Source organism: Mesorhizobium sp. B2-4-15 (assembly GCF_006658505.1).
In the GTDB taxonomy this organism is placed as follows: Bacteria; Pseudomonadota; Alphaproteobacteria; order Rhizobiales; family Rhizobiaceae; genus Mesorhizobium.
Genome location: NZ_VFUZ01000019.1, coordinates 55,158 through 112,828 on the forward strand (window position 1 = coordinate 55,158; position 57,671 = coordinate 112,828).

Below are 57,671 nucleotides of genomic sequence, written 5' to 3' on the forward strand. Positions count from 1 at the left end.
CAGGTCGGCATGGAGCGGGCGCTGGTCAATGCGCGCATGATCTACGAGCTGCTCGATCTCGAGCCGCAGCAGGGCGACGCGCCCGATGCCACCGAGGCGCATTTCACCACGGGCGAAGTGCGGTTCAACAACGTGTCCTTCCGCTATGTCGAGGACATGCCGGTCCTGCAGGCCCTGAGCTTCGTCGCCGCCGCCGGCAAGATGACCGCCATCGTCGGCGCCTCCGGGGCCGGCAAGACGACACTGGTGGCGCTGCTGCAGCGCTTCTACGATATCGAGTCCGGCACGATCGAGATCGACGGCCAGGACATTTCCAAGGTCACCAAACAGTCGCTGCGCGGTTCCATCGCTTATGTTTCGCAGGCGCCCTATCTGTTCGAAGGCACCATCCGCGACAACATCCGCTACGGCCGCCCCTCCGCGACCGATGCCGAGATCGAGGAGGCGGCGAAGCAGGCGGCGGCCGACGGGTTCATCCGCCAGCAGCCGCAAGGCTATGACACGCCGGTCGGCGAGAACGGCGCGACGCTCTCGGGCGGCCAGCGCCAGCGCGTGTCGATCGCCCGCGCCATCGTGCGGCAGGCGCCGATCCTGTTGCTCGACGAGGCGACCTCGGCGCTCGACAACGAGGCCGAAGCCCGTGTCCAGCAGGCGCTGACCAAGGTCATGGAAGGGCGCACCACCATCGTCATCGCGCACCGCCTGTCGACGGTGGTCAATGCCGACCACATCATCGTGCTCGAACAGGGCCATTTGGTCGAAGAGGGCACGCACGCCTCGCTGATGGCCGATCCGCACAGCGTCTATGCCCGTTTCCACCGGATACAGGGCGTCAAGGGCCTAGGGCTTGTCGACGACAGCGCGCCGATCCAGACTTCGGTTCACGACATCGAAACCCAAAGCATCGCCGGGAGCACGGCATGAGCGAGACGTCAGCAAACGACAAGCCGGCAACCGATATGGGCCTTGTGGTGGTGGGTGCTGCCGGCCGCATGGGCCAGACGCTGATCCGCGCCATCCACACCATTCCGGGCGCCCGGGTCATCGGCGCGGTCGAGCGCGCGGATTCGCCTCATCTGGGCAAGGATGCCGGCGAACTCGCGGGCATCGGCCGCATCGACGTGGCGATCGGCAATGATCCGCTGCCGGTCTTCGCCAAGGCCGATGGCGTGCTCGATTTCACCACGCCGGCCTCGAGCGTCGAATTCGCCGGCTACGCGGCGCAGGCGCGCATCGTCCATGTCATCGGCACAACGGGATGTTCGGCCGACGACGACGCGAAAATCGCCGCGGCGGCGCGCCACGCGACGATCGTCAAGTCGGGCAATATGAGCCTCGGCGTCAATCTCCTGGCGGTGCTGGTCGAACAGGCGGCACGTGCACTCGACGCCGACGATTTCGACATCGAGATCCTCGAAATGCACCACAGGCACAAGGTCGACGCGCCCTCGGGCACCGCGCTGCTGCTGGGTGAGGCCGCCGCCGCCGGGCGCGGCGTGGCGCTGGCCGGCAATGATGTGCGTTCACGCGACGGCCACACAGGCGTGCGCAAGACCGGCACGATCGGCTTCGCCACGCTGCGCGGCGGCTCGGTGGTTGGCGACCACAGCGTGATCCTGGCCGGCACCGGCGAGCGCATCACGCTCGCCCACCATGCCGAGGACCGCGCCATCTTCGCCCGCGGCGCCGTCAAGGCGGCGTTGTGGGCGCGTGGCAAGAAGCCGGGATTGTATTCGATGCGGGACGTGCTTGGGCTCGCCTGAGACCGTCTAACCCCAAAACCAAAGGGAGCAAACATGTCGCGAACTCTCGTGCTCGTCCGCCACGGCCAGAGCGAATGGAACCTGAAGAACCTGTTCACCGGCTGGCGCGACGTCGATCTGACCGAGCAGGGCCACGCCGAAGCCAAGGCCGCCGGTGAGAAGCTCAAGGCGCGCGGCCTGAAGTTCGACATCGCCTTCACCTCGGCGCTGACCCGGGCACAGAAGACCTGCCAGCACATTCTCGACGCCGTTGGTCAGAGCGACTTGAAGACCATCCGCGACCAGGCGCTGAACGAGCGCGACTATGGCGACCTCTCCGGCCTCAACAAGGACGATGCCCGCAAGAAATGGGGCGAGGAGCAGGTGCATGTCTGGCGGCGCTCCTACGACGTGCCGCCGCCCGGCGGCGAGAGCCTGAAGGATACCGGCGCCCGCGTCTGGCCCTACTACCTGCACGATCTGCAGCCGCATGTGCTGCGCGGCGGCACCGTGCTGGTGGCGGCGCACGGCAATTCGCTGCGCGCGCTGATCATGGCGCTGGACGGCAAGTCCGGCGAGGAGATCGTCAAGCTGGAGCTCGGCACCGGCGTGCCGGTCATCTACACGCTCAACGCCGATTCGACCGTGGCTTCGAAGGAAGTGCTGGAGGGCTGAACCGGCAAGCCGCTGGCGGGTTTGAAAAAAGCGCGTTGACAGCAATCGCTTGCCCGCTTATTGAGCCCGCACCAGCCCAGATGGCGGAATTGGTAGACGCGCACGGTTCAGGTCCGTGTTCCGCAAGGAGTGGAGGTTCGAGTCCTCTTCTGGGCACCAAATTCCCGTTTCGAATCGTTCGACGGTTCAGAAACCCTAAGAGAAAACGCCCGGTTCGCCGGGCTTTTCTTTGTCTGAAGCGTCGTTGCCGGACCGCCACCGACTGTCAGCGAACTGACAGGTCCCTGTTCCAATGTTCGTCCGACCGCGATCACGTCCGATCCTGCAATGCTCGCCGGCAATACTCGCCGCTGGTCGTTCAAGTACGGCCAAAGGGGCTCGGCACGACAAAGCTTTGACATGATCGCGGCTAGTTTGGAAACGCTGCAAAAATCGGAAGGCTCGGATGAACCCCACCTACACAAATGCGCAGAAGGCCATGCATTGGGCGGTGTTTCTGCTGGTCATCGGCCTTTATGGCCTGACTTATGTGACGGACCTCTTTCCACGCGGCGATCCCGGCCGTGCGCTCGTCTGGTGGCTCCATATCTCGTTCGGAATGTTGCTGTTCGCGCTGGTGGTGATCCGCCTCGGCCTGCGCCTGGCACTGGGAACGCCCGGGTTGCCGGGGGAAATGTCAGAGCTGGAACGATGGGCGGCCAAGGTCGCGCACCTGCTGCTTTACGCGCTGCTGATGGCCATTCCGGCCCTCGGCATCCTGCTCACCTGGTACAGGGGTGACGCGCTGAGTTTCTTCGGCCTCTTCACCGTTCCGGCTCCGGTTGCGCCCGACCGCGACACGGCCCGGTTCATAAGGGAGATGCACAGCCTGTGCGCTAACCTGATCCTCATCCTTGCCGGACTGCATGCGGCGGCGGCGCTGTGGCATCATTTCATCCGCAGGGACGATGTGCTCAAGCGCATGCTGCCGGAGACGGCGGGCTCCTGAGATGCGGCGTCAATCCGGGGCGATTGTTCTTCGGCTGCGAATCGCGACGTTGGTTTCAAGTCTCCCCGATCTCGTCATCGCGGCGCGACGGCTTGGCGGCCAGCAACCAACCTCCCCTCCCGGCTAGGCGCTGAACAAACCGCTTCAAACCGTCCGGGCGAGGCGCTACGCTCGCAGCCATGTCGCAAGCCACCAACCCGATCTTCTCGACCCGTCGCGATCAGGCGTTCCCGACGCTGGCCGAGGCCGACATCGATCGCATGCGCCGGTTCGGCGAGGCCAGCGCCTATGCCGCCGGCGAGCACATCGTCAAGGCAGGCGACGTGGCGCCCGGCCTGATCGTCGTCCTGTCGGGCAGCGTTGACATCACCCAGGATGGCGGGCTCGGCCGGCGCGAAACGCTCATCACCCACGGTCCAGGCAGCTTCGTCGGCGAGTTGGCGCAGCTTTCGGCCCGCCCCTCGCTTGTCAATGCCGAGGCCGCCGAGCCGGTCGAGGCGTTCGTCATCCCCTCGCGGAGGCTGCGCGATCTGATAGTACAGGAGGCCAGTCTCGGCGAGCGCATCATGCGGGCGCTGATCCTGCGCCGTGTCGGACTGCTCGAAAGCGCCACCAGCGGGCCCATCATCATCGGACCGCTCGACAATGCCGACGTGTTGCGGCTGCAAGGCTTCCTGGCCCGCAGCGGCCAGCCGCACCGGGTGCTGGATTCCGGCAGCGACCCCTGCGCGAAAACCCTGGTCGAGCGCTTCAACGTCGATCCGCATCATCTGCCGGTGGTGCTGTGTCCGAACGGCAGGCTGCTGCTCAACCCCGGCGAGAAGGACCTCGCCCGCTGCATCGGCCTGGTCAGGCCGATCGATGCCGATACAGTGTATGACGTGGCCATTGTCGGCGCCGGGCCGGCCGGGCTGGCCGCGGCGGTCTACGCGGCGTCCGAAGGGCTGTCGACAATCGTGCTCGATTGCCGTGCCTTCGGCGGCCAGGCCGGCGCCTCCTCGCGCATCGAGAACTATCTCGGCTTCCCGACCGGCATTACGGGCATGGCGCTGATGGCGCGCGCCTACAATCAGGCGCAGAAGTTCGGCGTCGAAATGGTGATCCCCGACGAGGCCAAGCTGTTGAGCGCCGCGCCCGACATGTCGGGTGCCCGTTACCTGCTCGACGTCGGCGATGGCGAGACCGTGCGGACGCGCAGCGTGGTGATCGCCAGCGGCGCGCGCTACCGCCGCCTCGATGTCGCCAACCTGTCGCGGTTCGAGGGAACGTCCGTGCACTATTGGGCCTCGCCCATCGAAGCACGGCTTTGCGCCGGCCAGGAGGTGGCGCTGGTCGGCGCCGGCAATTCGGCTGGGCAGGCGGCCGTCTACCTAGCCAGCCATGCGCGCAAAGTGGTGCTGCTGGCGCGGGGCGGCAGCCTCGATGCCAGCATGTCGCGCTACCTGATCGAGCGCATCAAGGCGCAGCCGAACATCGAGGTGCTGACCGAGACCGAAATCGAGGCGCTGGAGGGCGAGGAGGGCAATCTTGCCACCGTGCGTTGGCGCAACCGCGTCAGCGGCGAGGGAACGACGCGCCCGATCCGCCATCTCTTCCTGTTCATCGGCGCCGACCCGAACACCGACTGGCTCGCGCAATGCAATGTGGCGCTGGACGCCAAGGGGTTCATTCGCACCGGGTCGGAGCTTGGAACGGCGCACGGCCTGATGGAGACCAGCCGCGGCGGGGTGTTCGCCATCGGTGACGTGCGCTGCGGCTCGGTCAAGCGCGTCGCGGCGGCTGTCGGCGAGGGTGCCCAGGTGGTCGCGGCCTTGCATGCTTATCTGGCGCGGGACGGTAGCCTCGCCACGGAGAGCAATTTCAGGGAAAGTGTGTAACGGTTTCCCGGGAAAATCGCGCAGCGCTTTCCCTGGGGGAATTGCGCAGAGATACAGTTGAGCCCAACTGGCCAGGAGAATGTGATGGCGGATGAATGCAGACATGCGGCTGGGATCAAGGACGTGACGCCGAGCGCACTCGGTTGCGAGGAGTGCCTGAAGAGCGGATCGTGGTGGGTGCATCTGCGGCTCTGCCGAACCTGCGGCCATGTCGGCTGCTGCGACGACTCGCCCAACCGCCACGCCACCAAGCATTTTCACGCCACCAGTCACCCCGTCATCGAGGGCTATGATCCGCCCGAGGGCTGGGGATGGTGCTTTGTCGACGAGATCTTTCTCGACCTCGGCGACCGCACCACGCCGCAGAACGGACCGATCCCGCGGTTTTACTGAAGTTTCGAAGAGCCAGGAGAAAAGCGGTTCGGCTGATTTATCGCACCGAGCTGGTGACGGTGCGGTCGACGTCGGGAACGGATTTGCGGTCGTTGCCGGCAAGGGCCGCGATGAGGAGCAGGCTGGCCACGACGGGGACGAACAGGACGGCGATTCGGGCCTGGACATGAAGAATGGCGCGCCATTCGTTGCGCTTTTCGGGGCTGTTGCTCATCATACTCACTTTGTCATGCCCCCCAAGGCGTCACATAACCGTGAACGGTTAAGTAACTCCTTCCGGCTTTGTTAACCGGCTGGAGTTCGGCCCGGTCTCAGCCCAGCCCGATCCGCCTCGCGCCTTGTCGGAACAGCGCTTCCGCGTTGGGCTCGAAACGGAACGTCCCGATAAAATCCTCGCTCGAATAGTGCGGCAATGCCTTGCGGATTGCGGCGGCGAAGCCGCGCGCCTCGTCGAGCCGGCCGGCCAGCGCCAGGCAGTGCGCGGCGATCGCCAGGATGATGGCGTGCGCATTGGGCCGCGCCGCCGCCTTCAGCGCCCATTCGGCCGCTTCCTCGAACTGGCCGAGCCGGACGTGCGCCATGGCTCTTGCGCCCAGCATGCCGAACAGAAGCGGGTCGAAGGGGCTCAGATGGCGCGAATGGTCGGAGGAGCCGATCGCCGCCCGCGGATCGCCCGACTGCGAGTGGACGAAGGACAGCGCATAATGGCCAAGCGCGAAATTGGGGCTGAGATCCACCGCCCGTTGCAGTTCGACGAGCGAGCCGTCCTGCGCGCCGCGCAGCCATAGCGCCCGCCCCATGGCCCAGTGCGCGGCCGGATTGTGGTCGTCCACCAGCAGGCTGTGGCCGGCGCTCTCGAAGGCCAGCGCGCTCTCCCGGTCGCGGTCGCCCCAGCGCTGGAAGGCGTTCTGCCAGTGGGTGAAGGACAGGCCGGCATAGGCGCGGGCAAAGGTCGGGTCCAGTTGCAGCGCCCGGGCGAAGAAATGCCGCGCCTGCTCGTTTTCCGCCTGGGTGAAGCGGTACATGTGCCAGAGGCCGCGATGATAGGCTTCCCACGCGTTGAGCGAATTGGGCGCCTTCAGCATGGCGCGGTTGCGCTCGACCGTTTCGATCTCGGCCGATATCGACGAGACGATGCTGTCGCCGATGTCGTCCAGCACCGCGAAGATGTCGTCGGGCCGGCGCTCGAATGTCTCGGCCCAGACGATCCTGGCCGTGCGCACCTCGACGAGCTCGACGCCGACGATCACCCGGCCGGCCAGATCGCGCACCGTGCCGGTGGCGACATAGTCGACGTTCAGTTTTCTGCCGGCCTCCTCGGGAGCAATGGCCTTCTCGGCCAGCGCGAACACCGATCCGCGCGCGATGACGAAGAAATCCCTGAGCTTGGCGAGGCGGGTGATGATGTCGTGTGTCAAACCATCGGCCAGTCCGCCGCGCGCGCCGCTTTCCTCGGTAAACGGCATGACCGCCAACGACGCATGACTTGGTTCGACAGGGCCGGCTTCATTCGCCGTGGCGACCAGCTGCGACAGCGCGGGCAGCAAGGCCGGCTGCCGTTGCTCCGAAGCACTTGCCCCTTCATCGCGGATCGCCCGCCACGCCGCGCGAAGCGGTGCGAAATCCAATTGCTCCGACCGGAACAGCAGTTCGGTTGCCGCCAGGTGCTGCTCGGCCGCGCCGATCTCGCCGCGCCGGACCATGCTGGCCAGCAAAGTCACATGGGCGCGCCCGTCGAACGGCGCCAGTTCCACCCACCGGTCGAGATGGCCGATCGTCTCGTCGCAATCCGGCGGCAGGTTTTCGACGAGCTGTTCCAGCACCGCCGCGTGGCAGGAGTTGAAGCGGCGGCGCTGGGCGATCAGCCAGCTGTTGAAAAGCGGGCTGCGCTCGAGCTCCAGGCCGTCGAGCAAATCGCCGGCGAAGAGCCCGGCCAGCGCTCGCAGCCGCTCCACATCAAGCGTGCCGATTCCTTGCGCCGTGGCGCGGCTGATCTCCAGCGCGTCGACCAGGCAACCGTTAAGATCGAGCGCGACCATATCGCCCTGCGTAGAGACCCGGCGCCGCTCCGGCGCGTCGAGCACACCGCGCAGCTTGCTCAGGCACCAGCGCAGCTCGCCGCGCGGATCGTTGGGCACATCCCAGAACAGCTCGCACAGGCGGCTGCGCCCGACCGGATGCGGCGCCAGCGCCAGATAGACCAGCAGCGCCCGCAGTTTGCGCGATGCCGGCAGTGCCACCGGCACGCCGTTGCGGGAGATCGTCAGCGATCCGAGCAGGCGCACGGACAGGCCCGGCATGTCGCTGTCCTGCCTCGACGGGGCGGATTCCACGTGCGTTTCCACGCCTGCTCCCACGCTGGCCTATCGGCTTCTTGTGTATCACCGAAACCGACAAGGCGCATCCGAAGGCGGGTTTCTCCGCTGCTGCCCCATTGCCGTATCGCTGGCACGTCAGTCCTAGCGTGGCAAGGTCTCGAAACCTCGCCGCCCAAACCGCCGGTCTGTAACCGGCCCGTGAAATTGAAGACGATCACGATCGAGGAGATCAAAGATGTTGAATAGGCAAAAGATCAGGACCACCGCCGGACGCGGCAGGCTGTTCGACAGCATCCTGGATACGGTCGGCGACACGCCGGTGGTGCGCATCAACAACCTCGCACCGGCGCACGCGACGATCTACGTGAAGGCCGAGTTCTTCAACCCGGGCGCCTCGGTGAAGGACCGGCTGGCGCTCAACATCATCGAGGAGGGCGAACGCAGCGGCGCGCTCAAGCCGGGCCAGACGGTCGTCGAGGCGACCAGCGGCAACACCGGCATCGGGCTTGCCATGGTGTGTGCACAGAAGGGTTATCCGTTGGTCGTCACCATGGCCGACAGTTTCTCGGTCGAACGCCGCAAGCTGATGCGCATACTGGGCGCCAAGGTGGTGCTGACGCCGCGCGCCGAAAAGGGTTTCGGCATGTACAAGAAGGCGGTCGAACTGGCCGAGGCCAATGGCTGGTTCCTCGCCCGCCAGTTTGAAACCGCCGCCAATGCAGCCATCCACGAGGCGACGACGGCGCGCGAGATCGTTAATGATTTCGCCGGCTCGCGGCTCGACTGCTTCGTCACCGGCTATGGCACCGGCGGCACCGTCGTCGGTGTGGCGCGCGTGCTGCGCCGCGAGCGGCCCGACATTCGCATCGTGCTCGCCGAACCGGCCAATGCGCAGCTGATCGGCAGCGGCAAGACGCAGCAGCGCGGCACCGATGGCGCCCCCGCCGCCAGTCATCCGGCTTTCGAGCCACATCCGATCCAGGGCTGGACGCCGGATTTCATCCCCAACGTGCTGCAGGAAGCGATCGACGCCAGCCTCTATGACGAGGTGATCCCGATCGCCGGCCCCGAAGGCATCAAATGGGCCAAGGCATTGGCGCGGAAGGAAGGCATCTTCACCGGCATTTCCGGCGGCGCCACTTTCGCCGTGGCGCGGCAAGTCGCGGAGAAGGCGCCGGCCGGGTCGGTGATCCTGTGCATGTTGCCCGATACCGGCGAACGCTACATGTCGACGCCGCTCTTCGACGGCATCGAGGCGGACATGGACGCCGAGGAGATGGCGCTGTCGCGCTCGACGCCCGGCTGCCAGTTCCCGGCCGCTTGACAGGAGGACCGGTCATGGATGCCGCGCGAGAATCGCTCGAAATGCTGGACGAGGAGACGCTCGATCCTTCCGACTGGGCCGATGCGCACGCCCTGTCGCACCGGATCGTTGACGACGCCGTCGATTATCTGCGCGACGTGCGCCATCGCCCGGTCTGGCGGGAGATGCCGGCGGATGTGCGAGAGGTCTTCGCGGCAAGCCTGCCGCGATCGCCGGCGCCGCTGGCCGCTGTCTATGACGAGGTCTCCCGCACCGTGATGTCCTACCCGATGGGCAACATCCACCCGCGCTTCTGGTCCTGGTACATGGGCTCGTGCAATCTCGCCGGCGCGCTTGGCGACTTCCTGGCGGCGGTTCAGGGCTCCAACCTTGGCGGTGGCAACCATGCCGCCGCGCTGATGGACAGCCAGGTGGTCAACTGGTGCAAGCAGATGCTGGGCTTTCCCGCATCCGCCTCCGGCACGCTGGTCAGCGGCGGCTCGATGGCCAACATCATCGGGCTGACCGTGGCGCGCAACACCAAGGCCGGGATCGATGTGCGCGAGCACGGCGTCGCGGCAATCGAGAAGCCCCTGCGCTTCTACGGCTCGGACCAGATCCATTCCTGCCACCGCAAGGCGATGGAAGCGCTCGGCCTCGGCAATCGGGCATTGCGCCGAATTCCGACTGACTCGAGCTTGCGCATCGACGTAGATGCCTTGCGGGTTGCGATCGCGGAGGACCGCGGGGCAGGGTTCATGCCGGCCTGCGTCATCGGCAATGCCGGCACGGTGAACACAGGCGCGATCGACGACCTGCGCACGCTTGCCAAGCTGGCGCATGAGGAAGGCCTCTGGTTCCATGTCGACGGCTGTATCGGCGCGCTGATTGCCATTGCGCCGCAAAGCGCGCATCTGGTCGCGGGCATCGAATGGGCGGATTCTGTCGCGCTCGATCCGCACAAATGGCTGCATGCGCCGTTCGAGGTCGGCTGCGCGCTGGTCAGGGATGCCGCCGCGCATCGCAAGACATTCGCGGTGACGCCCGAATATCTTGAATCGACGCCGCGGGGCCTAGCCTCCGGCGAATGGCTGCACGACTATGGCCTGCAGACGACGCGCGGCTTCCGTGCGCTGAAAGTGTGGATGGCGCTGAAGGAGCATGGCGTCGACAAGTTCGGCCGCCTGATCGACCAGAACATCGCGCAGGCCTTCCATCTCGCCGGGCGGATCGAGGCCGAGCCGCTGCTGGAGCTGGCCATGCCGCCGACCATCAATATCGTCTGCTTCCGCTATCAGCCAGGGATCGCCGGCGAGCCGCTGAAAGCGCTCAATACCGAGATCATGCTGCGGCTGCAGGAACAGGGCATTGCGGCACTCTCCGACACCACAGTGCATGGCGAGCACTGGCTGCGCGTCGCGATCGCCAACCACCGCACCCGGCGTGACGATCTCGATCTTCTGGTCAGGGAAACGGTGAGGCTGGGGCGGGGGATCGCGGCGGAAGGGTCATCCGGGGATTAGCTCCAAAACGAGAGCGACAGGCATGGGCGGCTATGCGATTCTGCGGCGGTGATTCGGGAGATCCGACCGTGACGCTCTTTCGTATGGCCGTGCTCGCGGCATTGGTCTTGGCCACCCCGGCCGAAGCCGCCGACATGGCCTTCTTCGTCAAGAATCTGCGCGAGCAAGCGGTTGCCGTCGAATTGTTCAGCCGGGACCGCGAGACGGTCTGGCCGGGTAACGACAAGGTGTTCCTGATCGATCCGGGCTCTCGGAAATCGGTGCCGATCTCGTGCAATCAGGGCGAGCGCATCTGCTATGGCGCATGGGTCGACGGCAACGACCGGATCTCTGCCGGCGTCGGGCCGGATAACGACCAGCCTTGCGACAATTGCTGCTTCATTTGCGTCGAACATTCGACCGAAACCATCGACCTGGTGCCATAGGGAGCAGGCAAGGACCTGTCGGACCCAAATTAAGTCGGGGGTCGAAACACCAGCCCCACTTTCGCGACTCAACACAGCGTGCCATGGTCGCGTCGCGGCCGGGTGGGCCGCTTATCCAGGGGGTTACCATGTTCTACGCCTACGCGCGCCGCACCTTGGCCGCGCTTTCACTTGCCATGCTGATCGCGCCGTCGGCCCATGCCGGCGATGTCACCTTCGCCATCAAGAACAGCCATCCCAACGCCATGCGCGTCGAGCTCTACAGCCAGGACCGCGACTATGTCTGGCCGGGCAACGGCAAGGATTTCTATCTTGACGACGGCGAGACCAAGTCGCTGCCGATATCCTGCAACGAGGGTGAATCGATCTGTTACGGCGCCTGGGTCGATGGCGACGAGGGCACCTATTGGGGCGTCGGTCCCGGCAACAAGGAAAAATGCGAGGATTGCTGCTACACCTGCAGCGGCGGCGAAACCGAGGAGATCAACCTGGTCCCCTGACCGGTTTGCCAGCTTGACGGTTTTCCCGTTCGAGCCATAGCTTGCCCAAACACCCAATGCGCGCCGCGTCTGTCGTTCGGACGCGACGTGCTCCAGGCAAGGGAGCCCAGCGATGGCCGGCATGGTCGAAAGCGACAAGATCGATGTCGGGTTTTCCGGCAAGCGCTGCATCCATTCGCGCAACTGCGTGCTCGGCGATCCGCATGTCTTCGTGCCCAATGCGCCGGGCCAATGGATCCATCCCGAGGCCGCCAGCGTCGAGAAGATCGTCGCCATCGCCGAAAACTGTCCCTCCGGCGCCATCACATACAGCAGGAAGGACGGCGGGCCGCAGGAACAGCCGCCCGTGGTCAACACGGCGCGCATCCGTGAAAACGGCCCGCTTGCTGTTCACGCCGAAATCGTGCTCGACGGCGAGACGTTCCATCGCGCCACGCTCTGCCGCTGCGGCGCGTCGGAAAACAAGCCATTCTGCGACGGCAGTCACACCAACGCAGGTTTCACGGCCACCGGCGAGCCGGCGCTGAAGGACACGCCGGCCCTCGAGGCGCGGAATGGGCCACTCAATGTGACGCCGACGAAGAACGGCCCGCTCAAGCTAGAGGGCAATCTCGAAATCGTCACCGGCACCGGCCACACAATCGACCGCACGAGGGTTGCCTTCCTCTGCCGCTGCGGCCATTCGGCCAACAAGCCGTTTTGCGATGGCAGCCACAAGAAGGTGGGGTTTATCGGCTGAAGCCGGCGCTCTCCCCCCTTGAGGGGGAGATGTCGCCGAAGGCGACAGAGGGGGTCGGTGCGCGTGAAGCGCTAACCTGTTGTTTCGCCGCGAAGAGGGCGCCGCGTCAGGTCGGACCGACCCCCTCTGGCCTGCCGGCCATCTCCCCCTCGAGAGGGGAGAATACGCTCTCCACCGACTGGCCCATCGCTCCCGCCTTTATCCTCCGGGCCGTATCGGCTAAGGGCTTCGCAGCAGAATTCCTCGTGTCCGGACCGCCACAAGAAATGACCGCCAAACCCAAACCCAAACCTCTCTTCCTCGGGATCGACACCGGCGGCACCTATACCGATGCCGTGCTGTGGTCTGAAACCGAAGGTCCGCAAGCGGGGCCTAACAAGGGGAAGGTGCTGGCCAAGGCCAAGGCGCTGACTACGCGGCATGATCTGGCCGTCGGCATTTCCGGCGCCGTCGACGCGGTGCTGCAGAAGGCCGGCACCGATCCGACCGCCATCAAGCTGGTCTCGATGTCGACGACGCTCGCCACCAATGCGCTGGTCGAGGGCCAGGGCGGCCGCGTCGCGCTGGTCATGATCGGCTTTTCCGAAGCCGACCTTGCCCGCGATGGGCTTAAGACGGCGCTTGGCACTGATCCGGTGGTGTTTTGTCCAGGCGGCCATGACGTCCACGGCAATGCCGCCAAGCTCGATCTGTCCGGGCTGGAGGCCGCCTTGCCGGAACTCGGCGCTTCAGTGTCCGGCTTTGCCGTCTGCGCCTATTTCGCCACCCGCAATCCAGCGCACGAGGTCGCCGCCCGCGACCTGATCCGCGAGAAGACCGGCCTGCCGGTTACCGCCAGCCATGAACTGTCGGCCAAGCTTGGCGGCCCGCGCCGGGCGCTGACGACGCTGCTCAACGCCAGGCTGATCTCGATGATCGACCGGTTGGTGGCGGCAACCGAGGGCTTTCTCGATCAACGCGGTATCGCCGCCCCTCTGATGGTGGTGCGCGGCGATGGCGCGCTGGTCTCGGCGGCATTCGCCCGCCAGCGGCCGATCGAGACCATACTCTCCGGCCCCGCGGCCAGCCTGGTCGGCGCCCGCCACATGACCGGGCTCGACAATGCCATGGTGTCCGACATTGGCGGCACCACCACCGACGTGGCCGTCCTCGACAAAGGCCGGCCCAGGCTCGATCCGGAAGGCGCCACCGTTGGCGGCTTCCGCACCATGGTCGAGGCCGTCGCCATGCGCACCTTCGGCCTTGGCGGCGATTCCGAAGTGACGCTGGAGGACGGCGCGCTCAACCCGAAGGTCCTGCTCGGGCCGCGCCGCCTGGTGCCGCTGGCGCTTGCCGGCATGGCGCATGGCGAGGCGGTCAAATCGGAGCTCGAACGCCAGCTGCGCGCGCCCAACACCGGCCGCATGGATGGCCGCTTCGCGGTCCGCACCGGCGTGCCGGACAGGCTTGCCGCGGGTCTGACCGCCCCGGAAGCACGGCTGTACGAGGCGATCGGCGCGACGCCGCTTGCCCTCGACCGGCTGCTGACGTCGAATGCCCAGAACGCCACCTTGAACCGGCTGGTGTCGCGCGGGTTGGTGCACATTTGCGGCTTCACCCCGTCGGACGCGGCACATGTGCTCGGCAAGCAGGCAAACTGGGATGCCGCCACCGCCCGCCTCGGCGCCGAACTGTTCGCCCGCAGGCGCGACGGCCGTGGCCAGCCTATCGCAGCCTCGCCGGAAGCGATCTCGGAGCGGGTGCTGGTGACGCTAACGCGCTGGTCGGCCGAATACATCCTCGAAACCGCCTTTGCCGAGGACGGGCTCGACGGCGCCGCGACCGTGGCGCATGCGCTGGTCCAGCGCGCGGTCGACGCGCACCCCGGCATCGCTCGCCTCACCGTCGCGCTCGACCGCCCGGTGATCGGGCTGGGCGCCTCCGCGCCGCTGCACTACGCCGGCCTTGCGCCCTTGGTCGGCAATGATTGCGTGGTGCCTGAGGACACCGATGTCGCCAACGCGCTCGGCGCCGTGGTCGGCCAGGTCAGGGTTTCGGCCGAGGCGCGGGTCAGCCAGCCCAAGGAAGGGCTGTTCCGTCTTGCCTCCGGGGAAACCGTGCGCGACTTCCTCGACGAGGCGGCGGCGATCGCGGCGGCCGAGGCCGATGTGCGGGCGATAGTCGCCCAGCGGGCCCGGGATGCAGGCACCGACAGCGCCGAGATCGATGTCGCGACCGAGTTCCGCGTGTCGACCGTCGAAGCCCAGCGCATGTTCATCGAGGCGCATGTGGTGGCGGTGGCCTCGGGCAGGCCAAGGATCGCGGTGTGAGCGCCAAATCTCCCCCCTCGAGGGGGAGATGTCGCCAAAGGCGACAGAGGGGGTCGCCGCGCGTGGAGTGCTGACCTAGATGAGCCGCAGGACGTCGGCGTCCAATCGATCCGACCCCCTCTGGCCTGCCGGCCATCTCCCCCTCAAGGGGGGAGATACGCGGCTACGCGGCGGCAAAATGCGGGACCTTCACCCTTAGCCGAATTGACCCTTGCGCCCTGACATGCCAAAGGCCGGCCAAGCCTTTCGCCTGGAGAAAGCCCTGATGACCGATCGCGTCGAAATCGCCGGATTGCGGATTGCCCGCGAGCTTCACGACTTTGTCGCCAACGAAGCACTGCCGGGAACCGGCATCGATGCGGACACATTCTGGACCGGCTTCTCGGCCATCGTCCACGATCTCGCGCCGAAGAACCGGGCGCTGCTGGCAAAACGCGACGCAATGCAGGAGAAACTCGACGGCTGGTATCGCGACAATGGCGCACCCGTCGACATGGAAACCTACAAGGCCTTCCTGAAGGAGATCGGCTATCTCGTTCCCGAAGGGCCGGCCTTCAGCGTGTCGACGGAAAATGTCGATCCTGAAATCGCTGTCGTTGCCGGGCCGCAGCTGGTCGTGCCGGTGATGAACGCGCGCTATGCGCTGAACGCCGCCAATGCGCGCTGGGGCTCGCTCTACGACGCGCTCTACGGCACCGACGCCATTCCTGAAACGGATGGCGCGCAGAAGGGCAAGGGCTTCAACCCGGCGCGGGGCGCCAAGGTCATTGCCTGGGCCAAGGATTTCCTTAACCAGTCCGTGCCCCTGACCTCGGGCAAATGGGCCGGTGTCAACGGATTGTCGGTGGCGAACGGCGCGCTGAAGCTGGGCGAAGGCGCCGGCTCCACCACGCTCGCCGACCCGAAACAATTCGTTGGCTATCGCGGCGATGCCGCCAATCCGCAAGCCGTGCTGCTGGTGAAAAATGGACTGCATATCGAGATCGTGATCGACCGCGACAACCAGATCGGCCGCACCGATCCGGCCGGCATCGCCGATGTCATCCTGGAATCGGCACTGACCACCATCCAGGACTGCGAGGATTCGGTCGCTGCCGTGGATGCGCAGGACAAGGTCGTCGTCTACCGCAACTGGCTTGGCCTGATGAAGGGCGACCTGGCTGAGGAGATCACCAAGGGCGGCAAGACTTTTACCCGCAAGCTCAATCCCGACCGCGCCTACACCGCGCCCGCCGGCGGCACGCTGACCTTGCCCGGCCGCTCGCTGATGCTGATCAGGAATGTCGGCCACCTGATGACCAATCCGGCGATCCTGGACCGCGACGGCAACGAGGTGCCGGAAGGCATCATGGACGCGGCCGTCACGGCGCTGATCGCATTGCACGATGTCGGGCCGAAGGGCCGCCGCGCCAATTCCCGCGCCGGCTCGATGTATGTGGTGAAGCCGAAGATGCACGGGCCGGAGGAAGTCGCCTTCGCCGTCGAGATTTTCGACCGTGTGGAAGCCTTGCTCGGCATGCCAAGGAACACCATCAAGATGGGCATTATGGACGAGGAGCGGCGCACCACCGTCAACCTCAAGGAGGCGATCCGCGCGGCAAAAGACCGTGTCGTCTTCATCAACACCGGTTTCCTCGACCGCACCGGCGACGAGATCCACACCTCGATGGAAGCCGGCCCGATGATCCGCAAGGGCGACATGAAACAGGCCGCCTGGATATCCGCCTACGAAGCCTGGAATGTCGACATCGGGCTCGAATGCGGGCTGGCCGGCCACGCCCAGATCGGCAAGGGCATGTGGGCGATGCCGGATCTGATGGCCGCCATGCTGGTCGAGAAGATCGCCCACCCCAAGGCCGGCGCCAACACCGCCTGGGTGCCGTCACCGACGGCGGCCACGCTGCATGCCACGCACTACCACAAGGTCGATGTGCACGCCGTGCAGGCGGCGCTGAAAAATCGGCCGAAGGCAAAGCTCGACGACATCCTGTCGGTGCCGGTCGCCGTACGGCCCAACTGGACGCCCGACGAGATTCAGCGCGAGCTCGACAACAATGCGCAAGGCATTCTGGGCTACGTCGTGCGCTGGGTCGACCAGGGCGTCGGCTGCTCCAAGGTGCCTGACATCAACGATGTCGGCTTGATGGAAGACCGCGCCACGTTGCGCATCTCTTCCCAGCACATCGCCAACTGGCTGCGCCACAAAGTGTGCTCGCAAATCCAGGTGATGGATTCCCTGCAGCGCATGGCGGCCATCGTCGACCGCCAGAATGTCGGCGATCCATTCTACCAGCCGATGGCGCCGGATTTCGACGATTCAATCGCTTTCCAGGCAGCCTGTGATCTCGTGTTCAAGGGCACCGGCCAGCCCAATGGCTACACCGAGCCGGTGTTGCATGCACGCCGGCTGGAATTGAAGGCGAAGGGGCGGGCCTGAGAGGATCGGGCGGCCGGGAGCTTCGGCGTACCCTTGGAGGCGGCCCGAAGGGCCGGGTGGGTCGTGTGTGAAGTGCGCCGGCTCACGTGCTCCGAACTCATGCGATAAGAAGTCTCTCGGCCAGATGGATGCGGCCGTGGGTCTCGCTGGCGTCGAGCGCGCGCCATCGCTGACTACATTACCGAACCGTAATGCTCCAGCAAGGCTTCCGACAAGTCGCCGCGTCATAGTGTTCAAGGGCGATCGGGGCCTGACGTGGAGGAATATCATGACCAGAAGACTTGTTTCTGCAGCGATCATCGCGGTGTTCGCAGCGGCACCAGCCTTTGCGGCGACAGAGTATTTTGTGGCTCAAAAGGTAAGCGACAAGACGTGTTCCGTCGCCACTACCAAGCCCGACGGCAAGACAGTGATGATGGTCGGTAAGACGTCCTACAAGACCGAGGCCGCAGCGACCGCCGCGATGAAGGCCGCCATGGAGTGCAAGAAGAAATAAGGATTTCGCGATTTTGCGGAATGGCGGGCCTGCTGGCCACTCAAGCGCCCGCCATCATTCTTGAAATTATATGAAGCGATGAAGAGATCTATTCTCAGCGCTCGGCGTGGCATTGCGTTGGTCGTCACGATACCGGTGCTCGAAGCCACCGCCGCTGCCACCGCCGTGATCGACCAGCGCTGGCCCGCCGCAGTGGAAAAGGCCGCCGCAAAGAAGCACAAGAAACACAGGAGGTATAAGGCCGCGACTGGAACCTATTGATCCCGGCCGTCATCACCACAGCCGACGGCCATACTGGGTCCGCTCGCGCCGAGAGTCGGAGCGCAGTCAGCGGCGGTATCCCAGGCCCTTGCGCCACCTGCTCCGAACTCATGCGACGGAAAATCGCCTCGGCCAGATGACGGCCGGCACTTCGATCCACGCGCTCGGCGCCGAGAGTCGAACTCGCCGATCGCATAGGTCCGCATCGGCCAAGAAGTTGGCCGGCCGTTGCGCCTGTCACAGCACATTCATTGTATCAGCGTAACCTAATGGAACGTCGGGTTTCGACCGCTATGCAGGAAGCGCCATGCCTGTTCCCACCGAATATGATGCCGGATGCTCCAAAACCTCCGTGGAGCTGTCGGAGGGCTTTGAGGGCTGGTTTGCCCGCGTATGCGAGGGCGGCCAGGAAACGTTCCATGAATTCAGGCGCGAGCGCGATGCGGTTGCCTTCGCACACACCCAACGCATGCGCCTCGGGCTGCCCTGTCCGCCACTGGAGCGCACGGCATACGGCTCCGGTAAGGCAATCAGAAAGATCAACCAGATAGCAGATGTGCTGAGAACCAATAGGTTCGGTCGGCTCCTCCAGTTGTCGGCGCTATCACTAAGCGAACCAATTCGGTCGCAAAGGCTCCGGCATCGCGTCGCGAGCGATGCAAGGCAGGCCTTGTCCAAGCTCAAGGCGGCAACGCGAAGTCGCGGCTTGTTTATCGATTGCGGATCAAACATCGGCCAGGGGTATAAATTCTTTTCCCGGTACTACACGCCCGACCACTTTGACTACATTCTTGTCGAGCCAAACAAGAATTGCCTGGAGTACCTTCATGGTTTGCGCTCGGAAAACGGCGCCATGGAGATCGTGGCCAAGGCTGCGAGCGTGAAAGATGGCTATGCCGAACTGCTCGGTCCCCCGCCAGAGCGCTCAGACCCTACCTACGAAGGCTGCTCTATAGTTCCCGGCCACAACGGAGGCTTGTATCAGTCGCAGCGATTTGCGCCGGAGCTCGTCGAAACGTTTTCGCTGTCACGGATGATCCAAGCCAAGCGTAGCCTTTACGAAGTGGTCGTTCTCAAACTCGATGTCGAAGGGGCGGAGTACGAGATTCTGGACGACATGATCCGTTCGGGGCTGCATCGTGATCTCCATGCCGCTTATGTCGAGTTCCATTCCCCCTATATGAGGAACTCGGAAGGACGAAGGACCGCTGCCATGGAACGCGAAATTGTCCGTGAGTTCCTGGAGGCGGGCACGCCTATAAGCAGATGGATGTAGCGTCCGCTATCGGAGTGTACTTGTTCAGCGGATCCGCCCCGGCCTCAACATGAGGATCAATTCCAGTCCGGAGCTTCTCGACGCCCGCTTGCCCGACGCGGAACAGCGTTCAGTGGTTGTTCTGAATGGCCACCCGACAGGATTCGAACCCGCGGCTTCTGCCTTGCGAGGAAGTGGGCGACAACTGTCATCTTTGCGTCACTGCGTCACCATTATATTAGCAATGTCTTGATGAGCCCGTCATCGACGCCGGAATCCAGGTATGAGGCGGAGCATAGACATCGGCGATGAGGTGACGCTGACGGCGACTATCTTGATGGTGCGTCGGAGTGGTCGAGCGTGTGTGAGCATTCCAAGCTACGACCTCCCAATTGCCATTGAGCCTCCGAGGAAAGCCAAGCCCGGCGAAAAGGTGGCGATAACGGGATACGTGACGCGCGTTGATGATGAGGCAGGTAAGGTGACAGTCAAGATTACCGCTCGGGTCATGGTCGAGATCGACACCGCAACGGCCCAAAGGAAATCGTACCCATCCGAGCGACAGAAACCGTTTCGCGACAGGTGGGAATGAAACCCACAGGGGGCCGAGACCGCACAGATCCTGCGCCACCTTGGCGCGGGGGAGCACGCAATAGGGCTGCCAATCCTGGGGAAGCGTTGTTTTCCGACACGCGCGCGTGGGTGGAGATGGGTTCCAAACGGAATATGTCGAATCATTTTTCCGACGATCCTATAATCGCCGACGATATCGCATATAGGGTCTCGAAGGCGCTCGAGAGCGGCACGATTCAACGATTTCACAGGGTGGGCAGATCGCCCCGAATTGCGGAAACAAGATCCAGAATCGGCACGGTTCCTGGCTCAGCCTGTCAAGATCGTGAGCGACTTCGCCGCCGCCCTCCTTCCCGCCGTTCTGCTTCTTGGATTCTGTTCGTAACGTTGAGCCGGCCTTCTGTCCGGACCCTGGCAGGATACGCCGTCCTCACGGCGCTGGTTGGGGCCGCTATATGGGCTGGCGTTCGCAACTACCCCCGGTATCTTCTGAAACGGCTTCTCTCACGCCGCCAGCGGGACATCTCAACGATTGAGGCCCGGGAGGCAAATACGGTCTTCAATTCCTTCAATGTGGACGGATCTGTGTTCCAACGGCCACTTGCTACGCCGCCTGCGCCATCCGCTCTGAACTCATGCGATAGGAAATCGCCTCGGCCAGATGGATGCGACCGACGGTTTCGCTGGCGTCGAGATCGGCCAATGTCCGTGCCACTTTCAGCACGCGGTGATAGGCCCGCGCGGAAAAGGCGAGTTTTTCGCTGGCATCCTTGAGCAGCGACAGGCCCGCGGCATCCGGCATGGCGATTTCCTCGATGACCGCCGGCGCGCAATGGGCGTTGGTGGTGGCGCGGGTGGCGCCGAGCCGCTCGAAGCGTTCGCGCTGCAGTGCGCGGGCCCGCGCCACGCGCAGCGCCACATCGGCACTCTTCTCCGCACGGTCCGGCCGGATCAGGTCGCTGGCCGAAACGGCCGGCACTTCGATCCTGAGATCGATGCGGTCGAGCAACGGACCGGAAATGCGCGCCTGGTAGTCGGTGCGGCAGCGTTCGCCGCGCAGGCAGCGATAGCCGGGTTCGCCGGCCATGCCGCAGCGGCACGGGTTCATCGCCGCCACCAGCTGGATGCGCGCCGGATAGGTGACGCGATGGTTGGCGCGCGCGATCATGCAGTCGCCGGTCTCCAGCGGCTGGCGCAGCGCGTCGAGCGTCTGCGGCGTGAATTCGGGAAATTCGTCGAGGAACAGCACGCCGTGATGCGCGAGCGACACTTCGCCGGGCCGCGCCCGCAACCCGCCGCCGACCATCGCCGCCATCGAGGCCGAATGATGCGGGGCGCGGAACGGCCGCCGGTCGGTCAGCTTGCCTTCGCCGAGTTCGCCCGCCACCGAAGCGATCATCGAGACTTCCAAAAGTTCCTTCGGCGCCAGCGGCGGCAGAATCGACGGCAGCCGCTGCGCCAGCATCGATTTGCCCGAGCCCGGCGGGCCGACCATCAAGAGATTGTGGCCGCCAGCCGCCGCCACTTCGAGCGCGCGCTTGGCCGTCTCCTGGCCCTTGATGTCGGCGAGGTCGGGCAGGTCGCGCGCCGAAGCGTGGATGCCGGCTTCGGGCCGCGACAGCACCTGCGTGCCGCGGAAATGGTTGGCGATCGCGATCAGGCTGCGCGGCGCCAATATGTCGAAATCCGCGCCGGCCCAGGCGGCTTCCGGTCCGCAGGCGAACGGGCAGATCAGGCCCTTGCCTTCGGCATTGGCGCCAATCGCCGCCGGCAAGGCGCCGGCGACGGCGGCAATCGTGCCGTCGAGCGACAATTCGCCGAGAACGACGTAGCCGGCCAGCATGTCGCCCGGAATGGCGCCGAGAGCCGCCATCAGGCCCAGCGCGATCGGCAGGTCGTAATGGCTGCCCTCCTTCGGCAGGTCGGCGGGCGCGAGATTGACCGTCACCTTCTTCGACGGCATCGACAGGCCCGACGCATGAAGCGCCGCCTGCACCCGCTCGCGGCTTTCGGCCACCGCCTTGTCCGGCAAGCCGACGATCTGCATGCCGACCTTGCCCGGCGCGACCATCACCTGCACGTCGACCGGCACGGCCTCGATGCCCTGGAAAGCGACCGTGCGAACCCGCGCCACCATCGTGTTGCCCCCGGATACGGGCTGGCCTCAGCCCGTGCGATCAGGCCGAAATGGCCTCTTCGGCAGACAATCACAGTTTCTTGATCAAATCAAGAACATTACAGGAACAAGCCATCGCGGAAGTTGCAACGGAATTGCAGCCGATTGCATAGACAGAACAGGGTTAATACGACATGAAAACGGCCTACTTGCGCCGCTTGTCCTCCACCGCGTCCCAGAACAGGCTGGCGATGTCGGCACCGCCGAAGCGCGCGACTTCGCGCACGCCGGTCGGCGAGGTCACGTTGATCTCTGTCATGTAGTCGCCGATGACGTCGATGCCGACCAGGATGAAGCCGCGTTCCCTGAGCGACGGCCCGATGCGGGCGCAGATCTCGCGTTCGCGCGCCGTCAGCTCCGTCTTCTCGGCACGGCCGCCGACATGCATGTTGGAACGGGAATCGTGCTCGGCCGGCACCCGGTTGATGGCGCCGACCGGCTCGCCGTCGATCAGGATGATGCGCTTGTCGCCCTTGCGGACGTCCTTGAGGTAACGCTGCACGATATAGGGCTCGCGGAAAAGCTGGCCGAACATTTCGAGCAGCGAGGCGAGGTTGCGGTCGGCTTCCAGCAGATGGAAGATGCCGGCGCCGCCATTGCCGTAAAGCGGCTTGATGATGATGTCGCCGAACTCCTTGCGGAAGGCGGCGACTTCGAGCGGATCCTTGGTGATCAGCGTCTCCGGCATCAGGTCGGAAAACTCGGTGACGAAGATCTTTTCCGGGCTGTTGCGCACCCAGGCCGGATCATTGACCACCAATGTCTTCGGATGGATGCGCTCCAGCATATGCGTCGTGGTGATGTAGTTCATGTCGAAGGGCGGGTCCTGGCGCAGCAGGACGACGTCCATCTCGGACAGGTCGGTGCGCACCTTCTCGCCCAGCGAGTAATGATTGCCCTTCTCGTCACGCACCTGCATCTCCTCGATGCGGGCAAACACCTTGCCGTCGCGCAGCGACAGCCGGTCGGGCGTGTAGTGGAACAGCTGGTGGCCGCGCCGCTGCGCTTCCAGCGACAGCGCGAACGACGTGTCGCCGGCGATCGAGACGCTGGAGACATGGTCCATCTGGACGGCGATTTTCAACTTCATGGCGGGTCCCCAGCGCAGTCGACGAGAGCGATATAAGGGTCGCCGCGCCTTCTGCCAATCCGGCCAGCGCCTTAACGGTTGAAGACCAGCCCGGGATAGCCACCGGCGGCATGGCCGGAATGGCAAACGGCGGCCTCCGGCGCGGGATCAAAAGAAGGCGCCAGCCGGCCGCCGTCTAGTCCGCCACGGCGTCGGCTCCCTGTCTCCATAGGCGGGGCGTTCGGCCCACGCTGCTGCGAAACACCCGCGTCAGATGGCTTTGATCGACGAATCCACAGGCCAAGGCTACTTCGGAAATGCCGAGCCTGCTTTGGCGCAGCAACGTCTTTGCCTTCTGGATGCGCTCGTTCATCAGCCACTTGTAGGGCGGAACGCCAACGGTCTGACGAAAGGCGCGGGCGAAGTAGCTGACCGACAGACCGCAGGCCTGGGCGATGTCGACGATGGCGATGTCGCCGCTCAAATTGGCCAGCATCATCTCGCGGGCCCGCTGCATTTGCCATGGCGCCAAGCCGCCAACGAATTTGGCAGGCCCGTGACTGGGGGCGTAGGTCCTAACGAGGTGGGCATGGAAGGCCAGCGCCACTTGATCGATGAACAACTGGTCGCTCGATCCGTAGTGAGCGGCCTTCGCCTCCAGGGCGCGGCTCAGGCCATACAGGATCGGATCGTTCACGCCGCCCAGGATCGTTCGCAGACCGACAGGCGGCCGCTCACCAAGGTCGTATGCGAGATCGTGCAGGGTCCGCCTCGATATTTGCAGGCGCAGAAAGTCCACGGATTGATGGAGATGCGCGATCGGAGATGCCTCCAGGTCCAGAAGGACCACATCGCCGGCATTGACTTCGGGATAGTTGACGTGACGACCGTCGATCCAGCCCTCCATCTTGGCTATTGGCGACAGGTAGACGATCACCGCGAACCCTGGCTCGGGTGCCACCGCGCGGGTGAGGCATGGCCCGGCCTGGAGGCGGCTGATCGCGATCGGGTCCTTCGAGATCGTCTTGGAGAAAAAGGCAGTCTGGACCGGGGCCTTATACCGAAATGCCAGGTACGATTTGAAAACCGCCAGGTCCATATTCTGGCGCGGCACTGAGGTTTCGTCCGAGGCGTTGAATAGTCCGCCGTCTTCGGCGTCGCTTTGCAATGCAGAGCCTTCGCCTGCGCTGAACATCCCGCGCAGAAACGTCTGACGCTGCCGCGCGTGCTCCGGTGACAGGTCTTCCGGGCTGAACGAACGCGAACCGAAAGTCATGGGATGCCTACTCCAGCCAAGTCTCAGGGCATCGCCGCCGCTTGGAAGCGCGGCAGATATTGCCTTGGGTCGTCGAGGCGCAACCGCCGCCACCGCGCAGGGCTCTTTCCTTCAAGTTGCGAGAATATGCGCGTGAAATGGCTTTGGTCGGTGAACCCGCAGGCCACGGCGACCTCCGCTGCTGGCATTTCCATGTTCAGGAGAAGGTTCTTCGCCTGTCTGACGCGCTCCCTCATCAACCATTTGTGAGCGGGCATTTCGGCCGTGCGCCTGAAAGCCCGGGCAAAGTAATTCACGGACAGTTCGCAGGCCTCCGCCAGTTCCGCGAGTGTAACGCCTTCCGCGATCCTTGCGGACATCAACTCGGTGGCACGCCGGTATTGCCAGGGCGCCAGTCCTCCCCGCAGAGGCTTGATGCTGCGGAGTTGGCCGTAGGTCTGGGCAATGTGAAGGTGAAAGGCGAGCGCCACGTGGTCAAGGAATAGAGCGTCCTCATCGCCGAACATCTGCGTCTTCTTCAGCATGGCGGTGCCTAGCCCGAAGAGAACCGAGTCCTCCGCGCCGAAGGTGGGACGCAGTGACCCGATCGGCGGCCGACCGAACTCATCAGCGAGATCATCCAAGCTGCGCTGCGACATCTGCACCCGCAGGGTTTGCATTGGATCTCGGATCAGAACCCTTGGCGAGGTGCCGAGGTCAAAGATGCAGATTTCGCCGGCTCTCATCGCCCCCAAGGCTTCCTTGCGCCCCTCCATTCGCGCCTCCAGTCTCGGCAAGGGCGTCAGGACGATATGGACCGAAAAGGCCGCTTCGGGTTCCGGCTTTAACGTCCATATGCCGGAAGGTTCGGGTACGGCGACATGCGTGAATATCGTTGGGTCTTTCGAGATACCCTTGGCGAAACAGCTTTTGGTGGAGGCCGCACGGAATCGACGCTGTATCAGGGCGTCGTGGTGGTCGATTTGCGTGGCCGGATCATTCATCGATCTTCACCATCTGAGCTAACCTTGCGCTCTGCAGCCTCCGATTTCCAGAGGCTCTTACGAAGGGGCGGACTCCGCACGGCCAGCGAACCGTGCTCGGCCGCCGCTCGTAGACACAAGAGATATCTTATTTTCATTGGCGTAGGTGTTATGGACAAATTTGTCCATAACACCTACGCTCAATTCCGTGTGATCAATGGAAAAGCGAGGCAAAGAAGCTGATGACCACCACTGTCTTCATCACCGGCGCGTCACGAGGTGTCGGGCGCGCTTGTGCGACAGCGTTCCTCGACGCTGGCTGGAATGTTTTCGCGACTGCTCGAGATCCCGACCAGATCGGCATATCTCCAAGCCAAAGGCTGGCCACGGCGAAATTGGATTTGGGGGATGATTCATCGATCTCGGCGGCCGTGGAGCACGCCATCGGCCGTTTCGGATCGGTCGACATTCTACTCAATAATGCCGGGATCGGCCTTGGCGGTCCTGTGGAAGCGGTAAGCCGTGAGGAATTCCACGGCTTGCTCGACGTAAATGTGGTCGGCGCGGCGCTTGTTACGAAAGCTCTGCTCCCGACGATGCGGCTGAAGCGGAGCGGCCTGATTATCAATGTAGGATCGCTGGCCGGAGCCATCGGCCTTCCATATCTGGCACCTTACTGTGCAAGTAAATTCGCATTGGCAGGCTTGAGCGAGGCCATGCGGTATGAGCTTGGACCTTTCGGCATCCGGGTAAAGTTAGTCGAATTGACTGGAAGTCGGACGCGGTTCAGGCAGCCAATTCTTCACCACGAGGCCTATGCAACGAAGGCCGCCGCGGTTGAACGGCGTCTGCAGGAAGGGCTGGCTTTAGCCACTCCTCCTGACACTGTCGCAAAGGAGATTTTGCGGATCGCGGGCTCGAGTTCCGATCGGTTGCGATATGTGGTTGGAACCGGCGGCCTTTTAGCGAGGATAAGGGGGTTCCTGCCCGATAGGATGATCCGCTCGACGTTGGCACGCGCATTCGGCTTGATCTGAAACCGCGAGCCTGCCTCGTCTCGACCGGGACGAGGCCGAGCCGCCCCATATTTGGATTGTGAGCCCGGAAGGAGCAAATCGTGGCCAGGCCCCGGCAATTCGATCATGACGCCGCATTGAACGAAGCGATCAAAGTCTTCTGGATCAAGGGATACGCCGGTACATCAACCGATGATCTGAGAAAGGCCATGGGATTGGGCCGCCAAAGTCTCTACAACGCCTTCGGAGATAAGCGGCAGCTCTATCTGGAAGCTCTTTCGGCCTATCTGCGACGCACCATCTCTACACATCTCGATCGCCTCAGTTCGTCTTCATCCCCCTTGGCGGGCATTCGGGCGCTGCTGCTGGGAGTAATCGCCGAGGATCAATTTGAGCGAGAGCTTGGATGCCTGGGTGTAGCATCTGCCAGCGAGTTCGGAACGCGTGATCATGAACTCGCCCAACTGCAAAGCAAAGCAGGTGCCGCGTTGTCTACCAGACTGATCGAACGGGTAGGCGAAGGCACAGCCAGCGGAGAAATTGACCCGCAGGTGAACGCCGAGGATGGCGCGTTCTTTATTCAGATGACCATGAACGGACTGCAACTCGCCGCCCGCGCTGGCGCACCCGTGAATGTACTGCGCACCATGGCAGATTTCGCTGTCGAGCGTTTGCAGGCGCGACTGGCAGCCGAATAGCGGCCTGATGCGAGCAGAGAGTCCATGCAAATGGGCTAGGAAATCGCGCTCGCGCCAGAGCAGTGGACGGTGCTCAGGTCAAAGATGCCGATCTCACCGGCTTTCATTGCCCCCAAGGTTTCCTTGCGCCCCTCCATGCGCCTCCAATCTCGGCAGGGGGGCAGCACGATATGGGCCGAAAAGGCAAGCCTCGGGCAGATTGGGCTAAGCCCGTCCAAAACACGCCATGAATCTACCAGCGGCAGCGGGCGCCTTTGTCCATCGTCAGGACGTCGTCGAAGTTCTCGGCGCCTCGACATGGCTACAAGGAGCTACTCACATGACCACGTTATCAGTTGTCTTCCGGCGGATTCACATTGTTGCGGCCGCCGTTTTCAGCCTCTCGATCATACCGGTGGCCGCCTCGGCGCAGTCCGCGCAAAACGTCATCCTCGTGCACGGCGCCTGGGGCGATGGAGCAAATTGGTCGAAGGTCATTCCCATCCTTGCCGCAAAGGGTTTGAACGTCACCGCGGTCCAACTACCGCTGACTTCGCTCGCTGACGATGCAGCGACGGTGAAACGCGCGATCGACCTTGTGGACGGGCCGGTCGTGCTGGCGGGACACTCCTATGGAGGTGCGGTGATCACCGAGGCCGGAAACGATCCCAAGGTTTCCGCGCTGGTCTATGTCGCCGCGTTCGCGCCCGATGCTGGTCAATCCGCGGGGTCCTTGAACGCAACCGTAGCCCCCACGCCGCTGGCGGCGGAAGCCAAACCCGACGCGGAGGGCTTCATCAAGCTGACCAAGACGGGCGTCTACGACGATTTCGCCCAGGATGTGACGCCGGCTGAAAAGCAGCTTCTCTACGTGACGGAGTCGCCAACCAGCGTGAAGTCCCTGGGAGGCAGCATCACCGACGCCGCCTGGCACAACAAGCCCTCCTGGTACATCGTGGCTTCCCATGACCGGGCGATCCAGCCGGCGCTGGAGGCGGAAATGGCCAAGGCGATCAAGGCGAAGACCACGACGGTCGAAGGCAGTCACCTGATCATGCTCTCGAAGGCCTCCGCGGTGGCTGCGGTGATCGAGCAGGCCACCCACTAATCCTCAGCTGAGCGGCATCCCGAGGCGCCCGCGGTCTCAGTACGCGGCGAACCGCGGATGCCGCTCGGCCTGACCTGCAATTGCTGCAGTCCCATCAACGCGAATGTGGAGTTTCTTCCATGACTGCGAAATCTGTTATCCTGGTACACGGGGCATGGGCGGACGGATCGAGTTGGAGCAAGGTTATTCTCGAGCTCGCAGCCGAGGGGTTGTCCGTGACGGCAATCCAGATGCCGCTTACGAGCTTCGGCGATGATGTCGCGACCCTGCGCCGCGCCCTTGCGCTCGTCGAAGGCCCAGTCATTCTCGTGGGACATTCATACGGTGGTTCGGTCATTACCGAGGGAGGCAATGACAAGAAGGTGGCCGCGCTTGTATTCATAGCCGCCTTTGCGCCGGACAGCGACGAATCCGCCGCCTCGCTCGGGGAGACCGTGGATACCCCTCCCATGGCCGCCGAGGTTCGGCCTGACTCTTCGGGGTTCCTGAAACTGACCGAGAGCGGAATCCGCGATCACTTCGCCCGGGATCTTTCCGACAGTGAGAAGACGGTTCTGTTCGCCGCCCAGGCGCCTACCGCCGTTGCGTCCTTAACAGGAAAAATCACGGAACCCGCGTGGCAATCGCGCCCAAGCTGGTATCTGTTGGCAACCGAGGATCATGCCATCGCGCCCAAACTCCAGCACATTATGTCGAGCCGGATAATGGCCAAGGTCACGGAAGTCGCTTCGAGCCATGTGGCGATGCTGTCCCATCCCGACCTGGCCACCCGTCTCATCCTCGAGGCCGTTCGCGCGGTCTGAATTTCAGCCAAGCCGGCTGATTGCCCAACCGCGAGTCCGCCCTCGCACGACATGTCTGAGCCGAGGCCCGAGCTTCGCGATCCCCTGGATTGCGGGGGCAAGCTCGCCTCGGCCCGGTCCGGGGGCGGGCTCTTTGCCAATCCGGCCAGCGCCCTAGCGGTCGAAGACCAGCCTGGAATAGCCGAGGAAGGAAAGCGCCATGGCGGCCAGCGAGGCGGCGGCAAGTGCAGCCAGCGGCGGTATGGCTGGGATGGCAAACAGCAGGGCGCAGTAGACGAGATAGTTGGCGACGCTGGTGGCGATGCCGACGCCGCCATAGCGGGCGCCCTCTCGCGCAATGCCGCGGCTCGATGGCGCGAAGGTCAGGCGGCGGTTGATCTGCCAGGTGACGCAGAGCGCGAATCCGATCGACAGGATGCGGGCGCCGAAAGGCCCGAGCGGCGTGACGGCCAGAAGCAGCCACAGCGCCGCCGCGTCGGCGACGAAGCCGATGCCGCCGGCGAAGACAAACCTAGCGAGACGTTGCATCGTTCAGGCCGCGCGCGGGGTCTTGCCCGGTTCCGGCTTCTGCGCCACCGCGCCGGCGCGGCGCTCGGAACGGCCCGAGGGCATGGAGAGGTAGAAGATGCGCTTCTGCTCGGCCCGGCCACGCGACACCGAATCCAGGATCAGCCCTGTCACGGCCGCCAGCATCGACAGCAGCAGCAGCCCGACCGACAGCACCCAGGTCGGCATGCGTGGCACGAGGCCCGTTTCGGCGAACTCGACCAGCACCGGCGCCATCAGGAACAGGCTGGAGGCCAGGAAGAAGAGCGAAAAGGCGCCGAAGAAGCGCAGCGGCTGCGTCTCCTTCATCAGCATGACGAACATCCACAGGATCCTGGTGCCATCGCGAAAGGTCGATAGTTTCGAGGAAGACCCGACCGGCCGGCGGCCGTAGTCGAGAGCGATTTCGGCGACCGGCAGTTTGAGCTGCGAGGCGTGCACCGACATCTCGGTCTCGATCTCGAAGCCGCCGGAGACGGCCGGAAAGCTCTTGACGAAGCGCCTGGTGAAGACGCGGTAGCCCGAGAAGATGTCGGTGAAATCGCTGCCGAAGAGCCATTTGTAGAGGCTGTTGAAGACACGGTTGCCGAAAGCATGGCCGGTCCTGCCGGCGTCGTCGATCACGCCGCGCCTGGTGCCCACCACCATGTCGCAATGCTCGGTCAGAAGCGTATTGATCAGCTGCGGCGCGTCCTCGGGCGCATAGGTGCCGTCGCCGTCGGCCATCAGATAGATGTCGGCGTCGATGTCGGCGAACATGCGCCGCACCACATTGCCTTTGCCCTGGCGCGGTTCGCGGACCACGATGGCACCGGCCGCACGGGCCCTGAGCGCCGTCAGGTCGCGCGAATTGTTGTCGTAGACATAGATGGTGGCGGCCGGCAGCGTCTCGCGGAACCGCTGCACCACCTCGGCGATGGTCAGCTCCTCATTGTAGCAAGGCAGGAGCACGGCGATGACGGGTTCATGGCTGATGTCTTGCGGCATTTTCGTCTCCGGATGCCTGGCCGACCACACGGTCGCGCGCCGGAAACCGGCCTCGTCCAGGCGGTTTTACTATTTATTGAAGCCGTTAAGGCTAGGTTTAAGGCCGACTTCATGAGTGTCGATTGGCCTTGAAAGGTCCGGCATTCCCGCCAGGGGCATCGGGATGGGCACAGCAAGGGGAACTTCCACCTGGAGGTCCGATATCGCGTTCGCGCTGCTTGCTGCACTGCTGCTGCTGGCTCTCAATGCCCAGGCGGGGTTCCCGCAGCTGGCCAATCCAGCCGGGGACAATGACAGCCTGCTGCAATTGGTCGAAGTCCGTGACCTCATGGCCGGCCAGGGCTGGTTCGACCTGCACCAGTACAGGATGGGTCTGGAAGGCGGCTTCGTCATGCACTGGTCGCGGCTGCTCGACGCGCCGCTGGCGCTTGCCATCCTCGCCGTATCGGCCCTGACGGGCAGCCGCGCTTTGGCCGAACAAATCGTGCAGATCGCCTGGCCTGCCCTGCAATTCTGGCTTGCTGCCTTCTTCATCATGCGCGCGGCGCGCGCTTTCGCCGGTGCTCATGCGGTGCTGCCCGCCGTCGTCGTCGGCGGGGCGGCCCTGTACTATATCGGCATATTTTCCCCCGGCTCGCTCGATCATCACAATGTCCAGCTTGTGCTGACCCTGGCGAGCCTCGCCTTGCTGCTCGAGGCGCCCACGCACCGGCCGGCTGCCTTGGTCGCGGGCATCTGCGCCACGCTGACCCTGGCCATCGGCATGGAAAGCGCTCCCTATGCCGGAACCCTCGGCGCCGTCGTCGCCCTGCTGTTTCTCGGCAATGGCGCCGGCGAAAGGCTGATCGCCAGGGATTTCGGTCTCGGTGTCGCCACCGTCGCGGCTTTGGTCTTCGCCATCACCGTCCCCGTATCGTCCTGGGGGCAGGCCCAGTGCGATACGTTCTCGATCGTGCAGTTCGCTCTCGCCGCGCTTGCCGGCGCCGGTCTGGCGGTCGTCGCGTCATGGAAGGCCGCCAACGCGACGCTCGTCCGGCGCCTGATATCGCTCGGCTTGCTTGCCGCCGTCCTTGCTCTTGTCGTGGTGTTCCTGTTCCCGCAATGCTTGGCCGCGCCCTATGCCAGGCTCGACCCGCGTCTCCAGCAGATGTGGCTCGGCCATATCGAGGAGGCGCAGTCGATCTTCCAGCTTGTCTTCGATGATCCGGCCAGGGCCGTGGCGCGTTTCGCCACGCCGCTGGTGGCGATCATCGTGATGGCGCTTCACTTCAGCCATGGCGGATGGCGGCGGCAGGACAGCCTCGTCGGCGCGCTGCTGATGGTGGCGTTCCTGGTCAGCGCCTGGGAAGTGCGCGGCTCGACCTTCTCCATCGCCTTCGCGGTGATCCCGCTTTCGGCATGGATCGCCAAATGGCGGCAGCGGGCCGAGACCAGCCCGTCCGGCGGCTCGGTGCTGAGGATGGCCGCGGCCTGGCTGATCTCGGTCAATGCCATCTGGTCGGGCGCCGCCGATGCTGCATCGAGCGCCTTTGAAATCGGTGCGCCTCCCAGGGACGCCAGTATCGATTCGCCCTGCAACAGCAGGGGTTCGTTCGCCGCACTTGGGCGGATGGCCCCCACCACGGTTCTTGCCATCTCCAATCTTGGGTCACCGATCCTCGCCTTCACCGGTCATCGCGTCTTCGCCGGGCCCTACCATCGCAACGTCGCCGGAAATCTACTCGCGCTCGATGCCTTGCTGGGCTCCACCGCCGATGCGAAGGCCGTCATCGAAAGCCACCATGTCGGCCTCGTGGCGCTCTGCCGCGGCAACCCGGAAAGCCGGCTGTTGGCGGCCAGCGCGCCGGACGGCTTCCTGGCCGGATTGATGCGCGGCAGCGTGCCGGAATGGCTGGAACCGGTGGCTGAGACCCGGGGCACCCCGCTCGAACTCTATCGCGTCAGGTCCAGCGGCTGAAATCCCTGCGAAAACAAAGGTTTGATGCGAGGCCGCGCGGTTTCGCAAAGGCATCCGGCTTCGCGTTTGGGCATGATCTCCAGCGAAGGCCGGATCCCATTTTTCGGGATCATGCTCCGGCTAAAAAAAATCGTTTTCAGGATACGTTTCCTAAAGGGTTTGCTGCCAGTCTCGGAAATAAATACCGACGTCAAAAAACAGGGACACCGATGCAAACTCCGTTTGGCACCGGTCAGGCAAACAGGGAGAGCACGGATCTGGCCTTCACCGATCCGTTGACCGGGCTTGGCAACCATCGCCGCTTCTTCGACAAGGTCGATCGCCTGATCAGCGACCGTGCCGACGATCCCGCACCCTTCACCGTCGGCATCCTCGACCTCGACGGCTTCAAGCCGATCAACGATCTGTTCGGCCACAAGGCCGGTGACGATATCCTGATCCAGGTCGCCATGCGGCTGCGCGCCTCGATGGACGGCCATTCGACGGTCTGCCGTATCGGCGCCGACGAATTCGCCTTCCTCTATCCGCTGGTGTTCAGCGAGGAAGCGGCGGCGGAAAAATCCCGCATGCTGATCGAGATCCTGTCGGCGCCCTATGATGTCGGTGAACGCACCGCCAGGCTTTCGGCCTCGGTCGGCTGCTCGCTGTTCTATTCCGGCGACGAGACCACCGAGATCCTCATCAACAAGGCCGAAACGGCGCTCTACCACGCCAAGCGTTCCGGTCGTGGCCGCGTCGTCGTCTATACGCGCGAGATGGAAGAGGCGGCCAAGCGCGTCACCCGCATCGAACAGGCGCTGCGCCGTGCCGTCTCGGCCGGCGAGGTGGAGCCGCACTTCCAGCCGATCGTCGATCTCAACACGCGCCGCACCATCGGCTTCGAGACGCTGGCGCGCTGGACCGATCGCGATCTCGGCGCGGTGCCGCCGACGGTGTTCATTCCCATTGCCGAGGAGCGCGGCATCATCGGCCCGTTGTCGCAGCTGGTGCTGCGCAAGGCGACCGAGGCGGCCCGGAGCTGGCCGAAGGACCTGTTCCTGTCCTTCAATCTGTCGCCCTCGCAGCTCGTCGACCAGAACACCGGCCTGCACATATTGGCGATCCTCGACCGCACCGGTTTCGATCCGCGCCGGCTGGAGATCGAGATCACCGAGACCGGCCTGATGAACGACCCTGCTTCCGCCGCGCAGATCGTCGAGGATCTGCGCCGTGTCGGCATCCGCGTCTCGTTGGACGATTTCGGCACCGGCCAGTCCTCGCTCGGGCGCCTGCGCGAATTCCATTTCGACAAGCTCAAGATCGACCGCGCCTTTGTCTCTTCCATTCTCGAAGACCGTCCTTCCGAACACATCATCCGCGCCATTCTGGCCATGTGCGAAGGGCTTGGCATGGATGTGGTAGCCGAAGGCATCGAAGAGGAAGCGCAGGCCGACCGCCTGGTCCAGTTCGGCTGCGCCGGCGGACAAGGCTATCTGTTCGGCAGGCCGGCCGATGCCGACGCCACGCTCGGCTATCTCCGCGATTCCTTCCGCGGCGCCCTGCGCGCCAAGGCGATCTGACCGGCGATCCCGGCGCTGCCCACCGTCGCGGCTTCGCGCCGGGCGAGGCGCAAAGTCGTTTTGTCCGACATAAGCACGGAAATCCGACGTTTCGCCCTTGCCCGCGCGACTTGCGTGGCTAGGATGCGCGCCGTTCTGGCTACAGCGCCGCGCATCCTTCAGAACGCGCAAAGGACGCTGTAGAATTTTATTTGCGTATGATCCCTTTCCGAAGATCGATCCGATTTTCGGGGGCCATGCGCGCGGAGAGAAAGATATGATGCCATCGGCGCATTTTCCCGACCTCGAAGGAGCCTCGGTGCTGATCACCGGCGGCGGGTCCGGGATAGGCGCCGCCCTGACCGAAGGGTTTGTGCGCCAGGGCGCCAATGTCGCCTTCGTCGACATCGCCGACAAGCCCAGCGCCGCGCTTGCCGCCCGCATCGAGAAGGAGTTCGGCCGGCGGCCGCTCTACCTCAAGACCGATCTGCGCGATGTGGAGGCCTTGCGGGCATCTGCAGCCAGGGCGGCCGAGGCGCATGGCGATGTCACCGTGCTCATCAACAATGCCGCATGGGACGAGCGCCACGATGTCGCGGACGTCACCGTCGAGTTCTGGGACGACAACCTCGCGATCAACCTGCGGCCGCATTTCTTCACCGCGCAAGCTGTGGCGCCGGGGATGAAGCGGGCGGGTGGCGGCTCGATCATCAACTTCACCTCGACATCCTATCTCATCAATCATCCCGACATGCCGGCCTACACCGCCGCCAAGGCGGGCATCCTCGGCCTCACCAAGGGCCTGGCCGGCAAACTCGGGCCCGACCGCATCCGCGTCAACGCCGTTGCGCCCGGCTGGGTCATCACCGAACGGCAGCAGGAGCGCTGGGTGACGGAAGAAGCGCTTGCCGCCCATGTCGCCAAGCAGTGCATCAAGGACGTCATGCGGCCGGACGACATAATCGGCACGGTTCTGTTCCTTGCGTCGGACGCTTCGCGCATGCTGACGGCGCAAATGCTGATCGTCGACGGAGGCTTCCTGTGAGCGCGGTTCCGGCGGTAGCGGCGCTCGATTGGGGCACGACCAGGCTCCGGGCATGGCTGATCGACGGCAGCGGCAAGGCGCTTGCCGAGCGCCGCGGCGATGATGGCCTCCTCACCGCGCGCGAAAAGGGGTTTTCCAACGTGCTCGAGGGCCATCTTGGCGCCATGGGGGCACCGGAAGCGCTGCCGGTTATCATCTGCGGCATGGCCGGCTCCCGGCAAGGTTGGCTCGAGGCGCCCTATGTGACCGTGCCGGCGCCGCTCGGCGCCATCCTGGGCGGCGCGGCCCGGGTGCCTGATCGGAAACGCGACATCCGCATCGTCCCTGGCCTTGCCCAGCGTCTGGCCGACGCGCCGGACGTCATGCGCGGTGAGGAAACACAGCTTGCCGGCGCTGGTTTGCCGGCAAAGGGGCGGCATCTTGCCTGTATGCCCGGCACGCACTCGAAATGGGTCGTGGTCGAGGATGGCGCGGTTGCCGGCTTCGGCACATGGCCGACGGGCGAATTGTTTTCGGTGCTGGCCGCGCATTCGATCCTCAAACATTCGCTGGGCGAGCATCCGGCCCCGGTCGCGGCGGACAATCCATTCTTCCGGCAATGGTGCGAACGGGCGCTTGGCGAGGGCGGCGACGTCACTTCGAAGCTGTTTGCCATCCGTGCCGCCGGGCTCCTGCAGGACCTGAAGTCGCAGGATGCGGCGGCCTGCCTGTCCGGGCTTTTGATCGGCGGCGAGATCGCCTCGGCCAGGCGCCGCTATGGCACCGGCGATGCGCCGGTCGTGCTGATCGCTTCGGGTGCACTCGCGGGGCTCTACCAGGCCGCGCTGGTTCTTGCCGGACTTGATCTTCGCACCGTCGATGCCGATGAGGCGGTGCGTGCAGGGCTTATCGAAGCCGCGCGCGAGAACGGCATGATCGCCAGAACCGGAGCTTTGGCATGACCGAGACCGCCCCATTCCCGAAGCTCAAGCGCGGGCTGGTCGCCATCCTGCGCGGCCTGAAGCCCACCGAGGCGATTGCCATGGGGCAAGCGCTGTTCGACGCCGGCATCGAAGCCATCGAAGTGCCGTTGAATTCGCCCGAGCCCTTCTCGTCGATCGCCAGCATTGTCGAAATGCTGCCGAAAACGGCGCTGGTCGGCGCTGGTACCGTGCTGACTGCGGCCGATGTCGACAGGCTGCACAAGGCCGGCGGGCGGCTTCTGGTCAGCCCCAACATCGATGCCGAGGTGATGGCGCGCGCGATGGATCATGGCATGGTGACCATGCCCGGCGTGTTCACGCCCACCGAGGCCTTCCAGGCGATCCGGCTGGGCGCTTCGGCGCTGAAGTTCTTCCCGGCGAGCGTGCTCGGTGCATCGGGCATTTCCGCGATCCGGGCCGTGCTGCCGGCGCGGACCCTGGTCGGCGCCGTCGGCGGCGTTTCGGAGAAGGATTTTGCCGGCTACAAGGCGGTCGGCGTCACGGTCTTCGGCCTCGGCTCCAGCCTGTTCAAGCCGGGCATGAGTGTCGATGAGGTGGCGATACGCGCACACGCCGCCGTATCGGCCTGGGACGCGGTGTTCGGAGAGGCACGATGAGCGAGGTTTCGGTTTTCTCCGATCATATCTGCCAGCTCGGCGAAGGGCCGAGCTACGATCCCGCCACCGACGCGCTGTTCTGGTTCGACATCGTCAACGGTCGTCTTCTGGAAAAACCGGTGTCCGGCGGCGCGCTGAAGATCCATGAACTCGGCCAGATGGCGAGCGCCATCGCCATCATCGATGATCAGCGACAGATGATCGCCACCGAAACCGGGCTTTTTGTCCGTGAGGTCGCGACCGGCAGGATGACGCTGCATACGCCCATCGAGGCCGACAATCCGCTCACCCGCTCCAACGATTCCCGTGTCCACCCCTGCGGTGCGCTGTGGACCGGCACGATGGGCAAGAAGGAGGAAAAGGGCGCTGGTTCGATCTACTGGTTCTTCAAGGGCGAGTTGCGCCGCCTGTTTTCGGACATCACCGTGTCGAACTCGATCTGTTTTTCGCCGGACGGCGCGCTCGCCTACTACACCGATACCGCGACCGGCCTGTTGATGCGTATCGCCTGCGATCCCACGACCGGCCTGCCCGCCGGCGAGCCGAATGTGTTTGTCGATCACCGCTCGGCCAAGGGCTATGTCGACGGATCGGTGGTCGACCGCGACGGCGTGCTGTGGAACGCCGTCTGGGGCGGCAAGGCGGTCAAGGCCTATTCGCCCGACGGCACGTTGCTGCGCGAGGTGGCGATGCCGGTGACGCAGCCCTCCTGCCCCGCCTTTGTCGGCAAGAACGCCGACCGGCTGGCTGTGACTTCCGCCTGGTCGGGCAAGGATGAGAAACAGCGGCAGCTCGATCCGCAGGCGGGCATGACCTTCCTGCTCGATATCGACGTCAACGGCCGGTTCGAGCCGCGCTTGCTGATCGCCTGAACAGGCCGGGCGATCCGCGCTGCTCATCCTGGCGGTGCTGTCACCCAGGCGTCCGGCTTGGGTCGGTTTCGCGAAAGCTGTTTGCGTCGGCCGTGCGATGGTAGGCGATCACAGCGTCGGGAATCATTCATCTCATGTCGAGCCACAAGCCAAAGCTGATCCTTGTCTACGAGCCGGAAAAGGCTTGCTTCGATCGCTTGATCGCCGACGGTTTCGCACCGCAGCGCGCCACCGAAATCTCGTCCTATCTGGCGCAGTCGACCGATCTCGCCCTCGAATTCGAGGCGCTGGCCGCCGCCTGCGGGGCGCGCGGCCTGTCCTTTGCGCCGGTTGCGCTCGACGATGCGGCCCAGGCGCTCGATGGCGAGGATGCGCGGAACACGCTGGTTTGGACGCTGTCTGACGGCATCGCCTATTTTCGCGGCGGCGCCGCGCCCGCGCTGGCCAGGCTCAAGGGGTTGCGGACGATCGGTGCCGATGATTCGCTGTTCGCGCTCTGCCAGGACAAATTCCGCTCCGGCGCCGTGCTTGGTGCGCTCGGCCTGCCGGTGCCGCCGGCGGGCCTTGCCCGGGATGGCAAATGGCTGGTCGAGCCGCCGGCTTCCGCCGCCGGCTGGTTCGTCAAGCCCAACCGGCTCGGCGCCAAGATCGGCATCTGGCCGGATTCGCGTGCGGCTGATCTCGGCCACGCGCTGGAGCTCAGCCGGCGTGTCTTCGCCGCCTATCGCGACGACGTCGTCGTCCAGCCCTATGTCGCCGGCCGCAACGTGCGCGCCAGCTTCCTCGGGCTGGTGCCGGAAGCAGGCGTCGAGGCGCTCGGCATCGCCTTTGTCGATTCAGGCGCGGATTTCCAGACCATGGCGGACAGCCTGGCGCTCTATGGTGAAACCGGCGAGGCGGCGAAGGCCGCCGGAAATTATGTCGAACCGGAACTCGTTGCGGTTGCCGACATTCAGCCGGCCGCCGACGCCAGCATCAGGGCGATCGCCAACCAACTGATCAGCGGGCTCGGCCTGCGCGACGTGTTCTCCGTCGATCTGCGTGTCGAAGCCAACGACACCGTTCATCTCATCGAATTCGAGGTCTGCCCCGGCCTGCCTTGCTTCGATTTCCGCGCCTACTGCCGCTCGCAATGGGGGTTGAGCCTGGCTGACGCTATGGCCGAGACCGCGGCGAACAGGCTGGCCGGCAGGGAAGGCAGCGTCGCAACGGGCTGACGGCTCGGTGAAAATCGCCGGGCCTTTGACGCGCTTCGGCTGGCTGCGCCTGCTTGACGCTTTCGGGCGTGCCTCTGCTGTCGGGGCAGAGCCCTCGACGAAAGCGCGAATTGCGTCAGGACACGAGATGGAGCAGTTCGACGTTTCCGTGAACGAGCAACCGCTCAAACGCCTTCGACCAGCACGATCTCGCCATCGGCGACCTTCTGGCGGATGGCGACGGCGCGCTGATATTCGGGCGAGTGATAGCAGTCATGCGCGACCGCGAGCGACTCGAATTCGATGATGACGTTGCGCCCGCGACCAGGCCCTTCGGCCTTTTCATGCGCGCCGCCGCGCGCCAGGAATTTCGCGCCGAAGCGGTCGAAGGCCAGCTTCGAGGCGGCGACATAATCCTTGTAGCCTTCGGCGTCGCGCACATCGACACGAGCGATCCAGTATCCCTTGGGCATGTTTTTTCTCCGGGTTTGTATCGGGGGCGTCAGGCCGAGCGCATTTCATCGAGGATGGCTTCGGCCGCTTCGCGTTTGTTGGGCGCAGCGACGATCGGCCGGCCGACAACGAGGTGGCTGGACCCGTTCCGGATCGCTTGTCCCGGCGTTACCACGCGCTTCTGGTCGCCATGGTCGCTGCCCATAGGCCGGATGCCGGGCGTTACCACAGCCATGTCGGGCCCGACGATGCGGCGCACCGCTTCGGCCTCGGCGGCCGAGCAGACGATGCCGCCCATGCCGGCATGCAGCGCCTGTTCGGAGCGCCTGAGCACGAGCGTGTGCGGATCATACTCATAGCCGACGTCGATCATGTCCTGCTCGTCCATCGAGGTCAGCACGCTGACGGCGAGCAGGCAGAGGTCGCTGCCCCTGGCCGCTTCCACCGCCGCCTGCATCGCCTTTGGATAGGCATGGATGGTCAGCATGGTCATGCCCATCCTGACGATGTTCTCGACGCCCTTGGCCACCGTATGGTCGATGTCGAGCAGCTTCATGTCGAGGAAGACTTTCGTTCCGCCGCTGGCCAGTTCCCTGGCGAAGTCGAGGCCGCCGGCGAAGGCCAGTTGATAGCCGATCTTGTAGAAGGAGACGATGCCGTCGAGCTCGCGCACTGCCTGCTCGGCTTCTTTCACGGTCGGCAGGTCGAGGCCGACGATCAATCTTTCCTGCATGGATTGGGCCTGCATGGTTACGGCAGTCAGGCCTCGATCCGCGTGGACAGCATGCGGGAGGTTTCGATCAGCGTGCGGCATAAATGCTCCATCGAATTGTGCAGTCTTTCGTCACGGAAATGGCCGTCTGCGTCGAAGGCGTCGCCTCCATCGGGCACCGAGCATTCCGGGGTCACCACCTCCATCTGGCAGCGCACCAGCACGGCGCGCAGATGGTTGATACAGCGGATGCCGGCAAAATGGCCGTTGGAGGACGAGCAAAGGCCGGCGACCTTGCCGGCAAGCGGCCTGACCGATCGGCCGCCATCCCGGCGCACGCGGCTCACCCAGTCAATCGCGTTCTTGAGCAGCGGCGGGATCGAGCCGTTATATTCCGGCGTGGCGATCAGCAACCCGTCATGGGCGGTGATCAGCCGCGCAAGCTTCTGAGCGTTTTCCGGGACGCCGTTCTCCTTTTCCGGGTCCTCGTCGAGGATCGGCAAGGGGTAATCGGCGAGCGAAATGCGGGTGACCTCGGCGCCTTGTACCGCGAGTTCCTTCTGCGCCACGTCGGCGGTCCTGCCGCTATAGGCGCCGCTTCGCGCCGAGCCGGCGAAGACGAGGATTTTCGGGATCACTGCCATTGGCTCCCCTTGTTCCCGGACAGGTACAGCCGGAGCCCGCGCAAATCAACGCTCCAGAGCCATAAAACATTCGCGATTGGCCGAGGCCTTTCCAACTTCGTTATCCTAGGGCGAAGCAGGAGCGAAGCTCCGTCGCGGAGACCCTAGGATCCATTCCGCGACCTTGGCCGTGGAGTGCGGCGGAGCAGAATTCTGCACCGCGGCAGCGCACGGAAGTCACGGCGTGGATCCTCGGGTCTGCGCTGCGTCGCTATGCTCCTTGCTCCGCCCGTGGATGACGAAGTGACGGACGTTTAAGCCAATCGCAGTTATGCGATCCGCAACCAGCTCTGCGCCGGCGCTAATGCGCCTCGCGCCGGTAGATCCACAGCTGCGTCGGCGGGATGTTGCGGAAGATGAAGTCGAAATGCTTGACCGTATAGTCGCCGCGGCCGGCCGGGATCGGCGACATCGGACCATAGGTCAGCTGCACGACCGGCCGTCCGGCCGGGATGCGGTCGAGCAGGCTCTCTATATAGGCGATGCGCTGGGCGACCGGGAAGTTGAGCAGCGGCACGCCCGAAACGACGGAATCGAAGATCATCCCGCTTTTCTCGCCGAGCGTGGCGTTGAGGTTGAAGGCATCGCCCTCGATGACGTTGACGCCGGGATAGAGCCGGCGCAGATGGCGGACGAAATCGGCGGAATATTCGACCGCGTAGAGGTTTTCGGGCCGCACCCCCTGCGCCAGGATGGCGCGGGTGATGACGCCTGTGCCGGGGCCGACCTCGAGCACCGGCAGGCCGGACCTGGGATTGACGATAGAGGCCATCTTGCGGGCGGTGATCGAGCTGGTCGGAACGATCGAGCCGACCGTCTTCGGCTTGTCGATCCAGCCCTTGAAGAATTTGAGTTCGTCGTCGAACTTTTCGGCAAGCGCCTTCCGCAGTCCGTGACTACGCGTCATGCAAGCTCTCCTCAGCGCTCCCCTTGAAGCTACTTAACACCTGGTTGACGCAAGGCAAGGCGCGGCCATGCCCACGTCGTGGATAAGATAGATTTTGTCGCGCCTCAAAATGCGCGGTTTCTAGCGGCACCCTCGCGCTTCCGCCCAATGCAGAAGCCGGGCGGCGTGCTCAATGCTCGCCAAAGGACTCGAAGAAATCCTTCATGCGGGCGAAGAACCCGCTCGATTGAGGCGAATTGTCCTTCGATGAGAGTTGTTCGAACTCCTCCAGCAGTTCACGCTGGCGACGGGTGAGGTTCTGTGGCGTCTCGACCGCGGTCTGGATGTAGAGGTCGCCGACATTGGGCTGGCGCAGCACCGGCATGCCTTTGCCCTTGAGCCGGAACTGACGTCCGTTCTGCGTGCCTTCCGTCACCTTCACCTTGGTCTGCGTGCCATCAAGCGTGGTGACCTCGAAGGAGCCGCCAAGGGCGGCGGTGGTCATCGAGATCGGCACCTTGCAGTAGAGGTCGGCCCCGTCGCGCTGGAAGAATTCGTGCGGCTTCACCGCCAGGAAGATGTAGAGATCGCCGGACGGGCCGCCGCGCAGGCCGGCCTCGCCTTCATTGGCAAGCCGGATGCGGGTGCCGTCCTCGATGCCGGCCGGAATGTTGACCGACAGCGACCGCTCCTCGGTGACGCGGCCCTGGCCGGCGCATTTCGGGCACGGATCCTTGATGGTCTGGCCGCGGCCCTGGCATTGCGGGCAGGTCCGCTCGATCGAGAAGAAGCCTTGCGTGGCGCGTACCTTGCCGTGGCCATTGCACATCGAGCAGGTGACAGGCTGGGTGCCTGGCTTGGCGCCGCTGCCCGAGCATTCCGAGCAGGAGATAGAGGCCGGTACGCGGATTTGCGCGGTCTTGCCTGAAAACGCTTCTTCCAGGGTGATTTCCATGTTGTAGCGCAGGTCGGCGCCACGCTCGCGGCCGCCCGAAGAACGCCGCTGGCGCCCGCCCATCATGTCGCCGAAAATGTCCTCGAAGATGTCGGCGAAGCCGCCGGCGCCAAAGCCATGCGCGCCGCCATTCATGCCGCCCTGTTCGAAGGCGGCGTGGCCGAACCGGTCATAGGCCGCGCGCTTCTGCGGGTCCTTCAGCGTCTCGTAGGCTTCGTTGATTTCCTTGAACTTGTGCTCGCAGGCATGATCGCCGGGATTGCGGTCGGGATGGAACTGCATGGCGAGTTTGCGAAAAGCGCTCTTCAGCTCCTTCTCGTCGGCGCCCTTTTGCACGCCCAGCGTTTCGTAGAAATCAGCTTTCATTTTTTCCCGCAGTCCGGATGCTCAACGTCTTGATGCATGTTGTTGCGTCGTTTGCCGGCACGTTGTCTCGATTTAGGAGCGGTGCTGCCCCGATGCTAGAGCCGGCACGTTTCTGTTCGTGTTTTTCAGCGATTTTTCTGCAAGGGGTTGCAAAAAAGCCCGGCTTTGCGCCGGGCTTCCTACAGCGCCGCGCGTCCTCCCGGACGCGCAAAGGACGCTGTAGCACCTTTGAGTGGGCGCATGATCCTTTCCAAAATCGATATCGATTTTGGGGTCATGCGCATTACTTCGCCGTCAGGCCGTTCAGGCCGACTTCTTCTTGTCGTCGTCTTCGTCGATTTCCTCGAAATCGGCATCGACCACATCGGAGTCCTTGGCGGCGTCCGCCTTGGCGTCGGCTTCCGCCGTTTCCTTTTGCGAGGCCTCGTACATGGCCTGGCCGAGCTTCATCGAAGCTTCGGCAAGGGTCTGGCTCTTGGCCTCGATATCGGCCGCGTCATCGCCTTCGGCCGCGGTCTTCAGGGCCGCGATCGCATCGGCGATCGCCGTGCGGTCGGCCTCCGAGACCTTGTCGCCATATTCCTTCAGCGACTTCTCGGAAGAGTGCACCAGCGCCTCGGCCTGGTTGCGGGCCTCGACGACGGCGCGACGCTTCTTGTCGGTCTCGGCATTGGCCTCGGCGTCCTTGACCATCTTCTCGATGTCGGCGTCCGACAGACCACCCGAAGCCTGGATGCGGATCTGGTGCTCCTTGCCGGTGCCCTTGTCCTTGGCCGAGACGTTGACGATGCCGTTGGCGTCGATGTCGAAGGTGACCTCGATCTGCGGCACGCCGCGCGGCGCCGGCGGAATGCCGACCAGGTCGAACTGGCCGAGCGCCTTGTTGTCGGCCGCCATTTCACGCTCGCCCTGGAAGACGCGGATGGTCACGGCCGACTGGCTGTCCTCGGCGGTCGAGAACACCTGGCTCTTCTTGGTCGGGATCGTCGTGTTGCGCTCGATCAGACGGGTGAACACGCCACCCAGCGTCTCGATGCCGAGCGACAGCGGCGTCACGTCGAGCAGCAGCACGTCCTTGACGTCGCCCTGCAGAACGCCGGCCTGGATGGCGGCGCCCAGAGCGACGACCTCATCGGGGTTGACGCCCTTGTGCGGCTCCTTGCCGAAGAACTGCTTCACGATCTCCTGGATCTTGGGCATGCGGGTCATGCCGCCGACCAGGACCACCTCGTCGATCTCGCCAGCCTTGAGGCCGGCATCCTTGAGCGCCGCCTTGCAGGGGTCGATAGTGCGCTGGACGAGGTCTTCGACCAGGCTTTCGAACTTGGCGCGCGTCAGCTTCAGCGTCAGGTGCTTCGGCCCGGTCGCGTCGGCGGTGATGAAGGGCAGGTTGATTTCGGTCTGCGTCGTCGACGACAGCTCGATCTTGGCCTTTTCAGCCGCTTCCTTGAGGCGCTGCAGGGCGAGCTTGTCGGCCCTCAGGTCGATGCCCTGCTCCTTCTTGAATTCGGCCGCCAGATACTCGACCAGGCGCATGTCGAAGTCTTCGCCGCCGAGGAAGGTGTCGCCATTGGTCGACTTCACCTCGAACACGCCGTCGCCGATTTCGAGCACCGAAATGTCGAACGTGCCGCCGCCGAGGTCATAGACGGCAATGGTCTTGCCCTCCTTCTTGTCGAGGCCGTAGGCGAGCGCTGCCGCGGTCGGCTCGTTGATGATGCGCAGCACTTCGAGGCCGGCGATCTTGCCGGCATCCTTGGTCGCCTGGCGCTGGGCATCGTTGAAATAGGCCGGAACGGTGATGACCGCCTTCTCGACCTTCTCGCCGAGATAGGCTTCCGCCGTCTCCTTCATCTTCTGCAGGATCATGGCCGAGATCTGCGAGGGCGACTGCTTCTTGCCGCCGGCCTCGACCCAGGCATCGCCGTTGTCGCCCTTGACGATCTTGTAGGGGACAAGCTTCTTGTCCTTCTCCGTCACCGGATCGTCATAGCGGCGGCCGATCAGGCGCTTGACCGCGAAGATGGTGTTTTCAGGATTGGTGACCGCCTGGCGCTTGGCCGGCTGGCCAACGAGACGTTCGCCGTCGCTCGAGATGGCGACGATGGAAGGCGTCGTGCGCGCGCCTTCAGCGTTCTCGATCACTTTCGGCTCCTTGCCGTCCATGATCGCGATGCACGAGTTGGTGGTGCCGAGATCGATACCGATTACTTTTGCCATTTTTCTAGTCTCTCCGCTAAGCAGGCTTTCAGGACCCGTAAGGCGTTCCGGCGAAAGCCCCTGTTCACAAGAAATCCCGTTCGGCAACCGGTATTCCGGCGCCGGACGGCTTGGCGCGTATATAAGAACAGCCAGCATCGGGCGCAAGCATTCTGCGCGAGGCTTCCATGAACCTTTCCACTCCGGCCTGCGACTGACGTCCAGGTGCCGCATGGCGCGGCCCGGAAAGGAAGCCCAATGACCAGCAATCCAGAGACTCCAGGGTCTCCGGGAACAACAGGAACTCGGCGCGGCCACCGCCTTCGGGACGGGGTCGATGCGCTGGGCTTTCAGCTGATTCCGTTGACCCTGCACAGGAGCAGGCGTATCGTGGAGATGAGGAAAGCAGACAATTCGATCAGGGAAGAACGTGCCGGAACGCCGCGCCTTGCCCTGGTTTGCGCGGTAACGCCGAATGTTTCTCCCGTGGCTAACGGGGGTAGCGCCATGTCTCGCGTCCGCGGCACGCTTGTGTCCTCTCTGAACAGCGGCGTGCGCGGTGCGGCGCGTGTTGGCGGCGGATTGCTGGCGCTGACATTCACCGCCAGCCTGTGGCTTGGCGGCGCCCAGGCGCAGGAGAGCCAGACCCGGATCATTTATCCCGGCTCGATGGCGGTCACCGGATTTTCCGGCACCATCATCCCCAATCTCGACTCTCCCGATTCCGAAAGCGGGGGCTTGCCGCCCGGCGTCGATCCCGTGGATGAAACCTTCATCGACACCACCCAAGCCACCTTGCGCGTGTTCGACGTCTCCCATCTTGGTGGGCCGGCTTCCGGTCAGCTCGTCTTCACGCCGCCGCCATTCGAGGTGACGGCGGGCCAGATCGGCCAGGTGTTCGGCCTCACCTACGACGACGGTGTGCGCGATGGCGTTCCGTCGGGCATTCCCAACCTCTATGCCGCCGCCACTTCGCTGCATGGCGTCGAGATCGTCACGCCGGACGCCGACAAGGACGGCAGGCCGGAGCGGCAGCGCCGCGGCAAGGCCGGCGCCACTTTCATGGACGGCCAGTTCGGCACCGAAAACGGTGGCGGACCGGGCACCATCTGGAAGATCGACGGCATCACCGGCCAGGTCTCCAAATTCGCCGATGTTGGCACCAACAGCGGTCCCAGTCTCGGCAACCTCACCTTCGATCCCAATCACCGTCAGTTCTTCGCTTCAGACCTCGACACCGGCCTGATCCATCGCATCGACGCCAACGGCAAGCTGATCGACACGTTCGACCATGGCGTTGCCGGGCGCCCGGCGCATGGCCTGGCTCCGGTCGCCGATGACGGTGCGGTGATGGACATACAGGGCGCGGCCTTTGACGCCGAAGACCCCGAGACCTGGGGCTACACACAGGACGGGCGCCGCGTCTGGGCCGTCTCCTATCATGGCGGCCGGCTCTACTATTCGGTCGGCGAAACGGCCGAGATCTGGTCGGTGGGCATTGCCCGCGACGGCACCTTTGCCGGCGACCCGCGCTGGGAACTGACGGTCAAGGCCGACAAGGACTACGCCGTCACCGACATCGCCTTCGACAACAGCGGCTTCATGTATCTCGCTCAGCGCGGCCCGGTCGAAAACCGTTATGATTACAGCCGCTTCGCTGATTCCGGCAAGGGCGAGGCGATCCGCTACTGGCGCGAAAATCCCGACGATCCGGCGACGGAATCGGCCTGGGTGCAAGTGCCGCAGGAATATGCCGTCGGTTTCCCGCAGGCCAACCGGCAATCGGCTGGCGGGCTCGACCTGCAGTATGGCTATGACGCCGACGGCAATCTCGACACCTCGGTCTGCACGCGGACGCTCGTGAACACCGGCGACAGATTGCGTGACAATCCAGCACTCGCCGAGAAGCTCGCCGCCGGCGGGCCGCTCGCCGTGCATGGCGTGCAGATCACGCCCAAGGACCTGGTCAAGCCGGCGAATGTGCCGCCCTTCGGCTCATGGTTCGTCGACTTCGACGGCTATTTCGAGGATCCCGAAGTGGAAGGCCATGTCGGCGATGTTGCCATCTGGCATCCCTGCGAGGGCCGCGCCGGCTATTATGAAGAAATCCCGGGCGGCTATCTGCCCCCCTTCTACCCGCCGGACTTCCCACCGCCCGGCAATCTGCCTCCCTGTCTCGATGTCGACGACGTCCAGTATTACTGCACGCCCTCAGGCCTCGAGGCCGATCTCTATCTCCGTGACCATGCCGGCTTCGGCGGCGATTCGATCAAGGTTCAGTCCAGGACGCCAGGCGTTGGGGTGACCACACCCATGTCGCATGCGCCAGGCAGGCCGTACACGATCGGCATCACCGGCCACAGTCCGGGCGACAGGGTCGATGTTGGGCTTTGCTTCTACAGGAGGTCCGACAAGGACAAGGGCGGCTACTATCCTTGCTGCAAGATGACCTTGCCGCTCCGCACGCCAGCCGTCAGCTGCGAACGTTGAGGAGGGAAAGATGACCATTCTTGCTCCTTCCCCGCTCGCGGCAAACCCTCAAAGAACCGTCATGGAGACGATCATGAAACCCCTGTCATATGCCAGGCGCGGTGCGCGCTGGCTGATGGCGGCCGGTATCGCGGTCGCTCTCGCGCCCGCACTGCCGGCTGTCGCCGCCCAGGACGTCCAGGCCGCCAGCCCGGATGTCCAGCCGCTGCAGTTCGACAATCCACGCATCATCAATCCTGAACCCGGACGCGTGGTCCCCTTCTTCACCAAGACGGGCGGCCAGCGCAGCTGCGACTACGTCTTCTACACCTTGACCTTCGGTCTGCGCGGCGATCCCCAGAGCTTTGCCAACCCGGGCCTCGCGGCCGCATTGAAGGCGGCAAAACTCGAATTCAAGGACCAGCTTCCACATGGCCTCTCGATCGTCGACGTGCAGGTCGCCGGCGACGGCACGGATGCCTCCGGCGGGCCCTTGCCCGGTGCCGTCATCAGCAATTCGGCCGGTCCCAACGATACGGCAACGGTTTCCGATTTCCGGTTTTCGGCTTCCGACCTCGATGGCTCGGGCGCGCTGAACGAACGCGTCATCACCTTCAGGATCACGGCCAAGATCGACCATGCGGCGTTCCCCGCGCCAACCGTGGTCGACAACCAGGGCCTGATCAAGGTCACCGTCGGCACCGGCACGGGCACCATCATCCCGTCGCAGGATCCGGGAAAGCCGGATGACGGCAACCTGCTGACCGGCGATAAGACCTCTGTCCGCATCGACGTCACCAAATGCGAACCGCCACCCCCACCCCCGACCGACCATGAATGCTTCAAGGTCGAGCGCGGCACGGTCGATTGCGTGCCCGGCGGCGGCGCCTTCATCTACCACATGCCGGTCGGCCCGGAGATGGGCGGCAAGTGGGTGCAGCTTTCGACGACGACACCAGGCATCGCCATCATCCCCGACACCCAGCAGGTGCCGGCAGGCGGCGGCATGCTCAACTGGAAGATCGTCGGCGCCTCACCCGGCGAGACGATCCACATCATCGTGACCGGCATCAACACCTATGCCGGGCCGAAAGAGGGCTGGGGGCTCTGCTGCACGCAGACCATCGACATCGTCATTCCGCCCGAGCTGAAATGCCCGCCCAGGGACAAAGAACCGGACCTGAAAGTGGAAAAACATGCCGATGTTCCGCGCTGCACGATGGCCGGCGGTTGCGACTTCACCATCCGGGTCACCAATGTCGGCACCGCGCCCTATAACGGCAAGATCGTGCTCGACGAGGTGACGCTGCCGGCCGGCTCGACGCTGAGTTCAGGGCCCAATCCGCCCTGGGTCTGCGTGCCCGGCACCACCCCGATGACATGCACCTATCCGGTGACCACGCTCAATCCGGGAGCCTTTGTCGACCTCACGCTCGGCTTCAAGCCGGCCGCGGGCTGGCAAGGCGGTGTCCTGCGCAACTGCGCCGCCTACAACTACGCGGCCAGCGGCAAGCCGCTGTTCGGCAGCCAGGCCAACGACCGCGGCTGCGCCTCGATCCCGATCTGCCGCCGTGGCGATCGTGACCGCGATTGCCAGCCGCCGGTCGAGAAGAAGGTCGACCTGATCCTGAAGAAGCGTGCCCGCTCGGAAGTCTGCACCGCCGATGGCGTCTGCAGCTTCGTCATCGACATCATCAACAATGGCTCCGCTACCTATAACGGGCCGCTGACGGTGATCGACAACTACCCCAGCGGCGCGCCCACATCCTCGACCTTCGGCCCGAGCCCGCCCTGGACTTGCGGTCCGAATGGTCCCGGCCAGTTCCGCTGCGACAATCCCGGTATCTCGCTGCCTCCGGGCGCCTCGACGCCGATCTTCGTCAAGGCGGTGGTGCCGGCCAGCTATCGCTCGGACATGATCGAGAACTGCGCCGAAGTGAAGCCCATCCCCGGCGAGGCCGATCTCACCAACAACAAGGCTTGCGCCAAGGAACGCATCCGCCATCCCAACGCTGGCCAGCCTGGCCTGCGCATCACCAAGGTGTGCAGCGGCTCGCTCGCCGGCGCAGCAGTGGTCTCCTGCCGCATCACCGTCACCAATGCCGGCACGGCTGCCCCCACCGGTCCGGTGCGGGTCAACGACGCCGCTACGTTGGTATCCGGCGGAGCGCCGGTCCAGATCCAGACCGTCACATCAGACGGCGCGGAATGGGCGTGCGGTCCGGTGCCCGCCAACACGCTGTCGTGCCAGCTTCCCGGTGCCGTCATGACACCCGGAACCTCCAGGCACTTCGACGTGACGGTTTCGGCCAATGGCGAGTTCGAGAACTGCGCGCGCGGCTCCTATGGCCCGGCGCAGGGCGAGGACGCCGTCTACCCGATCGGCCAGGCCTGCGCCAAGGGCGGTGGCTCCTCGACCATCCGCGTCGAAAAGACCGGCGACCGCGAATGCCGGCCCGGCCAGCCCTGCTCGTTCGACATCACCATATCGAACGATGGGACAAGCCCCTTCTCCGGTCCGGTCCGCATTGGCGATGCGATCGGCGTGGAAGGGCTTGGCCGGCTGGACGGCGTTGCGATCACTTCGATCGGCCCGCCCTTCGGCTGTTCGCCCGAACCGACGACCTTGCCTGCCTCCTGCATCGCCAACCTGACGCTCGGTGCCGGGGAAAGCCACACCCATCATGTCATCGTGGTCATCCCTGACGATGGGCATCTCGCCAATCTGCAGGGAAACGCCAACGGGCAGAACTGCGTCGGCGTTCTCTCCCCCGACACATGGGTGCAGGGCGGCGGTGATGTGCTGTCCGGCGACCAGACCAACCTGCAAGGCGAACGCGGCAAGGCCTATGCGTGCCACCCCTTCACCATCACCCATGAGGTGAAGAACCAGTGCTCGCCGGGCTTCGTCATGAACAATGCCGGCAGGTGCGTCTGCCCTGAAGGCACCACCTTCCGCAACGGCCAGTGCACTGGCGGCGGCACCAAGCTCCTGCCGCTTCCCCTGCCGCCGCCGCCACGCTGCGTGCTGCTCGAAGGCCAGATCCGCACCGAGGATGGACGCTGTGTCTGCCCGCGCGGCACGGAGCTGGAGAATGGCGTCTGCGTCAAGACGAGCAGGCCGAACTGCACGATACCTGGCTCGGTGCCGAGCCCGGATGGCAATGGCTGCACCTGCCCCGATGGTACGTATCTCAACAGACAGGCGAATGCGTGTGTGAGGGGCGGGCCGAAGCCGCAGCAATGCACCATCCGTGGCCAGATCCACGACGCCGAGGGTAATTGTGTCTGCCCGCAAGGGACCGAGGTGCGCAACGGTGCCTGCCGGCCGATCCGGCCGAAGCCCGACCGGTGCCGCATCCCCGGCCAGATCCGCAATGCCGATGGCGATTGCGTCTGCCCGCAGGGGACCGAGTTGCGCAACGGAACTTGCCGACCGGTCCGGCCGAAGCCAGACCAGTGCACGATCCGTGGTCAGGTCCACGACGCCGACGGCAACTGCGTCTGCCCGAGGGGTACCGAGGTGCAAGGCAACGCCTGCCGGCGCAAGCAGCCGCAACTGGAGCAGTGCGATATACGCGGCCAGGTCCACAACAAGCGCGGCGAGTGTGTCTGTCCGCGCGGCAGCGAGGTGATCAACGGCGCCTGCCGCGGGCAGCAGGTGGAATGCGCCCCGGGCTCGCAAATGATCAATGGCCAGTGCCAGCCGATCATCAGGCGGCGTTGCCCGGAAGGCACGGTCGGGCGGTATCCGAACTGCAGGCCGATGCGCGGACAGCCGTCCTTGGAGATCAACCCGGGACTGCTGCTGCAGGTACTGCCTCGGCGCATGCCTCAGGCCGAACAGGATCCGGTACCGAACAGAATGCTGAAACTGCAGCAGCAGTAGCCATCTGCTCGACGCCAGATCAGAGACCCGGCGGAGCAATCCGGCGGGTTTTCTTCATGGCCCGAGACAAGCAGGAACTGGCTGCAACATGATCGCAGACCCCGCACCGCCGCCCAAGCCTGTGGAGTCGCCGTGCCTGCACTCTCGACAAGTCAGCCGCCGCGCATTAGGCAGTCGATCGAGAGTGAGCGATATGAAAAGGGCGCCCGGAAAGGCCGCGAGATGAGCAAAAAAACCCTGATCGCCCCTTCGGTGCTGGCTTCGGACTTTTCGAGGCTCGGCGACGAGGTCGAGGCCGTGGCGGCGGCTGGCGCCGACTGGATCCACCTTGACGTGATGGACGGACATTTCGTGCCCAACATCACCTTCGGGCCGCCGGTGATCAAGGCGATCCGCGCCCGCACCAAGGCCTTTTTCGACTGCCACCTGATGATCGCGCCTGCCGATCCCTATCTCGCCGCCTTCGCCGAGGCCGGCTGCGACGGCATGACGGTGCATGCCGAGGCCGGGCCGCATCTCGACCGCTCATTGCAGACCATCAGGAATCTCGGCAAGAAGGCCGGTGTGTCGCTCAATCCGGCGACGCCGGAAAGTGCTGTCGAATATGTACTCGACCGGCTCGATCTGATCCTGATCATGACCGTCAATCCGGGCTTCGGTGGCCAGGCCTTCATCCCGGGGATCGTCGACAAGGTGAGACGGGTCAAGGCGCTGATCGGCGACCGGCCGATCCGCATCGAGATCGACGGCGGTGTTTCGCCGGAAACGGCCCCCTTGGTCACCGCCGCCGGCGCCGACGTGCTGGTCGCCGGCGCCGCCATCTTCAAGGGCGGCAGCGTCGAAGCCTATCGCGCCAATATCGAGGCGATTAGGGCAGCGGCCGACAAGGCCGCCGGCTGACGCGTCACGGGTTGCGCCGTTTAATTCCAGCAGGCCGGCGAGAGCCATTCCTGGAATGTGCATAGCGGTTTTCCGTCCGGAATTGCGTGGCACCAAGGCTTGGAGCGGGTCGACGCGTTCCATCAGACGCGGAACCGGCGCCAAGGGCTCGCGCGCGGGCACGATGGGTCGAGGGCCTGCTGCCGAATCGCCGGGCCGGACGGGAGGCATGGTTCGGCTGCATTGCCGGTGTCCTTTGCGCGCGGCAGAAAAGATGATCGCATGGGCACACAAGCACCAGATGATTCCGCGTGCATACAAACACGTTAATTTTCTACTGGTTGTAGAGCCGCACAAATTCGCGTGATCAGCAGCGGTTGGCGGTATATTTCTTTGTTCTTAAGTACAATAGCGCCATCCTCTGCTTGAGCGCCCGGAGGCCGGCGCTATATGGTACATGTACGGAAGGGGAAATGTTTTTCGGACTCGAATTGCCCAAGACAAGAGTTGGGGGACAAGGAGTCGCTTTTGACATATGGCGCTGCCACCCTGAACGACGACAGCACAGGATCCAAGAGCACGCTTGCCAGCACGGTCTATCATCAACTTCGTGACGATCTTCTCGCAGGCAACCTGGAAACCGAAAGCAAGCTACGGGTCGAGTGGGTTGTCTCCAGATATGGCGCCGGTGCCTCTCCGGTCCGTGAGGCCCTAAATCGCCTTGCCTCCGAAGGGCTGCTCGGCCGCCACGACCAGCGCGGTTTCTTTATCATGCCGATCAGCGCGGCGGAGCTCGAGGAGCTGACGCGCACCCGCTGCTGGCTCGAGGAACGGGCGCTTCGTGAATCCGTTGCCCATCGCACCGCCGAATGGGAAGAGCAGCTGGTGCTGGCGCTGCATCGCCTGGGGCGGGCGTCGCGTCTTTCGCCGCAGGATCTCTCCTCGCTCGATCCGGATTGGGAGAAGTTGCACCGAACCTTCCATCGGGTGCTGATCTCGGCCTGCCGGTCGCACTGGCTGGTGAGCTTCTGCGATCAGCTTTCCGATCACGCCTACCGCTATCGGCAAATGGCCAATGATGGCGAGAGCGTTCAGCGCGACGACTTCGCCGAACACCGGCTGATCGCCGAATGCGCGCTGGACGGCAATGCCGACGGTGCCGTTCAGGCCCTGATCGATCAGTACCAGCTGACCACGGCCATGTGCATGGAACGCTTCAAGCAAGCCGGGGATTCCAAGGCCGCCACCCCGACCCACCGCACCAGACGGTAACGGCCGGGTCCTTTCGGCGTCTCACCGCACATCGCCCGCGACCTTTGCCGCGATCCGGTTTGCCGGACCCGCGTTTGCGGTCTTGACGGCATGGCTGGGAAACGCGAACTCTTTGCCGCCGACGCATGCCTTTCCATGGGCAGGCCCGGCGCCGCCATTGCCCTCGCTGCAGGAAGACTTCATGAGCAATCATCTGTTCGACGCGTTCCGGTCCCGGATGCCGGCGCCCGATCGTTTGCTGATGGAAACCGACGATGGGCGATCGCTGACCTATGGCGACATGCTGGCGCGGTCGGCACAGCTCGCGCATGCGCTCCTGCAACTGGATGTCGAGCCCGGCGACCGCGTCGCCGTGCAGGTCGAGAAGAGCCCGGAGGCGGTGCTGCTCTATCTCGCCTGTGTGCGCGCCGGCGCCGTCTTCCTGCCGCTCAACACCGCCTATACGCTGACCGAGCTCGGCTATTTCTTCGAGGATGCCGCGCCGCGGGTCATTGTCTGCGATCCGGCGAAATCGGCTGACATCGCGCGCATGATCGAGCCATCCGGTGCCGTCGTCGTCACGCTCGACCGCAACGGCCAGGGATCGCTGACGGACCAGGCATCGCGACAATCGTCCGATTTCCATGACGTCCAGCGCGGCAAGGACGATCTCGCCGCGATCCTCTACACATCCGGAACGACGGGCCGTTCGAAAGGCGCCATGCTCAGCCACGGGAATCTCGCCTCGAACGCACGGGTGCTGGTCGAGCAATGGCGGTTCACATCAGGCGACGTGCTGATCCACGCGCTGCCGATCTTCCATACCCACGGCCTGTTCGTCGCCACCAACGTCATCCTGATGGCCGGCGCCTCGATGCTGTTCGAACAGAAATTCGACCCGATACGCATCGTCTCGCTGCTGCCGCGCGCCACGGCGCTGATGGGCGTGCCGACCTTCTACACCAGGCTGCTGCAGCAGGACGGGCTGGACCGCCAGGCAGCGAGGAACATCCGCCTGTTCGTGTCCGGCTCGGCGCCGCTGCTGGCCGAGACGCACAGGGCCTGGCGCGAGCGCACCGGCCACGCCATCCTCGAACGTTACGGCATGACCGAGACCAACATGAACACCTCCAACCCTTACGACGGCGAACGGCGCGCCGGCACGGTCGGCTTCCCCTTGCCTGGCACCGCGCTTCGTATAGCCGATCCCGACACCGCCAGGCCGCTTGCCCAGGGCGAGGTCGGCATGATCGAGGTGAAGGGTCCGAACGTGTTTTCCGGCTACTGGCGCATGCCGGAAAAGACCAAGGCGGAATTCCGCGCCGACGGTTTCTTCATCACCGGCGATCTCGGCATGGTCGATGCCGATGGCTATGTCCACATTGTCGGCCGCGGCAAGGACCTGATCATTTCCGGCGGCTACAACATCTACCCGAAGGAACTCGAGAGCGAGATCGACGCGCTCGACGGGGTCGCGGAAAGCGCGGTCATCGGCATTGCCCATCCCGACTTCGGCGAAGGCGTCACCGCGGTCGTGGTCCGGACGCCGGGGTCGCGGATCACCGGAGCCGAAATCCTTGGCGCCATCGCCGGGCGCCTGGCAAAATACAAGCACCCGAAGCGGGTGATCTTCGTCGACGAATTGCCGCGCAACACGATGGGCAAGGTGCAGAAGAATCTTTTGCGCGATGCCTACAAGGACCTATACGCATCCTGAAGCGCGTCACCGAAACCGCTTCACTTTTTCTGGGATCGCCAGGATAGCCGCACCTTACTTCCGGCACCGGAGCCCCACAAGGCACGCTGGAACAGGCTGCGTTTGCGATTGCGCGGCGCAAGGTCGATGTCGCTGACCAGTTTTGCGCCGTCCTTTCGCCGTTCCAGGGTGATCTTGCGGGTGTGGAAGGCTTCAAGCTCGGCGCGGTGCGCCACGCTGATGATGGTGACATCGGGCAATTCGTGGATCACCGTCTTCATCATCTGGTCCTGGCTCTTTTCGTCCAGCGCCGAGGTCGCCTCGTCCAGCACGACGATATCGGGCCTGTGCAGCAAGAGGCGCGCGAAGGCGACCCGCTGCCTTTCACCGCCAGACAAGGTCTGGTCCCATGGGGCTTCTTCCTCGAGCCGTTCGGCAAGGTAGCCCAGGCCAACCTTGCCGAGGGCGGCCTTGATCTGCTTTGTCGCCCAGTTGTCGGCGGCGGCGGGATAGGCGACCGCGCGGCGCAGCGTACCGGTCGGGATGTAGGGGCGCTGCGGCAGCATGAACAGCCGCCGGTCGGGGTGGAAATTGACGCTGCCGCTGCCCCATGGCCACAGGCCGGCGATCGCCCGCACCAGCGTCGACTTGCCCGAGCCGGATTCGCCGGACACCAGAACCCGCTCGCCCGGTTCGACCACCACCTCGGTTTCCTTGACCACGGAGGTGCCATCGTCGAGCGTCACGGAGAGATTGTCGAGGCTGAGCATCGCATCGCCCTTGGTCTCGCCGTGCTTGATGCGCCCCAGTTCGTCGTTCTGCTCGGCGCGCTCGAGCCCGTCGAGCGACATCATCAGCGAGGCGATGCGGTGGGCCGAGGCATTCCAGTCGGCAAGGCGCGGGTAGTTGTCGACCAGCCATCCGAAGGCGCCCTGCACGATGGCGAAGGCGGAAGCCGCCTGCATCACCTGCCCGAGCGACATTGAGCCTTCGAGGAATTTTGGCGCGCACAGCAGCACCGGCACGACAGGGGCGAACAGGCTCGAGCCCTGCGAGACCAGTGCGGTGCGCATATGCTGGCCGGTGAGCCGCGCCCATCGCTTCAGCACGCCGGCGAAAGTCTTGTCTATGCCGCTGTTCTCCTCTTCCTCGCCCCCCAGCAACGCGATGCTCTCGCCGTTCTCGCGCACACGCGTCAGCACATAGCGGAATTCGGCTTCGGCCTGGTTCTTCTCCTCCGACAGCCGCACGAAATTGCGGCCGATGATGAACATCGAGGTGGAGGTGATCGCGGCGTAGACCACTGCGGTGATGACGAGGAAGCCGGGCACGGTGATGGTCGAGCCGCCAAGCGAAAAACTCAGCGCCCCGCCGATCGTCCACAGCACCACGATGAAGGTCGAGGCTGACAGGAAGGCGGAAGTGACCCCGGCGACGAAATCGACGGGCGACTCGGTTGCGACGCGCAGATCCTCCGACAGGCGGGCCTCGGGGTTCTGGTGGTCGCCCTTGACGAGGTTGAGCTGGTAGTAGCGGCCGTGATCCAGCCAGCGCGCGATGACCGAAGTGGTCAGCCAGGAGCGCCAGCGGCGCTGCATCGTCATGCGCAGATAGACCTGCGCGACGACGAGGCCGATGCTGCCCGCCACGAGCGGCAGGAAAATGGCGCTGAGAAAGTATACCGTATGGGCTTGGCGCTGCTCGATGGCGTCGAAGATGGCGCGGTTCCAGACATTGATGCCGTATTGGAAGCCGACATTGACACCGATCAGGACCAGCAGCCCGATCGTCAGCGGCCAGGCGAGCCTGTCGCCGTGCCGTCCCCAATAGCCGCGCCCGCTGATCCAGAATCGCCTCAGCAGGTATTTCTTGCGCGCCTGAGCCGCCTCCTCGGGCGTTAGTTCCGGATCGGGTTCGACGGCATCCGGCGGTGGGGGCGCGGCGACGCCGACAACCTCGGACGCCGCTTCGGCGGTAGACACCTTCTTGTCACGGGGCTCTTTTTCGCGCGGCTTCTCTTCGCCCGTCCTCTCGTCGCGCGGCTTTTGGCGTCGTGGCTTTCCCCGACGCGGCTTCAAGGGCTCGCGCGGTTTGATGCCATCGGCCGGTTTGGATTTGGGTCTCGCCTCGGACATACGCCCGACAACGACCTCGAAATCAAAAGGTTTCATGGCGTTTGTTCGAGATGACAAATCCCGACAGCGCTTGTCATTCCCGGTACAGCAGCCCGGCGACATGGTCGGCGATCGCCAGGCTTGCCGTCAGGCCGGGGCTCTCTATGCCGAACAGATTGACGATCCGGCCCGCGCGATGATCGGACGGTCCCTGCACCACGAAGTCGGCGGCGGGTTGACCGGGGCCCGACAGCTTCGGCCTGATGCCGGCATAGGCCGGCTGCAGCGCGCCATCGCCAAGGGCGGGCCAATAGCGCCGGATCGCCTCGTAGAAGACGGCGCTTCGGCCCGGATCGACCGTGTAATCCACATGGTCGATCCACTCGACGTCGGGTCCGAAGCGCGCACTGCCGCCGAGATCGAGCGTCAGATGGACGCCAAGGCCACCTCCGGCCGGAAGCGGATAGATCAGCCGCGAAAAGGGCGACTGGCCTGGAA

The 57,671-nt window shown here is 64.4% G+C and carries 48 protein-coding genes and 1 tRNA gene (2 of these 49 cut by a window edge); 33 read left to right on the forward strand and 16 right to left on the reverse strand.

Annotation, left to right across the window (positions count from 1 at the left end):
• The 7 genes from FJ930_RS21390 to FJ930_RS21420 form a co-directional block, all read left to right on the forward strand.
• Positions 1-924: the 3' portion of an ABC transporter ATP-binding protein gene (locus tag FJ930_RS21390; protein ID WP_141839993.1), read on the forward strand. Its footprint begins 936 nt before the window's first position; only the last 924 of its 1,860 coding nucleotides appear in the window; its start codon lies beyond the left edge, outside the window; it ends in the stop codon at positions 922-924.
• Positions 921-1,763 carry a 4-hydroxy-tetrahydrodipicolinate reductase gene (gene dapB / locus FJ930_RS21395; protein WP_141839994.1) on the forward strand — a complete coding sequence of 281 codons (843 nt, stop codon included), beginning with the start codon at positions 921-923 and terminating at the stop codon, positions 1,761-1,763. The genes FJ930_RS21390 and dapB overlap by 4 nt, the downstream gene beginning before the upstream one ends.
• 33 nt (positions 1,764-1,796) lie before the next feature.
• Positions 1,797-2,417, forward strand: coding sequence for a 2,3-bisphosphoglycerate-dependent phosphoglycerate mutase (locus FJ930_RS21400; RefSeq protein ID WP_141839995.1), 621 nt, complete (start codon positions 1,797-1,799; stop codon positions 2,415-2,417).
• A gap of 74 nt (positions 2,418-2,491) precedes the next feature.
• Positions 2,492-2,576: transfer RNA gene (locus tag FJ930_RS21405), tRNA-Leu, on the forward strand.
• Between the two features lie 286 nt (positions 2,577-2,862).
• Positions 2,863-3,405, forward strand: a complete 543-nt coding sequence (locus FJ930_RS21410) for a cytochrome b (protein ID WP_141839996.1) — start codon at positions 2,863-2,865, stop codon at positions 3,403-3,405.
• A 179-nt stretch (positions 3,406-3,584) separates the two neighbouring features.
• The gene (locus FJ930_RS21415) at positions 3,585-5,282 is read left to right on the forward strand and encodes a cyclic nucleotide-binding domain-containing thioredoxin-disulfide reductase (RefSeq protein WP_141839997.1); all 1,698 of its coding nucleotides are present in this window, start codon (positions 3,585-3,587) and stop codon (positions 5,280-5,282) included.
• 84 nt (positions 5,283-5,366) lie between these two features.
• Positions 5,367-5,675, forward strand: coding sequence for a UBP-type zinc finger domain-containing protein (locus tag FJ930_RS21420; RefSeq protein ID WP_141839998.1), 309 nt, complete (start codon positions 5,367-5,369; stop codon positions 5,673-5,675).
• A 37-nt stretch (positions 5,676-5,712) separates the two neighbouring features.
• Here the strand turns inward: FJ930_RS21420 and FJ930_RS21425 are convergent, their stop codons facing one another.
• Positions 5,713-5,892: a hypothetical protein gene (locus tag FJ930_RS21425; RefSeq protein WP_140740759.1), complete on the reverse strand. Its 180-nt coding sequence runs from the start codon at positions 5,890-5,892 to the stop codon at positions 5,713-5,715.
• Between the two features lie 94 nt (positions 5,893-5,986).
• The gene (locus FJ930_RS21430) at positions 5,987-7,975 is read right to left on the reverse strand and encodes a transcriptional regulator (protein WP_141839999.1); all 1,989 of its coding nucleotides are present in this window, start codon (positions 7,973-7,975) and stop codon (positions 5,987-5,989) included.
• Positions 7,976-8,228: 253 nt separating this feature from the next.
• Between FJ930_RS21430 and cysK the strand changes: the two genes are divergently transcribed.
• The 10 genes from cysK to FJ930_RS21480 all read left to right on the forward strand — a co-directional run bounded on the left by cysK (position 8,229) and on the right by FJ930_RS21480 (position 19,262).
• Positions 8,229-9,317: a cysteine synthase A gene (gene cysK / locus FJ930_RS21435; RefSeq protein WP_141840000.1), complete on the forward strand. Its 1,089-nt coding sequence runs from the start codon at positions 8,229-8,231 to the stop codon at positions 9,315-9,317.
• 14 nt (positions 9,318-9,331) lie between these two features.
• Positions 9,332-10,819, forward strand: a complete 1,488-nt coding sequence (locus FJ930_RS21440; RefSeq protein WP_141840001.1) for an aspartate aminotransferase family protein — start codon at positions 9,332-9,334, stop codon at positions 10,817-10,819.
• Between the two features lie 68 nt (positions 10,820-10,887).
• A complete protein-coding gene (locus tag FJ930_RS21445) occupies positions 10,888-11,244 on the forward strand; it encodes a hypothetical protein (protein ID WP_141840002.1) in 357 nt (118 codons plus the stop codon).
• Positions 11,245-11,372: 128 nt separating this feature from the next.
• Positions 11,373-11,744 carry a hypothetical protein gene (locus FJ930_RS21450; RefSeq protein ID WP_140765778.1) on the forward strand — a complete coding sequence of 124 codons (372 nt, stop codon included), beginning with the start codon at positions 11,373-11,375 and terminating at the stop codon, positions 11,742-11,744.
• 112 nt (positions 11,745-11,856) lie between these two features.
• On the forward strand, positions 11,857-12,483 hold the full coding sequence (locus FJ930_RS21455) for a CDGSH iron-sulfur domain-containing protein (RefSeq protein WP_141840003.1): 627 nt from the start codon (positions 11,857-11,859) through the stop codon (positions 12,481-12,483).
• A 266-nt stretch (positions 12,484-12,749) separates the two neighbouring features.
• On the forward strand, positions 12,750-14,792 hold the full coding sequence (locus tag FJ930_RS21460; protein WP_141840004.1) for a hydantoinase/oxoprolinase family protein: 2,043 nt from the start codon (positions 12,750-12,752) through the stop codon (positions 14,790-14,792).
• Between the two features lie 265 nt (positions 14,793-15,057).
• Positions 15,058-17,229, forward strand: coding sequence for a malate synthase G (locus FJ930_RS21465; RefSeq protein ID WP_141840005.1), 2,172 nt, complete (start codon positions 15,058-15,060; stop codon positions 17,227-17,229).
• A 268-nt stretch (positions 17,230-17,497) separates the two neighbouring features.
• The gene (locus tag FJ930_RS21470; RefSeq protein ID WP_246676979.1) at positions 17,498-17,725 is read left to right on the forward strand and encodes a hypothetical protein; all 228 of its coding nucleotides are present in this window, start codon (positions 17,498-17,500) and stop codon (positions 17,723-17,725) included.
• Between the two features lie 78 nt (positions 17,726-17,803).
• Entirely contained in the window at positions 17,804-17,986 is a 183-nt protein-coding gene (locus FJ930_RS21475; RefSeq protein WP_141840006.1) for a hypothetical protein, read from the forward strand.
• A gap of 307 nt (positions 17,987-18,293) precedes the next feature.
• Positions 18,294-19,262 (forward strand): FkbM family methyltransferase, encoded by a 969-nt coding sequence (locus FJ930_RS21480; protein WP_246676980.1) that lies wholly within the window; start codon positions 18,294-18,296, stop codon positions 19,260-19,262.
• Positions 19,263-20,418: 1,156 nt separating this feature from the next.
• Here FJ930_RS21480 and FJ930_RS21485 read toward each other — a convergent pair.
• The 4 genes from FJ930_RS21485 to FJ930_RS21500 form a co-directional block, all read right to left on the reverse strand.
• Entirely contained in the window at positions 20,419-21,951 is a 1,533-nt protein-coding gene (locus FJ930_RS21485) for a YifB family Mg chelatase-like AAA ATPase (RefSeq protein ID WP_141840007.1), read from the reverse strand.
• A gap of 184 nt (positions 21,952-22,135) precedes the next feature.
• Complete coding sequence (gshB, locus tag FJ930_RS21490; protein ID WP_140612624.1) at positions 22,136-23,080, reverse strand: glutathione synthase; 945 nt, start codon at positions 23,078-23,080, stop codon at positions 22,136-22,138.
• Positions 23,081-23,255: 175 nt separating this feature from the next.
• Complete coding sequence (locus FJ930_RS21495; protein ID WP_141840008.1) at positions 23,256-24,335, reverse strand: AraC family transcriptional regulator; 1,080 nt, start codon at positions 24,333-24,335, stop codon at positions 23,256-23,258.
• Between the two features lie 23 nt (positions 24,336-24,358).
• Complete coding sequence (locus tag FJ930_RS21500; RefSeq protein ID WP_141840009.1) at positions 24,359-25,318, reverse strand: AraC family transcriptional regulator; 960 nt, start codon at positions 25,316-25,318, stop codon at positions 24,359-24,361.
• A gap of 221 nt (positions 25,319-25,539) precedes the next feature.
• Between FJ930_RS21500 and FJ930_RS21505 the strand changes: the two genes are divergently transcribed.
• The 4 genes from FJ930_RS21505 (at position 25,540) to FJ930_RS21520 (ending at position 28,901) form a co-directional block, all read left to right on the forward strand.
• A complete protein-coding gene (locus tag FJ930_RS21505) occupies positions 25,540-26,334 on the forward strand; it encodes an SDR family oxidoreductase (RefSeq protein WP_141840010.1) in 795 nt (264 codons plus the stop codon).
• 116 nt (positions 26,335-26,450) lie between these two features.
• On the forward strand, positions 26,451-27,011 hold the full coding sequence (locus FJ930_RS21510; RefSeq protein ID WP_246676981.1) for a TetR/AcrR family transcriptional regulator: 561 nt from the start codon (positions 26,451-26,453) through the stop codon (positions 27,009-27,011).
• A gap of 226 nt (positions 27,012-27,237) precedes the next feature.
• Positions 27,238-28,098, forward strand: coding sequence for an alpha/beta hydrolase (locus tag FJ930_RS21515; RefSeq protein WP_246676982.1), 861 nt, complete (start codon positions 27,238-27,240; stop codon positions 28,096-28,098).
• Positions 28,099-28,217: 119 nt separating this feature from the next.
• Positions 28,218-28,901, forward strand: coding sequence for an alpha/beta hydrolase (locus tag FJ930_RS21520; protein ID WP_141840012.1), 684 nt, complete (start codon positions 28,218-28,220; stop codon positions 28,899-28,901).
• Between the two features lie 153 nt (positions 28,902-29,054).
• On the opposite strand, the gene FJ930_RS21525 is transcribed toward FJ930_RS21520, so the two are convergent.
• Complete coding sequence (locus tag FJ930_RS21525) at positions 29,055-29,429, reverse strand: GtrA family protein (RefSeq protein WP_141840013.1); 375 nt, start codon at positions 29,427-29,429, stop codon at positions 29,055-29,057.
• Positions 29,430-29,432: 3 nt separating this feature from the next.
• Positions 29,433-30,434 carry a glycosyltransferase gene (locus FJ930_RS21530; RefSeq protein ID WP_140746849.1) on the reverse strand — a complete coding sequence of 334 codons (1,002 nt, stop codon included), beginning with the start codon at positions 30,432-30,434 and terminating at the stop codon, positions 29,433-29,435.
• A gap of 163 nt (positions 30,435-30,597) precedes the next feature.
• Here FJ930_RS21530 and FJ930_RS21535 point away from each other — a divergent pair, with 163 nt between their 5' ends.
• From FJ930_RS21535 to FJ930_RS21565, 7 genes are all read left to right on the forward strand, one after another.
• Positions 30,598-32,391 carry a GtrA family protein gene (locus tag FJ930_RS21535; protein ID WP_141840014.1) on the forward strand — a complete coding sequence of 598 codons (1,794 nt, stop codon included), beginning with the start codon at positions 30,598-30,600 and terminating at the stop codon, positions 32,389-32,391.
• Positions 32,392-32,600: 209 nt separating this feature from the next.
• Complete coding sequence (locus FJ930_RS21540) at positions 32,601-33,950, forward strand: EAL domain-containing protein (protein WP_140746855.1); 1,350 nt, start codon at positions 32,601-32,603, stop codon at positions 33,948-33,950.
• Positions 33,951-34,206: 256 nt separating this feature from the next.
• A complete protein-coding gene (locus tag FJ930_RS21545; RefSeq protein ID WP_141840015.1) occupies positions 34,207-34,974 on the forward strand; it encodes an SDR family oxidoreductase in 768 nt (255 codons plus the stop codon).
• Complete coding sequence (locus tag FJ930_RS21550; RefSeq protein WP_141840016.1) at positions 34,971-35,915, forward strand: 2-dehydro-3-deoxygalactonokinase; 945 nt, start codon at positions 34,971-34,973, stop codon at positions 35,913-35,915. Before FJ930_RS21545 ends, FJ930_RS21550 begins: the two co-directional genes overlap by 4 nt.
• On the forward strand, positions 35,912-36,553 hold the full coding sequence (locus FJ930_RS21555; protein ID WP_141840017.1) for a 2-dehydro-3-deoxy-6-phosphogalactonate aldolase: 642 nt from the start codon (positions 35,912-35,914) through the stop codon (positions 36,551-36,553). Before FJ930_RS21550 ends, FJ930_RS21555 begins: the two co-directional genes overlap by 4 nt.
• Positions 36,550-37,425, forward strand: coding sequence for an SMP-30/gluconolactonase/LRE family protein (locus FJ930_RS21560; protein ID WP_141840018.1), 876 nt, complete (start codon positions 36,550-36,552; stop codon positions 37,423-37,425). Before FJ930_RS21555 ends, FJ930_RS21560 begins: the two co-directional genes overlap by 4 nt.
• Positions 37,426-37,559: 134 nt before the next feature.
• Positions 37,560-38,642 carry a D-alanine:D-lactate ligase-like protein gene (locus FJ930_RS21565; RefSeq protein WP_141840019.1) on the forward strand — a complete coding sequence of 361 codons (1,083 nt, stop codon included), beginning with the start codon at positions 37,560-37,562 and terminating at the stop codon, positions 38,640-38,642.
• A 164-nt stretch (positions 38,643-38,806) separates the two neighbouring features.
• Here FJ930_RS21565 and FJ930_RS21570 read toward each other — a convergent pair whose 3' ends face one another.
• From FJ930_RS21570 to dnaK, 6 genes are all read right to left on the reverse strand, one after another.
• Positions 38,807-39,094, reverse strand: coding sequence for a DUF1330 domain-containing protein (locus tag FJ930_RS21570; RefSeq protein WP_141840020.1), 288 nt, complete (start codon positions 39,092-39,094; stop codon positions 38,807-38,809).
• Positions 39,095-39,123: 29 nt separating this feature from the next.
• Positions 39,124-39,837, reverse strand: a complete 714-nt coding sequence (gene pyrF, locus FJ930_RS21575) for an orotidine-5'-phosphate decarboxylase (RefSeq protein WP_181763442.1) — start codon at positions 39,835-39,837, stop codon at positions 39,124-39,126.
• The gene (locus tag FJ930_RS21580; protein WP_141840021.1) at positions 39,834-40,430 is read right to left on the reverse strand and encodes an NADPH-dependent FMN reductase; all 597 of its coding nucleotides are present in this window, start codon (positions 40,428-40,430) and stop codon (positions 39,834-39,836) included. Before FJ930_RS21580 ends, pyrF begins: the two co-directional genes overlap by 4 nt.
• A 340-nt stretch (positions 40,431-40,770) precedes the next feature.
• Positions 40,771-41,376 (reverse strand): phospholipid N-methyltransferase PmtA, encoded by a 606-nt coding sequence (gene pmtA / locus FJ930_RS21585; protein ID WP_141840022.1) that lies wholly within the window; start codon positions 41,374-41,376, stop codon positions 40,771-40,773.
• Positions 41,377-41,545: 169 nt separating this feature from the next.
• A complete protein-coding gene (gene dnaJ, locus FJ930_RS21590) occupies positions 41,546-42,676 on the reverse strand; it encodes a molecular chaperone DnaJ (protein WP_140612585.1) in 1,131 nt (376 codons plus the stop codon).
• A 303-nt stretch (positions 42,677-42,979) separates the two neighbouring features.
• A complete protein-coding gene (gene dnaK, locus FJ930_RS21595) occupies positions 42,980-44,896 on the reverse strand; it encodes a molecular chaperone DnaK (protein ID WP_141840023.1) in 1,917 nt (638 codons plus the stop codon).
• Between the two features lie 486 nt (positions 44,897-45,382).
• Between dnaK and FJ930_RS21600 the strand changes: the two genes are divergently transcribed.
• The 5 genes from FJ930_RS21600 to FJ930_RS21620 all read left to right on the forward strand — a co-directional run bounded on the left by FJ930_RS21600 (position 45,383) and on the right by FJ930_RS21620 (position 55,080).
• The gene (locus FJ930_RS21600) at positions 45,383-47,365 is read left to right on the forward strand and encodes a hypothetical protein (RefSeq protein ID WP_141840024.1); all 1,983 of its coding nucleotides are present in this window, start codon (positions 45,383-45,385) and stop codon (positions 47,363-47,365) included.
• 10 nt (positions 47,366-47,375) lie between these two features.
• Positions 47,376-51,233, forward strand: a complete 3,858-nt coding sequence (locus tag FJ930_RS21605; protein WP_141840025.1) for a hypothetical protein — start codon at positions 47,376-47,378, stop codon at positions 51,231-51,233.
• Positions 51,234-51,455: 222 nt separating this feature from the next.
• Positions 51,456-52,133, forward strand: coding sequence for a ribulose-phosphate 3-epimerase (gene rpe / locus FJ930_RS21610; RefSeq protein ID WP_140746898.1), 678 nt, complete (start codon positions 51,456-51,458; stop codon positions 52,131-52,133).
• Positions 52,134-52,640: 507 nt separating this feature from the next.
• Positions 52,641-53,384: a GntR family transcriptional regulator gene (locus FJ930_RS21615; RefSeq protein WP_141840026.1), complete on the forward strand. Its 744-nt coding sequence runs from the start codon at positions 52,641-52,643 to the stop codon at positions 53,382-53,384.
• A gap of 181 nt (positions 53,385-53,565) precedes the next feature.
• Complete coding sequence (locus FJ930_RS21620; protein WP_141840027.1) at positions 53,566-55,080, forward strand: malonyl-CoA synthase; 1,515 nt, start codon at positions 53,566-53,568, stop codon at positions 55,078-55,080.
• Positions 55,081-55,100: 20 nt separating this feature from the next.
• On the opposite strand, the gene FJ930_RS21625 is transcribed toward FJ930_RS21620, so the two are convergent.
• Together FJ930_RS21625 and FJ930_RS21630 are read right to left on the reverse strand one after the other, a co-directional pair.
• A complete protein-coding gene (locus FJ930_RS21625) occupies positions 55,101-57,194 on the reverse strand; it encodes an ABC transporter ATP-binding protein/permease (protein ID WP_141840041.1) in 2,094 nt (697 codons plus the stop codon).
• A 73-nt stretch (positions 57,195-57,267) separates the two neighbouring features.
• On the reverse strand, positions 57,268-57,671 hold the final stretch of the coding sequence (locus tag FJ930_RS21630; protein ID WP_141840028.1) for an NAD(P)/FAD-dependent oxidoreductase. 709 nt of this gene lie beyond the right edge of the window; the window shows 404 of its 1,113 coding nt (coding positions 710-1,113); the start codon falls outside the window, past its right edge — the gene reads right to left on this strand; the stop codon is at positions 57,268-57,270.

Excerpts from the sequence above, each read along its gene's own strand:
- FJ930_RS21600 (WP_141840024.1), top strand. The coding sequence starts at position 45,383 with ATGTCTCGCGTCCGCGGCACGCTTGTGTCCTCTCTGAACAGCGGCGTG.
- FJ930_RS21485 (WP_141840007.1), bottom strand. The coding sequence starts at position 21,951 with ATGGTGGCGCGGGTTCGCACGGTCGCTTTCCAGGGCATCGAGGCCGTG.
- FJ930_RS21565 (WP_141840019.1), top strand. The coding sequence starts at position 37,560 with ATGTCGAGCCACAAGCCAAAGCTGATCCTTGTCTACGAGCCGGAAAAG.
- FJ930_RS21530 (WP_140746849.1), bottom strand. The coding sequence starts at position 30,434 with ATGCCGCAAGACATCAGCCATGAACCCGTCATCGCCGTGCTCCTGCCT.
- FJ930_RS21500 (WP_141840009.1), bottom strand. The coding sequence starts at position 25,318 with ATGAATGATCCGGCCACGCAAATCGACCACCACGACGCCCTGATACAG.
- FJ930_RS21480 (WP_246676980.1), top strand. The coding sequence starts at position 18,294 with ATGCCTGTTCCCACCGAATATGATGCCGGATGCTCCAAAACCTCCGTG.
- pmtA (WP_141840022.1), bottom strand. The coding sequence starts at position 41,376 with ATGACGCGTAGTCACGGACTGCGGAAGGCGCTTGCCGAAAAGTTCGAC.
- FJ930_RS21410 (WP_141839996.1), top strand. The coding sequence starts at position 2,863 with ATGAACCCCACCTACACAAATGCGCAGAAGGCCATGCATTGGGCGGTG.
- FJ930_RS21620 (WP_141840027.1), top strand. The coding sequence starts at position 53,566 with ATGAGCAATCATCTGTTCGACGCGTTCCGGTCCCGGATGCCGGCGCCC.
- FJ930_RS21415 (WP_141839997.1), top strand. The coding sequence starts at position 3,585 with ATGTCGCAAGCCACCAACCCGATCTTCTCGACCCGTCGCGATCAGGCG.
- FJ930_RS21495 (WP_141840008.1), bottom strand. The coding sequence starts at position 24,335 with ATGACTTTCGGTTCGCGTTCGTTCAGCCCGGAAGACCTGTCACCGGAG.
- rpe (WP_140746898.1), top strand. The coding sequence starts at position 51,456 with ATGAGCAAAAAAACCCTGATCGCCCCTTCGGTGCTGGCTTCGGACTTT.
- FJ930_RS21460 (WP_141840004.1), top strand. The coding sequence starts at position 12,750 with ATGACCGCCAAACCCAAACCCAAACCTCTCTTCCTCGGGATCGACACC.
- FJ930_RS21465 (WP_141840005.1), top strand. The coding sequence starts at position 15,058 with ATGACCGATCGCGTCGAAATCGCCGGATTGCGGATTGCCCGCGAGCTT.
- FJ930_RS21580 (WP_141840021.1), bottom strand. The coding sequence starts at position 40,430 with ATGGCAGTGATCCCGAAAATCCTCGTCTTCGCCGGCTCGGCGCGAAGC.
- gshB (WP_140612624.1), bottom strand. The coding sequence starts at position 23,080 with ATGAAGTTGAAAATCGCCGTCCAGATGGACCATGTCTCCAGCGTCTCG.
- FJ930_RS21430 (WP_141839999.1), bottom strand. The coding sequence starts at position 7,975 with ATGCCGGGCCTGTCCGTGCGCCTGCTCGGATCGCTGACGATCTCCCGC.
- FJ930_RS21520 (WP_141840012.1), top strand. The coding sequence starts at position 28,218 with ATGACTGCGAAATCTGTTATCCTGGTACACGGGGCATGGGCGGACGGA.
- FJ930_RS21560 (WP_141840018.1), top strand. The coding sequence starts at position 36,550 with ATGAGCGAGGTTTCGGTTTTCTCCGATCATATCTGCCAGCTCGGCGAA.
- FJ930_RS21400 (WP_141839995.1), top strand. The coding sequence starts at position 1,797 with ATGTCGCGAACTCTCGTGCTCGTCCGCCACGGCCAGAGCGAATGGAAC.
- dnaJ (WP_140612585.1), bottom strand. The coding sequence starts at position 42,676 with ATGAAAGCTGATTTCTACGAAACGCTGGGCGTGCAAAAGGGCGCCGAC.
- FJ930_RS21535 (WP_141840014.1), top strand. The coding sequence starts at position 30,598 with ATGGGCACAGCAAGGGGAACTTCCACCTGGAGGTCCGATATCGCGTTC.
- FJ930_RS21555 (WP_141840017.1), top strand. The coding sequence starts at position 35,912 with ATGACCGAGACCGCCCCATTCCCGAAGCTCAAGCGCGGGCTGGTCGCC.
- FJ930_RS21450 (WP_140765778.1), top strand. The coding sequence starts at position 11,373 with ATGTTCTACGCCTACGCGCGCCGCACCTTGGCCGCGCTTTCACTTGCC.
- FJ930_RS21605 (WP_141840025.1), top strand. The coding sequence starts at position 47,376 with ATGACCATTCTTGCTCCTTCCCCGCTCGCGGCAAACCCTCAAAGAACC.
- cysK (WP_141840000.1), top strand. The coding sequence starts at position 8,229 with ATGTTGAATAGGCAAAAGATCAGGACCACCGCCGGACGCGGCAGGCTG.
- FJ930_RS21505 (WP_141840010.1), top strand. The coding sequence starts at position 25,540 with ATGACCACCACTGTCTTCATCACCGGCGCGTCACGAGGTGTCGGGCGC.
- FJ930_RS21425 (WP_140740759.1), bottom strand. The coding sequence starts at position 5,892 with ATGATGAGCAACAGCCCCGAAAAGCGCAACGAATGGCGCGCCATTCTT.
- FJ930_RS21545 (WP_141840015.1), top strand. The coding sequence starts at position 34,207 with ATGATGCCATCGGCGCATTTTCCCGACCTCGAAGGAGCCTCGGTGCTG.
- dnaK (WP_141840023.1), bottom strand. The coding sequence starts at position 44,896 with ATGGCAAAAGTAATCGGTATCGATCTCGGCACCACCAACTCGTGCATC.
- FJ930_RS21455 (WP_141840003.1), top strand. The coding sequence starts at position 11,857 with ATGGCCGGCATGGTCGAAAGCGACAAGATCGATGTCGGGTTTTCCGGC.
- FJ930_RS21570 (WP_141840020.1), bottom strand. The coding sequence starts at position 39,094 with ATGCCCAAGGGATACTGGATCGCTCGTGTCGATGTGCGCGACGCCGAA.
- FJ930_RS21420 (WP_141839998.1), top strand. The coding sequence starts at position 5,367 with ATGGCGGATGAATGCAGACATGCGGCTGGGATCAAGGACGTGACGCCG.
- dapB (WP_141839994.1), top strand. The coding sequence starts at position 921 with ATGAGCGAGACGTCAGCAAACGACAAGCCGGCAACCGATATGGGCCTT.
- FJ930_RS21475 (WP_141840006.1), top strand. The coding sequence starts at position 17,804 with ATGAAGAGATCTATTCTCAGCGCTCGGCGTGGCATTGCGTTGGTCGTC.
- FJ930_RS21540 (WP_140746855.1), top strand. The coding sequence starts at position 32,601 with ATGCAAACTCCGTTTGGCACCGGTCAGGCAAACAGGGAGAGCACGGAT.
- FJ930_RS21470 (WP_246676979.1), top strand. The coding sequence starts at position 17,498 with ATGACCAGAAGACTTGTTTCTGCAGCGATCATCGCGGTGTTCGCAGCG.
- FJ930_RS21525 (WP_141840013.1), bottom strand. The coding sequence starts at position 29,429 with ATGCAACGTCTCGCTAGGTTTGTCTTCGCCGGCGGCATCGGCTTCGTC.
- FJ930_RS21440 (WP_141840001.1), top strand. The coding sequence starts at position 9,332 with ATGGATGCCGCGCGAGAATCGCTCGAAATGCTGGACGAGGAGACGCTC.
- FJ930_RS21515 (WP_246676982.1), top strand. The coding sequence starts at position 27,238 with ATGAATCTACCAGCGGCAGCGGGCGCCTTTGTCCATCGTCAGGACGTC.
- FJ930_RS21625 (WP_141840041.1), bottom strand. The coding sequence starts at position 57,194 with ATGTCCGAGGCGAGACCCAAATCCAAACCGGCCGATGGCATCAAACCG.